Origin of the sequence: Flavobacterium beibuense (assembly GCF_004151245.1) — a bacterium.
Classification (GTDB): domain Bacteria; phylum Bacteroidota; class Bacteroidia; order Flavobacteriales; family Flavobacteriaceae; genus Flavobacterium; species Flavobacterium beibuense_A.
Genome location: NZ_JUIW01000004.1, coordinates 288358 through 331359 on the forward strand (window position 1 = coordinate 288358; position 43002 = coordinate 331359).

At 38.6% G+C, this 43002-nt stretch carries 37 protein-coding genes (1 of these 37 only partly in view); 22 read left to right on the plus strand and 15 right to left on the minus strand.

Features of this window, described 5'->3' with window-relative positions:
- Window positions 1–1068: the 3' portion of a helix-turn-helix domain-containing protein gene (locus NU09_RS07250; RefSeq protein WP_129750606.1), read on the plus strand. Its footprint begins 1209 nt before the window's first position; only the last 1068 of its 2277 coding nucleotides appear in the window; its start codon lies beyond the left edge, outside the window; its stop codon occupies window positions 1066–1068.
- Between the two features lie 51 nt (window positions 1069–1119).
- Here NU09_RS07250 and NU09_RS07255 read toward each other — a convergent pair whose 3' ends face one another.
- On the minus strand, window positions 1120–1506 hold the full coding sequence (locus NU09_RS07255; RefSeq protein ID WP_129750607.1) for a DoxX family membrane protein: 387 nt from the start codon (window positions 1504–1506) through the stop codon (window positions 1120–1122).
- Window position 1507: 1 nt separating this feature from the next.
- Window positions 1508–2656: an ATP-binding protein gene (locus NU09_RS07260; protein WP_129750608.1), complete on the minus strand. Its 1149-nt coding sequence runs from the start codon at window positions 2654–2656 to the stop codon at window positions 1508–1510.
- A gap of 347 nt (window positions 2657–3003) precedes the next feature.
- Between NU09_RS07260 and NU09_RS07265 the strand changes: the two genes are divergently transcribed.
- The 4 genes from NU09_RS07265 to NU09_RS07280 all read left to right on the plus strand — a co-directional run bounded on the left by NU09_RS07265 (window position 3004) and on the right by NU09_RS07280 (window position 7418).
- On the plus strand, window positions 3004–4191 hold the full coding sequence (locus NU09_RS07265) for a phosphoglycerate kinase (RefSeq protein WP_129750609.1): 1188 nt from the start codon (window positions 3004–3006) through the stop codon (window positions 4189–4191).
- Window positions 4192–4290: 99 nt separating this feature from the next.
- The gene (locus NU09_RS07270; RefSeq protein WP_129750610.1) at window positions 4291–5997 is read left to right on the plus strand and encodes a lytic transglycosylase domain-containing protein; all 1707 of its coding nucleotides are present in this window, start codon (window positions 4291–4293) and stop codon (window positions 5995–5997) included.
- Window positions 5998–6006: 9 nt separating this feature from the next.
- Window positions 6007–6975, plus strand: a complete 969-nt coding sequence (locus tag NU09_RS07275; RefSeq protein ID WP_129750611.1) for a DUF4837 family protein — start codon at window positions 6007–6009, stop codon at window positions 6973–6975.
- Complete coding sequence (locus tag NU09_RS07280; RefSeq protein WP_129750612.1) at window positions 6972–7418, plus strand: GNAT family N-acetyltransferase; 447 nt, start codon at window positions 6972–6974, stop codon at window positions 7416–7418. Before NU09_RS07275 ends, NU09_RS07280 begins: the two co-directional genes overlap by 4 nt.
- 1 nt (window position 7419) lies before the next feature.
- Here NU09_RS07280 and NU09_RS07285 read toward each other — a convergent pair whose 3' ends face one another.
- The 5 genes from NU09_RS07285 to rnpA form a co-directional block, all read right to left on the minus strand.
- A complete protein-coding gene (locus NU09_RS07285; RefSeq protein ID WP_129750613.1) occupies window positions 7420–8238 on the minus strand; it encodes an OmpA family protein in 819 nt (272 codons plus the stop codon).
- Between the two features lie 9 nt (window positions 8239–8247).
- A complete protein-coding gene (locus NU09_RS07290; protein ID WP_129750614.1) occupies window positions 8248–10221 on the minus strand; it encodes a KUP/HAK/KT family potassium transporter in 1974 nt (657 codons plus the stop codon).
- A gap of 116 nt (window positions 10222–10337) precedes the next feature.
- Window positions 10338–11975, minus strand: coding sequence for a S41 family peptidase (locus NU09_RS07295; RefSeq protein WP_129750615.1), 1638 nt, complete (start codon window positions 11973–11975; stop codon window positions 10338–10340).
- Between the two features lie 4 nt (window positions 11976–11979).
- Complete coding sequence (locus tag NU09_RS07300) at window positions 11980–12807, minus strand: DUF4349 domain-containing protein (protein WP_129750616.1); 828 nt, start codon at window positions 12805–12807, stop codon at window positions 11980–11982.
- A 66-nt stretch (window positions 12808–12873) separates the two neighbouring features.
- Entirely contained in the window at window positions 12874–13260 is a 387-nt protein-coding gene (gene rnpA, locus NU09_RS07305) for a ribonuclease P protein component (protein WP_129750617.1), read from the minus strand.
- A 98-nt stretch (window positions 13261–13358) separates the two neighbouring features.
- Between rnpA and NU09_RS07310 the strand changes: the two genes are divergently transcribed.
- Together NU09_RS07310 and NU09_RS07315 are read left to right on the plus strand one after the other, a co-directional pair.
- Window positions 13359–14054 (plus strand): S24 family peptidase, encoded by a 696-nt coding sequence (locus NU09_RS07310; RefSeq protein WP_129750618.1) that lies wholly within the window; start codon window positions 13359–13361, stop codon window positions 14052–14054.
- Between the two features lie 204 nt (window positions 14055–14258).
- Window positions 14259–14483, plus strand: a complete 225-nt coding sequence (locus NU09_RS07315; protein ID WP_129750619.1) for a hypothetical protein — start codon at window positions 14259–14261, stop codon at window positions 14481–14483.
- A 153-nt stretch (window positions 14484–14636) separates the two neighbouring features.
- On the opposite strand, the gene NU09_RS07320 is transcribed toward NU09_RS07315, so the two are convergent.
- The 3 genes from NU09_RS07320 to NU09_RS07330 form a co-directional block, all read right to left on the minus strand.
- Window positions 14637–16526, minus strand: coding sequence for a M1 family metallopeptidase (locus NU09_RS07320; RefSeq protein ID WP_129750620.1), 1890 nt, complete (start codon window positions 16524–16526; stop codon window positions 14637–14639).
- Window positions 16527–16584: 58 nt separating this feature from the next.
- The gene (locus NU09_RS07325; protein ID WP_129750621.1) at window positions 16585–18204 is read right to left on the minus strand and encodes a S8 family peptidase; all 1620 of its coding nucleotides are present in this window, start codon (window positions 18202–18204) and stop codon (window positions 16585–16587) included.
- 72 nt (window positions 18205–18276) lie between these two features.
- A complete protein-coding gene (locus NU09_RS07330; RefSeq protein ID WP_129750622.1) occupies window positions 18277–19137 on the minus strand; it encodes an MBL fold metallo-hydrolase in 861 nt (286 codons plus the stop codon).
- Between the two features lie 159 nt (window positions 19138–19296).
- Here NU09_RS07330 and NU09_RS07335 point away from each other — a divergent pair, with 159 nt between their 5' ends.
- The 7 genes from NU09_RS07335 (at window position 19297) to NU09_RS07365 (ending at window position 26993) form a co-directional block, all read left to right on the plus strand.
- Window positions 19297–19626 (plus strand): HesB/IscA family protein, encoded by a 330-nt coding sequence (locus tag NU09_RS07335; protein ID WP_129750623.1) that lies wholly within the window; start codon window positions 19297–19299, stop codon window positions 19624–19626.
- A gap of 37 nt (window positions 19627–19663) precedes the next feature.
- The gene (locus NU09_RS07340) at window positions 19664–20035 is read left to right on the plus strand and encodes a four helix bundle protein (protein WP_129750624.1); all 372 of its coding nucleotides are present in this window, start codon (window positions 19664–19666) and stop codon (window positions 20033–20035) included.
- Window positions 20036–20066: 31 nt separating this feature from the next.
- Window positions 20067–21515, plus strand: coding sequence for a Fe-S cluster assembly protein SufB (gene sufB / locus NU09_RS07345; RefSeq protein WP_129750625.1), 1449 nt, complete (start codon window positions 20067–20069; stop codon window positions 21513–21515).
- Between the two features lie 31 nt (window positions 21516–21546).
- Complete coding sequence (gene sufC / locus NU09_RS07350; RefSeq protein ID WP_129750626.1) at window positions 21547–22293, plus strand: Fe-S cluster assembly ATPase SufC; 747 nt, start codon at window positions 21547–21549, stop codon at window positions 22291–22293.
- A 3-nt stretch (window positions 22294–22296) separates the two neighbouring features.
- Window positions 22297–23613 (plus strand): Fe-S cluster assembly protein SufD, encoded by a 1317-nt coding sequence (gene sufD / locus NU09_RS07355; RefSeq protein ID WP_129750627.1) that lies wholly within the window; start codon window positions 22297–22299, stop codon window positions 23611–23613.
- A 142-nt stretch (window positions 23614–23755) separates the two neighbouring features.
- A complete protein-coding gene (locus tag NU09_RS07360; RefSeq protein WP_129750628.1) occupies window positions 23756–25873 on the plus strand; it encodes a TonB-dependent receptor plug domain-containing protein in 2118 nt (705 codons plus the stop codon).
- Between the two features lie 19 nt (window positions 25874–25892).
- Complete coding sequence (locus NU09_RS07365) at window positions 25893–26993, plus strand: HmuY family protein (protein ID WP_129750629.1); 1101 nt, start codon at window positions 25893–25895, stop codon at window positions 26991–26993.
- A gap of 173 nt (window positions 26994–27166) precedes the next feature.
- On the opposite strand, the gene NU09_RS07370 is transcribed toward NU09_RS07365, so the two are convergent.
- Genes NU09_RS07370 through NU09_RS07385 form a run of 4 tightly spaced genes read right to left on the minus strand, consistent with a single transcriptional unit; the run spans window position 27167 to window position 30909 of the window.
- Complete coding sequence (locus NU09_RS07370) at window positions 27167–28204, minus strand: hemin-degrading factor (RefSeq protein ID WP_129750630.1); 1038 nt, start codon at window positions 28202–28204, stop codon at window positions 27167–27169.
- A 15-nt stretch (window positions 28205–28219) separates the two neighbouring features.
- Window positions 28220–28996, minus strand: coding sequence for a heme ABC transporter ATP-binding protein (locus NU09_RS07375; protein ID WP_129750631.1), 777 nt, complete (start codon window positions 28994–28996; stop codon window positions 28220–28222).
- A 1-nt stretch (window position 28997) separates the two neighbouring features.
- Window positions 28998–30032, minus strand: a complete 1035-nt coding sequence (locus tag NU09_RS07380) for a FecCD family ABC transporter permease (protein WP_129750632.1) — start codon at window positions 30030–30032, stop codon at window positions 28998–29000.
- On the minus strand, window positions 30022–30909 hold the full coding sequence (locus tag NU09_RS07385) for a hemin ABC transporter substrate-binding protein (RefSeq protein WP_129750633.1): 888 nt from the start codon (window positions 30907–30909) through the stop codon (window positions 30022–30024). The genes NU09_RS07380 and NU09_RS07385 overlap by 11 nt, the downstream gene beginning before the upstream one ends.
- Window positions 30910–31116: 207 nt before the next feature.
- On the opposite strand from NU09_RS07385, the gene NU09_RS07390 reads away from it, so the two are divergent.
- The 7 genes from NU09_RS07390 (at window position 31117) to NU09_RS07420 (ending at window position 35497) form a co-directional block, all read left to right on the plus strand.
- Window positions 31117–32331 (plus strand): aminotransferase class V-fold PLP-dependent enzyme, encoded by a 1215-nt coding sequence (locus NU09_RS07390; protein WP_129750634.1) that lies wholly within the window; start codon window positions 31117–31119, stop codon window positions 32329–32331.
- A 38-nt stretch (window positions 32332–32369) separates the two neighbouring features.
- Window positions 32370–32807, plus strand: a complete 438-nt coding sequence (locus NU09_RS07395; protein ID WP_129750635.1) for a hypothetical protein — start codon at window positions 32370–32372, stop codon at window positions 32805–32807.
- Window positions 32808–32809: 2 nt separating this feature from the next.
- The gene (locus tag NU09_RS07400; RefSeq protein WP_129750636.1) at window positions 32810–33229 is read left to right on the plus strand and encodes a SufE family protein; all 420 of its coding nucleotides are present in this window, start codon (window positions 32810–32812) and stop codon (window positions 33227–33229) included.
- 5 nt (window positions 33230–33234) lie between these two features.
- Window positions 33235–33558 (plus strand): SUF system Fe-S cluster assembly protein, encoded by a 324-nt coding sequence (locus tag NU09_RS07405; protein ID WP_129750637.1) that lies wholly within the window; start codon window positions 33235–33237, stop codon window positions 33556–33558.
- Window positions 33559–33628: 70 nt separating this feature from the next.
- Complete coding sequence (locus NU09_RS07410) at window positions 33629–34150, plus strand: DUF2480 family protein (protein WP_129750638.1); 522 nt, start codon at window positions 33629–33631, stop codon at window positions 34148–34150.
- A 61-nt stretch (window positions 34151–34211) separates the two neighbouring features.
- Window positions 34212–35102 carry a DUF3078 domain-containing protein gene (locus NU09_RS07415; protein WP_129750639.1) on the plus strand — a complete coding sequence of 297 codons (891 nt, stop codon included), beginning with the start codon at window positions 34212–34214 and terminating at the stop codon, window positions 35100–35102.
- A gap of 89 nt (window positions 35103–35191) precedes the next feature.
- Complete coding sequence (locus NU09_RS07420) at window positions 35192–35497, plus strand: hypothetical protein (protein ID WP_129750640.1); 306 nt, start codon at window positions 35192–35194, stop codon at window positions 35495–35497.
- A gap of 123 nt (window positions 35498–35620) precedes the next feature.
- Here NU09_RS07420 and hflX read toward each other — a convergent pair whose 3' ends face one another.
- The gene (gene hflX, locus NU09_RS07425) at window positions 35621–36850 is read right to left on the minus strand and encodes a GTPase HflX (RefSeq protein WP_129750641.1); all 1230 of its coding nucleotides are present in this window, start codon (window positions 36848–36850) and stop codon (window positions 35621–35623) included.
- 161 nt (window positions 36851–37011) lie between these two features.
- Between hflX and NU09_RS07435 the strand changes: the two genes are divergently transcribed.
- Window positions 37012–43002: fibronectin type III domain-containing protein (locus NU09_RS07435; protein ID WP_207209760.1), on the plus strand; the 5991-nt coding region annotated here is incomplete at its 3' end.

The following is a 43002-nucleotide window of genomic DNA, read 5'->3' on the forward strand; positions in this document are numbered from 1 at the left end:
GGACAGGCCTATGTTGCTCTTTCGCGTTTACGTTCGTTAAACGGTCTTATTTTGCTTTCTCAGTTGCAAATGAATGGTCTCAGCAACGATCTTGATGTTATGGATTATGCTTCTTCAAAAGTAAAAGAAGAGCAAATGGAGCATTTTCTACAAAAGGATACATTACGATTTATTTTTAACTATCTGAAAAACAGCTTCGATTGGGATGAACTGGTCGACATGTGGCAGCGCCACAGGCTAACCTATCTGCAGGAAGGTAAAAAATCACTTAAATACAAGTACAGGGAATGGGCTCATGAATCGGAAGAAAGGATAAAAAAAATGCACGAGCCGGGGCATAAGTTTATTAGCCAGCTTTCCAAATTGTTTTCTGTGGAACAACCCGATATGAAGTTTGTTGCCGAAAGAGTGGAGGCGGCCTACAATTATTTTTATCCTGTTATGGATAAACTGGTTACGGGTATTCTTCAAAAAATTGAGGAGATAAAAAGACTAAGAAAGGCAAAAGGTTTTTATGAGGAGCTAAGTGAGTTGGAGGAGATGCAAACCTATACGGTACTTAGGCTTATGAAGGCCAAACGCTTAATGGAAGTAGTGCTTAATGAAGAAGAGATTGTGAAGGAGAACCTTATCACTCCGCAAATACATTCTTACAGGCTTAAAAAACTTGAAGCAATACGTAAAAATGTCAAGGATAACCCTATTACCCTGCTTGAAGAGGATACAGAAGATTATGAAACAGAACGCTATCCGGCCAAAAAGAAAAAGGAACCTAAAAAATCTACATTGGAAGAAACCTTTGAACTTTGGGAGCAAAATCTTAGCATTGCCGAAATTGCAAGGATAAGAAAATTAACAGAAACCACTGTGTTAAGCCATTTTGCGGGATTAATACAGGTTGGTAAAATGAATATTGAAAAAGTATTGCCAGGAGATAAGATTAAGGCTCTTGCCGAAGCCTTTAAGGATTTTGACGGAGAATCGCTTACATCTTTAAAAGAAAAATATGGCGACGACTTTACCTGGGGAGAGTTGCGCCTGTATAAGGCAAGCCTTAAAAACGAATAAAAAGAAAGCCCCTTGTTGGGGCTTTTATATTGATAATTAAAATTCTAAATACTATAGCCAGCTTAAAAGCAGTACTGTGGGAATGAAATATATTACTATGGTTCTTGCTCCGTCATAGTCTTTTGCCATACGCTGGCCTAAAAGAAGAAGCAACAATGTAATAGATGATAAAACGGCTGCATAATATGCAAATTGCGTTGCTGTTCCGCCTTTCATTAGCATTTCTATAATACCTATTACGGCAAAAGCCCCAGCAACTACCTCAAGTACAAGTACTAAAAGTAAAGCAGCCGGAACCTGGTTTTTAATAGCGCTTTGAGCAAAATGTCCTTTAAGCCATTCTACATTACCTTTCCAGTCGGTTACTTTATCATAGCCTGACTGAATAAAAGTGATGGCGAGAAATGCAAGAATGATAATAATAGCTGGTGTCATAATTTTATTTTTTATGAATTAATCGCGTTAGTTTAATAGAAAGGTCGGTTAAAATTATTTTTGCATTACCGTTTCGTTCAATATGGTAAATAGCATCCGACAGTTCTTTAAAGATATCGTTTATATTATTTCCGTTTACAAACGGTGCAAAATTTTCAAGTTTGAATTTTTCTACCGATGGTTCCATGAAAACCAGTTCTTTAGCATTGTAATTTAAAAGCAACGCCTGACGGAACATATCAATACAAAAATGCAGGAATTGTTTTTGGGCTTCACGTCCGATTGATGATATCTGTTCGCTCCATTCAATAAGATCCTGTATGGCTGCCGCATTTCCCTTTGCGCGGAAAGCCGCCCTTACCCATTGTACAAACCATTGTTCAAAAGGGTTGCCTCCTGTATCTTTATTTAATAGCTGTAGTGCCTTGTTATAATTTCCCTGAGCCTGATGTGCAATTTTTAATGCTTCGTTAGGATCAAGATTTTGTTGGGAAACCAAAGCATCTGCAATAGCCTGCTCACTTAAGCTGCCGAAATGAAGTATCTGGCAACGCGATAAAATGGTTTGCAGTATGTCGTCATCACTTTCGGCAATAAGTATGAATACAGTTTTTTGCGGAGGTTCTTCCAGTAACTTAAGCAGTTTGTTTGCTGTAGCTACGTTCATCTTATCTGCCATCCAGATAATCATCACTTTATAACCCCCTTCATAAGATTTTAAGGAAAGTGACTTTACAATTTCGTGAGCTTCGTCAACACCTATCTGTCCCTGTTTGTTTTGAATGTCGATTTTCCTGTACCAGTCAAAAAGACTTCCGTAAGGATTTTCTGTAATAAATTCTCTCCAGTATTTTAAAAAGTTGGCACTTACAGGATGGCTTTTTACCTCACCGTTTGTGGCTACCGGAAATACAAAGTGAAGATCGGGGTGTGAGAAATTCTGGAATTTTAAATTGCAGACAGCATTACCGTTATTGTTTTCACCCTCGGTATTACTGCATAAAATATATTGGGCATAGGCTATTGCCATAGGCAAAGTTCCCGAGCCTTCGGCTCCAATGAACAATTGTGCATGCGAAATTCTTGAAGAATCTGCACTTTTAGTCAAATGGCTTTTAATATGTTCCTGGCCTAATATATCTGAAAAAAGCATAGGGCAAATATATAAGAATTTGCGGGATGTAACGGTACAGAATTATGTTATATATAATATGCGTATTCTATAGTAACGTTAGGTACAACTTTGTTTTTCTCGTTTTCATAACTACATAAAACTACTTTTTCTAAAAGGCTATTAGTAAGAACTTTTCCAAAAGAAAGAGTTTAAAATACTGCCGAGCTATCTAAAAAACAGATAATTATGCAGTTTTCAAAAACAGATTAATTATCAAATGATTAACTTTGTTAATTAACAAGGGTATCTTAATTTTATTTTAAAATAATTGAGGGAAAAAACTATATTTGCGTTTAACCAAATTTAAACAATATTAAAATACACCCATGAAGACCCTTAATGACTTTGATTTTAAAGGCAAGAAAGCAGTAATAAGAGTAGACTTTAACGTCCCTCTTGACGACAATTTTAACGTAACCGATGACACAAGGATTGTAGCTGCCAAGCCAACAATAGATAAAATCTTAAAAGATGGGGGAAGTGCTATTTTAATGTCGCACCTTGGAAGGCCAAAAGGAAAAGAAGAAAAATATTCACTTAAACATATTGTTGCTAAAACCAGTGAAGTTCTTGGGGTTAATGTGAAATTTGTTAACGACTGTATAGGGGCCGAAGCTGAAAAGGCGGCAGCCGATTTACAACCGGGAGAAGTACTTCTTTTGGAAAACTTACGTTTTTATAAAGAAGAGGAAGCAGGTGACGAAAATTTTGCAAAAAAACTTGCCGATTTAGGCGATATTTATGTTAACGATGCCTTTGGTACAGCACACCGTGCACACGCATCTACAACTATTATTGCAAAGTTTTTCCCTGAAAACAAGTGTTTTGGCTCGCTTCTTGCTAAAGAGATAGAAAGTCTTAACAAAGTTTTAAAGGATAGCAAGAAACCTGTTACGGCTGTTTTAGGAGGTTCTAAGGTATCTTCTAAAATTACGGTTATTGAAAACATTTTGGATAAAGTAGATCACATGATTATTGGAGGAGGAATGACATTTACTTTTATTAAAGCTCAGGGAGGTAAGATAGGCGACTCAATTTGTGAGGACGACAAACTTGATCTTGCCCTTGATATTATGGCAAAAGCCAAAGAAAAAAATGTACAGTTACACATACCTGTAGATGTAATTGCTGCTGATGCTTTTAGCAATGATGCAAATACTAAGGTTACCGATGTTAACGCAATTCCTGATGGCTGGCAGGGTCTTGATGCCGGACCAAAATCGCTGGAAAATTTCAAAAAAGTTATACTGGAATCAAAAACCATTTTATGGAACGGACCTCTAGGGGTTTTCGAAATGGAGAATTTTTCAAACGGAACTATTGAGCTTGGTAATTTTATTGCTGAAGCTACAGAAAAAGGGGCTTTCTCTCTTGTAGGAGGAGGTGACTCTGTTGCTGCGGTTAAGCAGTTTGGCCTTGAGCCTAAAATGAGCTATGTATCTACCGGAGGTGGTGCAATGCTTGAAATGCTGGAAGGAAAAACACTTCCGGGGATTGCTGCTATTTTAGAATAGTGGAAGTGTTAAAATTTATACGATTAACGAGAAACTAAAGTTATACCATACATTGTTACTTTGTAATACATTGTAATTTAACTGATTAATAAGTAAATTATGAATAAAAAAAGAACATTGTCTTTGCTGTTGGCAGCATTTTCGATTGGAGCTTTTGCACAGGAAACGGCAGAAGCTGACATACAAATTAAACCGGTTATAAAGATGTCCTTCCTGGACTCTGTAAAGTCGGGCTTTGTACGTCATGAGGAAATGAGATGTATCGACAGTCTATGGATGAAGGAGCTTGCAAACAATGATTTGTTTGAAGACATGCAGGAGGATATAGAAAGGTTAAACCCCGATGACGATGTAACTTTTGACCTGTCTACAGAACTACTTCAGCAGAGGCTGAAAGAAATGGATGCTAAGTCACCATTTAACATTGAGTACAGTAAAGGCCTGGAAAACATTATTAAATCTTATTTAAAAAACAGACCAAAAGGCTTTGAGCGTCTTATGGCTATTTCCCAGTACTATTTCCCGATGTTTGAAGAACATTTGGCGAAATATGACGTGCCTATCGAAATTAAGTACCTAGCCGTTATTGAGTCGGCACTTAACCCAAGAGCAAAATCAAGGGTTGGTGCAACCGGTTTATGGCAGTTTATGTACCCTACAGGTAAGCAGTACAATCTTGAGGTAAACTCTTATGTGGATGAGCGTTGCGATCCGCTTAAGGCTACCGAGGCAGCATGCCAGTACCTGTCGAGCCTGTATAACATTTTTGGTGACTGGGATCTCGTGCTTGCATCATACAATGCCGGTCCGGGTAACGTTACTAAAGCTATTCGTAGATCAAACGGTCATAAAAACTATTGGAACATAAGGAAAAATCTTCCACGTGAAACACAGGGGTATGTTCCTGCATTTCTTGCCACCATGTATATTTATGAGTATGGTAAGGAGCATGGTATTAAACCAAGACAGGCTTCTATGACTTATTTTGAGACAGACACTGTTATGGTAAAGCGCAAAATGTCGTTTAGACAGGTTGCTGATTTACTTGATGTGCCGGTTGAGGAACTACAGTTCTTAAACCCCATCTATAAACTGGACGTTATTCCTTTTGTTGCAGATGAGCCGCATTATTTAAGGTTACCAAAAGACAAGGTAGGATTATTTACCTCTAATGAAACGGCAATCTACGCTTATGTAGATTATGAAGATTTAAAGAGGGAAAGGCCATATTTTGTTGACGACAGTGATAAGGAAGCATTAGCTACTATTGGAAAAACCACAAAAGTTAAAACCAAATATCACACGGTTAAAAGAGGTGATGTTTTAGGTAAGATTGCCGATAAGTATAATGTATCTATTACTGATTTAAGAAAGTGGAACAAAATTAAAGGCAATACCATTTATGCCGGTCAAAAACTTAAAATTAACGAAACTATTATAGTTAATGTTCCTCAGGAAACTGCTGTTGCGGCGAAGCCTAAAAAATTGGCGAAGCCTGAAGTTAAGAAAGAGGCAGAGCAGGAGGTAGCTGATGTTGTTACTGATGAAGAAACTGCTGTTGCAGATAACGATACAGAGGAAGCTGAAGAAGTAAAACCGGTTGTTGTCGCTAAAGAAACCAAAAGATCTAAAAGCGTAAACTACGAAGAAGAGCGTTTATACATCGTTCAAAAAGGAGATTCACTTTTCAGTATTGCAAGAAAGCACCCCGGGGTAACTGTTGAAAACCTTAAGGATTGGAACAAACTTAAGGGAGAAAACATTCAGCCGGGAATGAAGCTTAAGGTGAAGTCTGCTGTTAATTAAAACACTGTCATGTCGGGAGCAAAACAAATATTGTATTTTGTTTTTATCCTGTGTATTATCGGCTGTAACAGTGATAATAGCAGCGATAGCAGCGATTCCAATATAAACGAAATTTCTATAATTATAGATGATGTCCTGTGGAACGGCGATGTGGGCGACAGCCTGCGAAAAAAACTCGCTGCTCCCGTAGAGGGCCTCACTCAGGAAGAACCTCTTTTTACACTTAATCAATACAACGAAAAAGTTTTTGGCGGTAAGCTTACCAAAGGCCGAAATATTATTGTTATTGATAAGGATACCATTAACAGCTTTACAGAAAAGACCAACAGGTACTGCAGGCCACAAAATGTATTTACCATAAGGGGGAAGAATGCACAGGAAATACTTTTTCTTATTGAAATACATGCTGACGAAATAATCAGGGCCATTAAGGAAACCGAAGTTAATGAGAACCAACAGCGAAACATTAAATCGGGTTTGGTTAGTCATGGTGTGTTCGAAAAGTTTGGTGTTTGTATTAATGTTCCTTCCACATATACTTATGCCATAAACAAGAGTGATTTCTTATGGCTTAAAAAAGATACCCCCGGAGGAAATACCAGCCTGCTATTATACAGGGTACCGTGCAATGTTATTGAAAGAGACAAGACTATTTTAAACAACATTATTACAATGCGGGATTCTGTTGGGGCGAGATATATACACGGTCAGGATGATAATACATTTATGGTAACCGAAGAGGCCTATTCCCCGTACTTTTTTACCACAAGCTATAGTAATAAAATGGTTTTTGAAACCCGCGGCAACTGGGAAATGAAAAATGATTTTATGAACGGGCCATTTATCAATTATGCCGTTAGGGATGATAAAAACAACAGTTACCTGGTAATTGAAGGATTTATATACAGCCCGTCTTCCCCTAAAAGAGATTTGATTGTGGAGCTGGAGTCTATAATCAGGTCTGCAGAATTTCTATGAAGCCAATATTTAAAATAAAGCGATTTAACGAACTTTCTTTAACCGAACTATACGAACTCCTGCAATTACGCAGTGAGGTATTTGTAGTGGAGCAAAACTGCGTTTATCAGGATATAGATGGTAAAGACATGAAGGCACTTCATCTTATTGGAGAATACAAAGGGAAGATTGTAGCTTATGCACGATTGTTTCCTTCCGGCTATTATTTTGACAATTCCTCAATAGGAAGGGTTGTGATAGGCGAAAAGTATCGCGACCGTAAATGGGGTCACGATTTGATAAAAGAAGCCTTGGAAGGTATAAAAACGCATTTTAATGCTACGGCAGTTACGATCTCTGCACAGCTTTACCTTAAAAAATTTTATGAAGCCCACGGCTTTAAACAAGAAGGGGAAGGCTATCTTGAAGACGGCATTCCCCATATAAAAATGAATATACTGTAAATCAGATTTTTGTAATAACAAACTCTACCCGTCTGTCAAATTCAGATCCTTTACCAAGCGGCTGGGTGTTTCCATAGCCCTTGTAGGTAAGGCGTCTTGCAGGAATCTTTTTAGATACCAGATATTTATAAACGGCATAAGCCCTGTTTTTAGACAACTCCCTTTTTTTGGTATCCATATCAATGGCTTCTTTCTGGAAAGTTGGTGTGCAGCATATATGTCCCTGGATTTCAAACTCAAGATTTTTGTATTTCTGCAGTATCCTGGCAACCTTGTCAAGTTCTTTTCTTGAGGAAAGGGTTAATTTGCTGCTACCCCTGTCAAAAAGAATGTTTCGCATAATTACCCTGTCACCTACTACCATTTTCTCCTTAAGGGCATCATAAACGCCCGGATCTAATGGAGGAGGAGGAAGCGGCTCAAAGTTAACCACAACGTCTACACGCCTGTTTTTAGCACGTGCTTCCGATACGTTATCAATATCTTCTTCCAGTAAGATTCTTCCGCGGCCTTCTATAGTAACAATAATCTTGTTTTTAATACCCTTTTCAATCAGCTTGTTTTTAATGGTATTAGCGCGATTGTTAGAAAGCTTAAAGTTGTATTCATCCTTCCCGCGGTCGTCGCAGTACCCAAAAATCTGGATACTTTCTACACGGGTAGTGTCTATTGCCTGAATAAAGGCAACCACGTCGGTAGCCTGTTTTTCTTTCAGGTCAAATTTGTCAAACTCAAAGTAAATTGAGTGTACTACTTCCTCTTGGGAAAATAATGGTTTTGGCAGTAAAAATAATAATAAGATGTAGTAAAAAGGTTTCATTTGTAATTATTAGTTAGGATCTTCAACCCTTGTTAAATGCAGGTCCTCAGGAGGGTGTATCACAATTGGGAACTGCTCTACCTTAACAGAGCTGTTGTCTAGTCCAAATGCACGGCCTTCGGTAAGGCTCACCTTCTTAAGCACAAAGTATATATCAAGGATTATTCTTTCATACCAAGGTAAATCGTTGTCGTAAGACAGGAATTTTTCGATAATCACAAATTTAAAGTCACCAATTACATTGTTACGGTTTAGCGATTCATAACGGCTGGTAATATCTACCTCTCCGTTTTTAACCATGTCCCTTACAACGTTCTTAAACATAAGGTTAACCCTTGGTGCCACACGGAAACCAAGATAAAAATCAACCCTTATCACATCATCTTTCATGATTTCCCTTACACGGTAATCCATACGGTAAGGTTCATCTACCACATTAACATGCACAAACCAGTAAATGTCAGCACGTTTTGGTCTTTTTTGTAATATCGAATATATAATTTTCGATTCTATTTCATCACTAAACTGAGCGTTGGTCAGGTATACCAGGTGAGTGGCATACTTAGGTATCGACTGATCGTTGCTCAGGTCGGCAAGCACGCTTTTATAGTTGTCAATTTTAGTAAACTCGGTGTACTCGCTGCGTATTTTTTTCGCTGTAAACCAAACTGCCATAATAAACGAAAGCAATCCGGCAATGATGAGCGAAACATATCCTCCGTGGGTAAACTTACTAATATTAGCTATAAAAAACGAAACTTCTATTGAAAAGTATACCGCTACGGTAAAGATTATCAGGATAGGGTTGTAGCGTTTCATGACCATATAGTAGCCCAAAAGGGTAGTGGTCATTATCATACAAAGTACAATGGCAAGGCCGTAAGCCGCTTCCATATTCCCTGATTCCTTAAAGTGCAGTACTACAAATACACACCCCAGGAATAATAGCCAGTTTACCGATGGAATATATAATTGTCCCCTAAGTTCTGTAGGAAATTTAACCGACACTTTTGGCCAGAAGTTAAGGCGCATTGCCTCACTGATTAGCGTAAACGAACCGCTTATTAAAGCCTGTGAAGCAATTACTGCTGCTGAGGTTGCAATGGCAATACCCATAGGCACAAACCAATCGGGCATTAAAAGGTAGAAAGGGTTACCGGGGTTAGAGTTATGGCTTAATTCAGCCAGAGTTTTGCCTGAATGTGATATTAGGTAGGCTCCTTGCCCAAAGTAGTTTAATACCAGCATGCTTTTTACAAATCCCCAACTGATACGGATGTTGCTTCTTCCACAGTGTCCCATATCGCTGTATAGAGCCTCAGCTCCTGTTGTACAAAGGAAAACAAAGCCCAGTACATGGAAACCTTCGGGATGTATTTTCAATAAGTGGAAAGCGTAGTAAGGGTTAAGTGCTTTTAAAACTTCAATGTTTGAGATAAGCGGAATAATACCTAATATTCCCAGCATACCGAACCAAATAAGCATCATAGGCCCGAAAAACTTACCTACCAGCTTAGTACCAAAGCGCTGTATTGCAAAAAGGATAAAAAGGATTCCTATAACGATAGGCACCGTATCCAGTTCCGGATTATAAATCCTTAAACCTTCAATGGCAGAGGAAACCGAGATGGGAGGGGTAATAATACCATCGGCCAAAAGTGCACTACCACCTATGATAGCAGGAACTATAAGCCCTTTTTTCTTTAATCGTTTTACAAGGGTATAAAGAGAGAAAATACCACCTTCACCCTTATTATCAGCCTGTAAGGTAAGTATTACATACTTTACTGTGGTTTGCAGTGTAAGGGTCCAGAAGATACAGGACAGGGCACCAAGAACAATATCCTGCTCTATGGCTTCGCCTCCCATTATGGCCTTCATTACATATAATGGAGAAGTACCTATATCTCCGTAAATAATTCCTAAAGTAACAATAAGTCCGCCTAAGGTTACTTTGTTCAAATGTTTGTGACTACTGCTCACGATAACAATAAATTAAAACAGCAAAGGTATATGTTTTTATAAATAACGTTAAGTGCACCTGTGATATTTAACCTAAAAAAAATCCTCAGGTACTTAAACCTGAGGATTTAGGTGCATTATTTTGAAAGTATCTTGTTATATTCTGCAGTATTGTTAAGTAGAGCTGCTGCTTTTTTTATCTCTGCATTACTGGTTGTATAGTATTTATACAAACCTTCTTTATACTGATAGCGGGTTATAATCTCATCAAGTAAAAGCTCTTTTATCTCTTCCTTGTTTTGGTTAAGCTCTTTTTCCTCACTTTTCTTAAGTGCCGCCAGTAGTTGATTATACTCTGCCGCTATGGTTTCATCTACTTTTTCTTTTTTTGCAATTTCCAAGGTAGCCTTAAGAGATTTTTCAGTTTCTGTATCAAAATCAAAATTGGTTCTTTTCAGGAACTGCTTAAAGCCATCAAAATCACTATCACTTACTGTTGGTATAGTAGTACCCTGGTTAGGGTGTTTGTAGTAATACTCGGTAACATAGTTAAAAATAGCATCGTTTCGCTGTAAGGCATCGGCTATAGAACTTTGCTTAGATTCCTCAAGAACCACATCCGGTAATATACCCCCGCCATCATAAACGGTACGGCCATTTTTGGTTTTAAATGCGTTATAGTCTTTCTGGTCTATTCTTATGGCTTTACCGTCAGCATCTTTGTGGGTATAATCAAGGGCCTGAATACCTCGGCCTGAAGGAGTATAATAACGGGAAATAGTAACCTTGACCTGAGTGCCATAAGTAAGCTCGATAGGCCTTTGCACTAATCCTTTACCAAAACTTCTGCTGCCTACAATCACGGCACGGTCTAAATCCTGTAAAGCTCCTGAAACAATTTCGGAAGCCGAAGCACTTTTACCGTTTACCAATACAGCCAGAGGAATTTCGGTATCAACCGGAGCCCTTTGTGTTCTGTAGGTATTGTTGTATTTTTCGTTTTTAGATTTTGTGGTAACAATGGTTTCGTTTTGCGGTAGAAAAAGGTTACAGATGTTTACAGCCTCTCCTAACAAACCTCCGGGATTACCCCTTAAATCAAGGATTATTTTTTTAGCACCCTGTTTTTTAAGTTCCAGTAAAGCTTCTTTTGTTTCTGCCGAAGCTTTAGCATTAAACTGGCTAAGAACGATATATCCGGTGTCATCGCCTACCATAGAATAGAAGGGAACCGCCGATACATCTACCTCATTTAAAATGATTTGTGTACTGTAAGGTTTACCCTGACGCAGGTATTTTATATCAATTGCCGTGTTCTTTGTCCCTTTTAAAAGTTCGCCGGCATCTTCCTTAAAATCAATAAGGCTTACATCACCTATCTGGATAATCTCATCGCCTGCCTTAAGACCTGCTTTGTCGGCAGGATAATCCTTGTAAGGCTCTTTAATTATCAATTTACCGTCCTTACGGGTTATAAGGGCACCAATGCCGGTATATTCTCCGGTGTTGTTTATCTTGAATTTGGCAACATCCTGCTCGTTGAAATAAACGGTATACGGATCCAGATCGGTAAGCATGTTTTTTATGGCAGTATCCATAAGCTCACCCGGATTGGTTTCATCTACATAGTTTACGTTTACTGTTTTAAACAGCGTTGTAAAAATCTCAACCTGCTTGGCGATTTCAAAAAAATCGTCCTTAAAGCTGGCCCCAACAAACAGAAAAGCAACTGCAAAAGCCGGGATAACATATTTTCTTTTTAGTCTGGATAGCATGATATTATTGTTTTTTACGTCGGAATCTTCTCCTGATTAAAATAAAAGCAATTACGAAAATAAGGATAAATGGCCATATTTGAATCAAACCGATAAAGAAACTTGACAGCGAGTTAAATCCTGATTTCAGGGCATTACCTATTTTGCTTCCGTAAGAAACAGTAGCTTCCTCTCTTTCGGCAACGGTTTTGTAAAAACTTAGTTGTACGGTACTGTAGGAAACCTGGCTTTGCAGGTATTGCAAGCGTGCCTGTTTCGATTCAATTTCTTCACGAATTGCCGACAGTTCTTTTTCTATTTCCAGCATTTCCGATACTTTGTTCGCCTTTTTAAGCAGTTGAAGATATCTTTCTTCCAGTGCTTTTTTGGTCTTTATACGCGATTCGGTATCAATGTATTCCTCGGTAATGTCGCGGGATGAAATTTCTTTTCTGTCAAAATACGTTACTCCTTTACTTATTTCGTCTATAAAATTGTCAAACGAGTGGGAAGGTACTCTTATGCTAAGGGAACGGCTTACTGTGTTGTATTCATTTCTTTCTTCATCGCTTTGCACTTCCCCATTAAATTTACCTATTGCCTGTTTTAAATTATCGGCAGTAGTTTCAAGATTTTGGGTTTCAAAACGAAGCGTTGCGGTTTTAATTATTTTTGGGTCTGTTTGTTTTGCTTGACCACTGATAGACTTAGGAGCGATTTTATAGTATTCTGCATTTGAAGAGTTAGCAATTATCTGATCGGCAATCTCTTCTGTAGCATATGCTTCATTAACTTCTTCCTTACAGGAAAGTAATAGAACTGCAATACTCAAAAAGGCAAGAAATTTTTTCATAAGTAAAGGTGTTTTTTGTTAAAACGCAAAAAACATTACCAATATTACAAAAGACTAAGAAACAGTTTATTGCTGTTTAAGTTGGATAATAAACTTTTCAAAAAGCTGAATGGTTTTGGTATTTATTTCCTCTAAGGACAAACGGTCTTTGGTTTGGTACATCAGCATAAAAGCATAATTACCGGGTATGTTCTCTAACAGCAGGTGCTTATTATGCCTATAGGTTTCCCTTAACAATCTTTTGAAATAGTTGCGGTCTACCGCTTTTTTGAAATGTTTTTTAGACACCGAAACCCCTACCTTTATTGGACTTTCGTTTGTTACAGGTAATGGCACATACACCAGTCGTAACGGGTATTTTGAAACCGACCTGCCCTCACTAAACATAAGGTCTATCGTGTTTCTGCTCTTTAGCTTTTCCTCTTTTGGGTATGTGTATTTCTTTTGTTCCATGTACTGGGGCAAAGGTACATTTTTTTAAATCAGCTTTATGTTGCTGCAGGTATAAGAAAATTTTCTTAATATTGTAGTGGAATAAAATAGTATGAGTTATGGTTGCGGATCGTTTAAAGAAATATATTGAGACAAGAGAAATTAGCTACTATGCATTTGAAAACAGTATAGATGCAAGCAGGGGCAGCATTTCTAAAGCAGTGAAAGACAATAAGAGCATAGGCTCTAATGTGCTGGAGAAAATTTTTCAGGTATATAGCGATCTTAATCCGGTTTGGCTTTTAACCGGAGAAGGAAACATGCTTATAGATAATAATTCTGATGCTATTGCTAACGAAAGGATAATAAGAACCTTTAGTTTAAAAACCGATACAAATATCGATTCCCAACAAATTCCTTTATACGATCTTGAAGCTGTGGCAGGTATAGTACCTTTGTTTAATGAGGGCAAAACAGCTGTACCTTCAGATCATATCAGTATTCCTCATTTACCAAAATGTGACGGAGCTATTTATGTAACCGGAGACAGTATGTATCCTTTACTTAGAAGCGGAGATATTGTACTTTATAAAGAAGTTAAGGATATCGTTAATAATATCTTTTGGGGAGAGATGTACCTGCTTAGCATAGACAATGATGGAGAGGAGTATATTACAGTGAAATTTATTGAACGCTCTGAAGAACCGGGTATGATTAAACTGGTTAGCGAAAACAAATATCATAAGGACAGGGATATTGAACTTTATAAGGTAAAGGCACTTGCTTTGGTTAAGGCTACTATCCGAAACAACTAGGTTTCTACAAAAAATCCACAATTCTTTCTACACAATTACCCATTATTCCTCACATTTCTGAATGATGAGGTAATTCTGTTTCTCTTATTAAATAATTGATTTTTAGGCTGTTGAGTATTGGTTTTTAGTTTCATTTTCAAAAAGGCATTGTAATTGGCTTATGTTATATGTTAAGTGAAATATTTAAAAAACAATAACACGACTATGAAAAAATTATTTTTAAGCGCATTAATGCTTACAGGAGTAATGGCATTTGCACAGGAACAACCAAAAGCACAAACACAAACTCAGCAACAGCCTGCTAAAACAGAAGAGGTAAAACCTGCTGAAACTGCACAGCCTCAAAAAGCGGAAGAGAAAAAAGCTGAGGCCGTTAAACCTGAAGAAAAAGCAACTAGAAAGGCAGAACCAGCTAAAAAATCAAGATAAGTACTACCCGAATTTAGTGACATCGATTTTTAGCGCCTATATAAAGAAACAGTTTTTTGATTCTATTTATCTGTTTCAAAAAATCTCCGGCAGTAAATGTCGGAGGTTTTTTGTTATCATGAAAAAGCCCCACATTAAGTGGGGCTTTTTATATTATTGCTTTACGAAAAAGTTATTTTCCTTGTTTACGTCGGCCATGAGCTCCATAGGGTCTATCATGACTACTTTTATAGCCGATTTAGGCTTGTTTATTGTGAACTGATAGGTTTGGTGTGCCCAATCCCATTCCGGCAGCACAGTGCGCTTTAATTTGGTGAAAGGATTGTCTTTTATATAGTGCATAAGATTAAGCGGTACATAAAAGCTTTCCTGAGTACCGTCTTCATACACCACAATTATATCAAGTGGCATAGGCATAAGACCTATACGCTCCAGTGTTACTGTTGTATTACTGTTGTTTTCAGCAAGATCTTTAATGCTGTAATCAATAGTATTGGTAGTTTGGCACCAGTCGGTTAAATACCAGTCAAGCTCTGCACCCGATACCTTTTCGGCCGTACGTATAATATCGTTTGGCGTAGGGTGGGTAAACTTGAAATCGTGATAATAACGCTTAATGGTCTTCATAAGGTTTTCCTGGCCTATGACATCTATAAGTTGCGACAGGAAAATAGTCCCCTTGCTGTAAGCCGAAATACCATAAAGCATATTTTGAGAATACCTGTCGGCATGAGTGGTAAGCGGTTGCTCATTTCCTGTAGACACCATATAGAAATAGTTAGAGTAAGCACCTGCCCAAGGGCTTGTTTCCTTTTCTTTCTTGTCGTTAGGAAGTACGGTTTCCATAGCCAAGTCACTTATGAAAGAAGTAAATCCTTCGTCCATCCATTCGTGTTTCGATTCATTGCTTGCCAAAATATGCTGAAACCAAGAGTGTGCAAACTCGTGTGCTGTTACACCAACAAGGCTTCCGTAGCTGCGGTTACCGGTTATAAGGGTACACATGGCATACTCCATACCACCGTCACCACCCTGTACAACAGAATATTGCTTGTAAGGGTATGGGCCGATGTTTTCATTATAAAATGCTAAAAGCTCAGCCGTTTTAGGCTGCATCTTTTTCCAGCTTTCGTTGTATTTAGGATTGTCTTTGTAGAAGAAGTGAAGCTCTACACCGTTAGGGCCTATTAACTTATCATGGATATAGTTATTATCTGCACCCCAGGCAAAGTCGTGAACCATAGGTGCTTTAAAATGCCAGGTAAGCGTTTTTGTCTTTTTAGGATGTTTTACGGTAACTCCTTCATCTTCATAACCTTTTCCTATTTCGCTTTTGTTTTGAAGATACCCTGTACCACCAATAGTGTAGTCTTTATCAATAGTAATCTTTACATCAAAATCGCCCCATACGCCATGAAACTCACGGCCAATGTAGGGATCTGCATGCCATCCTTCAAAATCATATTCTGCCATTTTAGGGTACCATTGCGTCATGGAAAGCGCAACCCCTTCTTCTGAATTTCTTCCTGAACGGCGCACCTGTAAAGGAACCTGTCCGTCAAAGTCTAAAGTGAAAGTAGTTGATTTACCCGGTAATAAAGGCGTAGCTAAAGTTACCTCAAGAACAGTACCTGAAACAATGGTTTTAGCTTCCTGACCATCCTGTTTAAAGTTGTTTATCTTAAGAAAACCTATTTCATCTGGTTTAAGCGTACTTATACGGCTCTCCTTAATGGTTTCTTCACCTTTCTTAAAGCTTTTTACCATTCGACTGTCAGGGTCGGCAATAGTTTGCAGGCGTGCATCCATTTCGCTTCCCGGCTGAAAGGCATTGTTGTATAAATGATAAAAAACACGGCGCAGCGTGTCAGGGGAATTATTAGTATAAACAAGTTCCTGGTTTCCAGTATAACGGAAGGTTTTTACATCCATAGACACATTCATCTTGTAGTCTACGTGCTGTTGCCAGTAACCAGGGTTAGGGTTGTTTTGTGCAAACAATCCTGTTACCGCAAAAAGTGCAAATAATACTGATTTTTTCATGGGCTAAAATAAAAAAACGGAAGGGAAAGCCCCTTCCGTCAGTATGGTTTAATGAAAATTATTTTCCTCTTGAAATCTGATCGGCCATGATCAGGGCATTGTAAGCATTTACAATTTTACCTGATTTTGAAGCCTCGCTGAACATGATTACTTTCTTGTCAGCATCTTCACCTACCTGTACCTGCATCTTTACAGCTAAGCCTGAATCCATAAGGATGTGCTTAACCTGAGAAGCAGAAAGTTTAGGGTAGTAAGCACGGATAAGTGCCGCAACACCTGCTGCATTAGGAGATGCCATAGAAGTACCCTGAAGGAATTCATAGTGATTATCCGGAGTTGTTGCATAAATTCTCATACCCGGGCTAAATACGTCAACGTTATTTTTACCGTAGTTAGAGAAAGGAGCTACTAAACCTTTTTCAGTAAGCTTGTTGTTAAGGGCACCAATACAGATAAAGTTATCTGAAATTTCAGGACCTGTAACCATGTTATCGTTAGGATAACGCTCTACACCACCGTTTTTATCAAGGAAAGTACCCTCATTACCGGCAGCACAAACAATTAGAACGTCTTTTTCTCCTGCATATTTAATAGCATCATATACCCAGTTGCTGTGAGTAGAGAAGTATTTACCAAAGCTACCGTTAATAACTTTAGCACCATTATCTACAGCATAACGTATAGCAAGGGCAACATCTTTATCATACTCATCTCCATCCGGCACAGCTCTTACTGCCATAATTTCCACAACATTGCTGGCAACACCGTCACCGCCAATACCGTTGTTTCTTACCTGAGCGATAATACCAGATACGTGAGTACCGTGTTTAGCACCGTCTTTATCAGGACCAATTACGTTATTATTACCATAACTTTTAGTGCTGAAATCATCCGGGTTATCGCCTAAAATCTCACGAGCGTTATATTTTAGGTTCAGGTGGTATTCAAGCTCGTTGTTATAGTGTTCTACACCAGAGTTAACTTCTTTAGCAAGCTCTTCTCTTGTAAGGTCTGCTAAAATCATTACAAACTGATTTCTTACACCGGCAAGATTAGGGTCTTTTATATCAAGGCCTTTAAGGTCTTCTGCAGTATAATTTTCTTTACCTGTAAGTTCCTGGAAAGATTTGTCTGCTTTTTGAATAAAGTCCATCTGCATTTTACCTGCAAGAGCGTGGTTGTATTCTTCATCATACTTTTCTTTTGCTCTTTTGTAAATAGCAGAACCATCATCACCTTTTTTAAGGATCCTGATGAACTCCATGTTTTCATGGTTAATATCTCCTAAGAAATTCCACCCGTGAATATCGTCTACATATCCGTTATTGTCATCATCAATACCATTACCGGCAATCTCTTTAGGGTTAGTCCAGATTACTGCCTGTAAATCAGGGTGCTCAATGTCAACACCTGAGTCAATTACACCAACAATAATTTTGTCTGCCTTTTTGTCTTTAAGCAGTTCGCTGTAAGCTCTGTCCACACTCATTCCCGGAATAGTGTCCGTTAACAGGTCCAGGTGGCTCCAACGCTCTTCCTGTATTTCAGTAAGATCAGCTTTTTTAGCTGTGATAGTCGTATTTATGGCAAGTGGAGTTGCCGTGATTTTTTTTGATGAACCGCAGCTTGCCAGGAACAATGCCAAGGCAGCCGACAGGTAAATAGACTTAAACTTCATAATTCGTTTTATTTAATTTTTAAAATAGGTCTAATGAATCCTCAATTTGTTACACAAAAATCTGGATTAACACTAAATTAGTATATCACTACATTTGTAAATGTCTTTTAAACGTACGCCTTTTTCGGTATGTTCTACCGTAATTATTTCATTATGCGCATCGTGTTCCAGGAAAAGGTAATAGCCATTATCGGCTGCAGCGTTCATAAATTTTGCCTTTTCGTTTAATGTTAAAAGCGGGCGTGTATCATAACCCATAACATAAGGCAACGGGATATGCCCTGCAGTAGGAAGCAAATCGGCCATAAAAACAATGGTTTTTCCGTTGTAGTTAATGTGCGGTATCATTTGTTTTTCGGTATGTCCGTCAGCAAAAAAGATACCAAACCCCAATTCACTTTTATCGAGAAAATCACCTTCAGGCCTGTTAATGAACTTAAGCTGTCCGCTTTCCTGCATTGGCTGGATATTTTCGCTTAGAAAAGAAGCCTTTTCACGGGCATTTGGTTTGATGGCCCATTCCCAATGATTGTCGTTTGTCCAGAAATTAGCATTTTTAAATGCTACCTCATAGCCGGTACGGTCTTTATTCCACTGCACACTGCCGCCACAATGGTCAAAGTGAAGGTGGGTCATAAATACATCGGTAATATCATCCCTGTGAAACCCATACTTGGCTAATGATTTGTCCATAGAATGATCTCCCCAAAGCGAATAGTAGCCAAAAAACTTCTCATTTTGTTTGTTTCCCATTCCTGTATCTATCAAAATCAGGCGGTTATCATCTTCAATTAAAAGGCACCTTGCCGCAATATCAATCAGATTATTATTATCGGCAGGGTTGGTTTTACTCCAGATGGTTTTAGGCACAACGCCAAACATAGCGCCGCCATCCAGCTTAAAATTGCCGCTTTCTATAGGGTATAATTTCATCAGAATAAGTTTAAAGCTGCCAAATTAATAATTTAACCTCACATAGCGGTATAAGTATTGCTTATAATACAATAAAGAGAAAAAGGTTACTATCTATTGCAATCTGTAAAAATGGTGGTATCTTTGCACTAAATTTAGATTAAATATAAGTATACGATTATGATAAAAGTTTCTGACACAGCAAGAAAGAAAGTCGTAAGCCTGATGGAAGACGACGGATTTGATGCTGCTACCGACTATGTTAGGGTAGGGGTTAAAAGTGGCGGATGCTCGGGGTTGTCATACGATTTGAAATTTGACAAAGCGCTGGGAGAAAATGACAAAGTGTTTGAGGACAACAATATAAAGATAGCCGTTGATAAAAAAAGCTTCCTGTATTTAGCAGGTACAATCCTGGAATATTCAGGAGGATTAAACGGTAAAGGATTTGTATTTAATAACCCAAATGCCAGCAGAACCTGCGGTTGCGGGGAAAGTTTTTCTTTATAAGTTTTAAAGTTAAAAGTTATAAAGTTGTAATGTCTGTATGGCGAAACTAAACTCCTTTGAAGAAATTATTGCATGGCAAAAATCAAGAGAGCTCAATGCCGAAATATACAGAATTATAAATGAGAATGAACTGTTTACAAAAGATTATGGGCTGAGAGATCAGATGAGGAGGGCGAGTATCTCAATTTCATCCAATATAGCTGAAGGCTTTGAACGGGAAACCACAAAGGGATTTATAAGATTTCTTTATATAGCAAAAGCCTCTGCCGGAGAGTTTAGATCTCAATTATATTTAGCTTCAGATTTAGGCTATATTTCTAATGACGATTTTCAGACACTTAATTTAAAGGTAAATGATATATCAAAGTTGTTAAGTGGTTTTATAAAGTACCTGGCCGGAACTTTATAACATTAAGAACTTTAAACATTAAGAACTTAAAATGAGCAAGTACACAGAAGAAGAATTAAAAATCGAACTCGAGAATAAAGAATACGAGTATGGTTTTTATACCGATATTGAGTCAGATACGTTTCCTAACGGGTTAAACGAGGATATCATTCGTGCCCTTTCTAACAAGAAAGAAGAGCCGGAATGGATGACTGAGTGGCGCCTTGAAGCCTTTAGGGCTTGGGAACAAATGGTAGAGCCCGAGTGGGCTAATGTACATTATGAAAAACCTAATTTTCAAGCAATTTCATATTACTCTGCACCATTAAAAAAACCTAAATATGACAGTCTTGATGAGGTAGATCCTGAGCTTTTGGATACATTCAAAAAACTGGGAATCTCTATAGATGAGCAGAAAAAGCTGGCAGGTGTGGCTGTAGATATCGTTATGGACTCTGTTTCTGTAGCGACGACCTTCAAGAAAACACTGGCAGAAAAAGGAATTATCTTCTGTTCAATTTCTGAAGCAATTAAAGAACATCCTGAACTTGTTAAAAAGTATTTAGGGACTGTAGTGCCGCAAAAAGATAATTTTTATGCTGCACTTAACTCGGCTGTTTTCTCAGACGGTTCTTTCTGTTATATCCCTAAGGGAGTACGCTGCCCAATGGAGTTATCAACTTACTTCAGGATCAATCAGGCAGGAACAGGACAGTTTGAACGTACACTTGTAGTGGCTGATGAAGGTAGTTATGTCAGTTACCTTGAAGGCTGTACAGCGCCATCACGTGATGAGAACCAGCTGCATGCCGCAGTTGTAGAACTTATTGCGCTTGATGATGCCGAGATTAAATATTCTACTGTACAAAACTGGTTCCCCGGGAATAAAGAGGGTAAAGGTGGAGTATACAACTTTGTAACTAAGCGCGGACTTTGTGAAAAGAACGCAAAAATATCATGGACACAGGTTGAAACAGGATCTGCTGTTACATGGAAGTACCCAAGCTGTGTGCTTAAGGGAGATAATTCGGTAGGGGAGTTTTACTCTATTGCCGTTACCAATAATTACCAACAGGCAGATACGGGTACAAAAATGATTCACTTAGGGAAAAATACTAAGAGTACCATTATTTCTAAAGGTATCTCGGCAGGTAAGTCGCAAAACAGTTACCGTGGTTTGGTTCAGATTGGGGCGAGGGCAGAAAATGCCAGAAACTTCTCTCAATGTGACTCATTACTAATGGGTAACAGCTGCGGGGCACATACTTTCCCTTATATAGAGTCTAAAAATACAACAGCTAAAATAGAGCATGAGGCGACAACCAGTAAAATTGGTGAAGACCAGGTGTTTTACTGTAATCAAAGGGGTATTCCTACAGAGAAGGCTATTGCTCTTATCGTAAACGGTTTCAGTAAAGAAGTATTAAACAAGCTTCCTATGGAGTTTGCTGTAGAGGCTCAAAAATTATTAGAGATAAGCCTTGAGGGGTCAGTAGGTTAATTACGAATAAAAATACACCATTATATATTTTATGTTATCAATTAAGAATTTACACGCAAGTGTTGAAGATAAGGAGATTTTAAGAGGAATAAACCTTGAAGTAAAAGCGGGAGAGGTACATGCTATAATGGGACCTAACGGTTCCGGTAAGAGTACACTTTCATCTGTAATTGCAGGTAAAGAGGAGTATGAAGTTACCGATGGTGAAATTTTTCTTGAAGGTGAAGATATAGGTGAGCTTGCACCGGAAGAAAGAGCACACAAAGGTGTTTTCCTTTCTTTCCAGTATCCTGTAGAAATACCGGGAGTTTCGGTTACTAACTTCATGAAAACGGCAATTAACGAAAGCCGTAAGGCTAAAGGCCTTGAGGAAATGCCGGCTAATGAAATGCTTAAGCTTATCCGTGAAAAATCGGAACTTTTAGAAATAGACAGGAAGTTTTTATCACGTTCTTTAAACGAAGGTTTTTCGGGTGGTGAGAAGAAACGTAATGAAATATTCCAGATGGCTATGCTTGAGCCAAAACTGGCCATTCTTGACGAAACCGATTCAGGACTTGATATCGATGCGCTTCGTATTGTTGCAAACGGGGTTAACAAACTTCGCAGTAAAGACAACGCTGTAGTTGTTATTACGCACTACCAAAGGCTTCTTGATTATATCGTGCCAGATTATGTACATGTACTTTACAATGGTAAGATCGTAAAATCAGGAGGTAAAGAGCTTGCATACGAGCTTGAAGAAAAAGGTTACGACTGGATTAAATCGGAAAATTAAGAAATGGATTTGAAAGAGAAATTATTATCTTCTTTTATGGCTTTTGAAGAGCGTGTGGATGTAACAGCAGATTTACATAACATACGTACCGAAGCTATAAAGAATTTTGAAAATAAGGGATTCCCCAGCAAAAAGGAAGAGGCCTGGAAATATACATCGTTAAACGCGGTGCTTAAAAATGACTTTAGTGTTTTCCCTAAAAAGGAAAATGCATTGAGCTATGCTGAGGTTAAAAAGTATTTCCTACATGAAATAGACACCTATAAAATTGTTTTTATAGACGGTATATTTAGTTCTTTCCTGTCTTCCACAACACACGACGGGCTGGATGTTTGTCTAATGTCTTCGGCACTTACTAAGCCTAAGTACAAGGAAGTAATAGATACTTATTTTAATAAGATCGCAAAGAAAGACGATAGCCTTACATCACTTAATACGGCTTTTGCTCATGAAGGGGCGTTTATTAATATCCCTAAGAACAAGATTGCTGATAAACCGATAGAGATTATCAGTTTTTCTACAGGAAATGAGGCAGCACTTATGGTTCAGCCACGTAACCTGATCGTTGTAGGTAAAAATGCTCAGGTACACATTATTGAAAGACACCAGAGCTTAAACAGCAACCCTGTTCTTACAAATGCGGTTACTGAAATATTTGCTCATGAAAACGCTAATGTAGATTACTATAAGATTCAAAATGACGTTCAAACGGCAAACCTTATAGATAATACTTATATCTCTCAAAAGAGAGACAGTAATGCAAGTGTACATACGTTCTCTTTTGGAGGAAATATTACACGTAACAATCTTAACTTCTTCCACGAAGGGGAAAATATTGACAGTACCCTAAAAGGAATAACAATCATAGGAGATAAACAGCATGTAGATCATTACACGCTTGTACACCATGCTCAACCAAATTGTGAGAGCCACCAGAACTACAAAGGTATTTTTGACGGAAGCTCCACAGGTGTGTTTAATGGTAAGATCTTTGTTGAGAAAGAAGCACAAAAAACAGATGCTTTCCAACAGAACAATAACGTGCTGTTAAGCGATAAGGCTACTATAAATGCTAAACCGCAGCTTGAGATTTTTGCAGATGATGTTAAGTGTTCTCACGGTTGTACAATTGGTCAGCTGGATGATGATGCCATGTTCTATATGCAGTCAAGAGGTATTCCTCAAAAAGAAGCAAAAGCATTATTAATGTATGCTTTTTCTAACGAAGTTATTGAAAGCATTAAAATACCTGAGCTTAAGAACAGGATCAACAAGATTATAGCAATGAAACTAGGCGTTAGTATGGGGTTTGACCTGTAATTAACAACATAATATACTATTACATACAAAGCAGCGCAATTAGCGCTGCTTTTGTTTTTATTTAGAATTAATAAAAATAATTTGCATATGTCTTTTGAGCTAATTAGATTTGCAATTTAGAATTAATCTAATTTAAATTAGAATGCAACCCAGCCGTATCGCACTACTCTTTTTATTGCTACATATAAAACTATCTGCACAGGAACAGCAAAGGGATTCCGTTAATATCAATTCCGATTTGAATGAAGTTGTTGTTACCGGTCAGTTTGAGCCTCAGTCATTAAAAAAATCAGTGCAGAATGTAAGGGTAATTACACGAAGGGATATTGATCAACTCGCGGCTAATAATCTTGGTGATGTATTAAACCAGTATGTAAACATAACGGTGCGCCCCAGTGGCACCGATGGCCGCTCAACCGTTAGTATGTTTGGACTTGACGGTCTTTACTTCAAAATTCTTATAGATAATGTACCCATAGCTAATGAAGCCGGTTTGGGTAATAATATCGACTTATCTCAAATAAACCTTAATGATGTAGAGCGTATAGAAATAATAGAAGGCTCTATGGGTGTAACACACGGTGCTAATGCCGTTAGCGGGATACTTAACATTATTACCAAAAAATCATCTAAAAACAAGTGGGAAATATCGGCAACACTTCAGGAAGAAACTGTTGGAAAAGAGTATGCCGCTTTTGATGAGGGAAGGCACATACAGGCATTACAGGTATCGCATACCTTAACCGAAAACTGGTTTGTGTCTGTTAATGCCAACCGAAATGATTTTCAGGGTTACTTGGGAGATAAGAAAGGAAAGAATTATACGGTTAACAACGACCTGAGGGGCTATAACTGGCTGCCAAAAGAACAACTGATGACCAACGCACTGTTAAGTTACAGGAGAAACGAGTTCAGGTTCTTTTACCGATTTGAGATGATGGATGAGAACATTGACTACTATAACAGCGAAGTAGAAACACTTTTTAATGCTGAATTAGGTTCTTACAGGGCATCGCAGGACAAACGTTATTTTACCGACAGGTTTTACCATCATTTAAACGCCACAGGAAAGCTTTTTTCCAGATTGGCATATAATGTGTCGGCTTCTCATCAAAAGCAGCAGAGAGACGTCGAGAGCTTCTTGTATCGCATATGGCAGGATCAGGAAGTAAACAACACAATAGAAACCGACCAGTCTATGGAGGTTTTATATTCTACAGGGACTTTCAGTAATTTCTTTGAAAGTGAAACGGTTAAGCTGCAACTGGGCTATGAATTAGTGAACAACAACGGTTTTTCTGTAGTTCAGGAGGCAGACAATGTGTATGTGGGAATAAGGGAAAGACTGGAGAATTATGATGTTTTTGCTTCATCGGAAGTAAATGTAAACAGAAACTTTTCCCTGCGCCCGGGATTCCGTTACTCGTTCCAGTCCCGTTTTGATAACCAGTATGCCGCTTCCTTGGGTTTCAGACAGCTGTTTAAAAACGATTATCAGTTAAGGGGAGCAATAGGCAAATCGTTCCGTACGCCAACTTTTGAAGAGCTTTATACCAAGATGATATTTTCAGGACATTACTTTACAGGTAATGAAAACCTGATACCCGAAACAAGCACCTCTTATGAGGTTAGCCTTAAAAAGAACAGCTATTTTGATTCCGGATTGATGCTTTCTAACAATGTTATTGTAAGCTTTATGGATATAAAAGACAGGATAAGCACTGCTTTTACGGGCTACACTCCGGATAATGTGCCTAAATATGAGTCAATTAATGTAAGTCAGTACAATATGTGGAATGTTTCAACCACAAACCAGTTACAGTATAATAACCTTACATTCTCATTGGGAACAACACTGGCAGGAATATCGCAGAAACTGGATAATGGCGATTTTCAGAGTGATGACAAGTACCTGTATACACTAAACCTTAACAGCAGTATCTCCTACAGGGTACCGAAATGGAAAACTACCTTTTCGGCTTACTACAAGTATAATGGTAAAACACAGGATTATACCGCGTCAGAAAATGAATATGTGCTTACCAGCGTAGCCGCAACAAACTGGCTGGATGCCTCAATAATAAAATCATTTTACAACAATAGGTTTGATGTAACCCTTGGGGCAAGAAACCTGCTTGATGTTACCAATGTGACCCGTACGGGAGTTAACCAAACCGGCAGCCATGCTGCCTCAAACAATGTAATGCTTGCTTATGGCAGGTCTTACTATATAAAACTTATGTACAATCTTAATTTTTAATTCATAATATCATTATCATATGAAAAAAAGCATATTAATCCTTGCCGCAGCAGTTGGTTTTTTAGCTTCCTGCTCAAGTGACGACAGTACTACTACAGAACCTGTTACTGGCGGCCCTGCTGAAGGAAGCATAGTACAACCAAATATTGGAGGTCCTAATGAGCCCAATCAGGTTTATGTAGACCTTAGCACAGGAGAATCTACGGCAGTTGTAAGAACATCATGGGATCTTGGGTTTTATTCGGGAGCCGATTTTAGGGTAATCCTTAACGGATCGGTTAAAATGGCTGCCAAAAAACTGGAAACAACCAATATTGATGAGGTTCAGGAAGCAGATCCTACAGTAACAGTAAGCTATGCTACAGATGCTACTTTAGGTTATGTGGATAACCCAACAGGAATTCTTTCCGGTAACGGTGGGGGAGAGGGTACTGCTATAGCAGAAATTTCCGCAACCGATAGCGAAAACTATGTTTATCTTGTAAATATGGGCTACGGACTTTCGAACACAACCCCTTCAACAGGAAGTGCGAGTGTAGATGGTGACCTTCGTGGCTGGATGAAAATTCGTGTACTGAGAAGCGGTAACGATTATAAACTTCAGTATGCAGAACTGGATGCTACAACTCATGAAGAGGTAACTATAACTAAAAACGGCGACTATAATTTTACTTTTTTCAGTATAGTAAATAATGCTCAAACTTCTGTAGAACCTAAAAAGGGAGACTGGGATTTAAACTTTACAACGTTTACCAACTATTACCCATATAACGATATAACTGTTTTATACCCTTTTGCCGATTATACATTACTTAACGTTAAAGGTGGTACAAGAGCTTATGAGATTATTACAGAGGATGCCGAAGGAGGAGAGGCAGGTTATAATGCATTTACACTTGCTCAGGTAGACCCTGCTCAATTTGAGGCTTCAGTTGCTGATCACAGGTTTGTAACCTGGAGGACAGAAGCAGGGCCAAATACTACCATGACTGTAAAGACAGACCGCTTTTTTGTAATTAAGGATGCCGATGGTAATTTTTACAAAGTATTGTTCAGGGCTCTTAAAAACGATTTAGGAGAAAGAGGCTACCCTGTATTTGAATACAAGCTTTTACAATAAGTAAATCATTTCATGTTCAATAAAAAGCAGTAGTTAAGTTAGTTTTTGTTTTTACTGTGTCCCGGCTGGTTTTTCATAGTTAACCTGCCGGGTTTTTTTATTTGTTATTACTTACGGCCTGTAAAAAACAAACCCCGCATATAGCGGGGTTTACAATTTAGATAATACAAGATTTATAACGAAGCGACAAGTTTTCGCCATTCTTCCAATTCAGGTATTCCCGGTTTTCTTTTTCCAAAGAACTGAACAATGATTTCTCCCATTTCGTTAAATACCTCGATAGCGGTAACCACACCATCTTCGGTAGGTTTTCTTACCACCCATACCTGTGCGATTTTATCCATATCCAGGTGAAGGTTAAAATCAGGATCCATAACATTAAACCAGTTGTTGTGCCACATTGTTTTTCTTACCAGCCCTGTATGGATTTGGATATTACCCCTGTTTCCTACAAAGCACATAATAGGCAGCTTCTGTTCAGCAGCACCTTCAAGTATTTTTACTATAGCATCTTTCTCAATCTTATGGGCAACGGTTTCGTTTGGAGCTAAACGTAATGCCTGTGTTCTTGTAACGCCAAACTTTTTAAGCATACCAAAGAACGCGTGAGTATCTTTTAGTGTCTCCCAAGCTTCCTGAAAACCTTTAACGTCTATTTCGCTGTCCGGTTTCTCGTCGATATTTAAGGCAACAGCTACAGCAGTTTCTTCAGTACTCTGATTGTCTGAAGTATATTTTTTTACCAGTGCATCAAAAGCAGCTTCATTACTGTCTTTAGTTAGGTATATTTTGTGAATGGCAAGTCCGTCTTTTCCGAAAAACTGAAGGCTTTTTCTGTCACCGTGCTCTGATTTTTCCTCTACGGCAAAAGCCTTATCCCAATGTGATAAGAATATTCTAAGGTCGATATCCTCTCCCACAAAAAGGCCTGCAAACGGGCTGCTGAAATCAGGATTAAGGTAAACACCTTTTCTTTCATGTACGCACTCATCATTACGGGTAAGTGCCATTACTTTGCCAAGGCTTTCAATTTCCGATAGTATTGCGGCAAATTCAGGTTTTAGCCTTGTTACGGTTTCTCCGGTTTGTGTTGCTAAAAGTCCGGCTTCGCTAACACCAAGCTTTTCTGCAGCGTTTCTTATTCTAAGATGCGGGTTTTCTGCCTTTAGGGCATCCCATTGTGATTTAAGATTATTAGTTATAATATCCATAATGCTGTTTTTTTATTATGTTCCAAAAATTATAAGAGGGTTTTTATTGACCGGGTTAGGGCAAACCGTACAGGGGAAATTGTACACTTTGCTTATTATTTCTTTTGTAAATACCTTATTAGGTGTGTCATGTGCTACTACCTTACCTTTTTTAAGCAGCATTATCGTGTCGGCAAACTGTGCGGCAAGGTTAAGGTCGTGCAATACCATAACTGCTGTATTTCCCTTTTCGGTAAAATTCTTTATGGTATGTAATATTCGATGCTGATGCAATACGTCCAGATTGTTTAATGGTTCGTCTAAAAAAACCAGTTTGTTAAGTACTTCGTTATCCAGTTGTGTTAATACCCTTGCCAGGTGAACACGCTGTTTCTCCCCGCCCGAAAGCGAATTGTAATCCCTTGTTTCAAGATAGGCAACATCGGTTTCTTCCATAGCTTTTTGTACCGCTTCAAAGTCCTTTTTGTGTGGATTGGACTGAAAATAGGGGTAACGTCCCATCATAACCACATCCTTAACAGAAAGGGGTATATCGTGACTGTTGTTTTGTGAGAACTTGGCTTTATTGTGTGCAAGATCCCTGTAATCCCATTCTTCAAAAGTTTTCTTTTTGAAGAATATGGGCTCCTCATTTTTACCGGCCTCATTTGCTAATAAACTTAGCAAAGTAGATTTTCCGGCTCCGTTAGGGCCAACAATAACAAGCAGTTCGCCATACTTTACCGAAACATCTATGTTTTCCAGTATGGAATGTTTTTTATGGGCAAATGATATTTTATAGGCTTCCAGCATATTACATCGATTTTCGGCTGCGTATTAATATTATGATGAAAATAGGTGCGCCCATAAAGGCTGTAAGTATGCCTATAGGTATTTCACTGGGCTGCGCTATGGTTCGGCTAACGGTATCTGCCGAAAGTAGAAGTACACTTCCCATTACGGCAGAAAGAGGCAGGATGATATTATAGTTGGATTTAAAGATAAGCCTCAAAATGTATGGGACAATTAGACCTACAAAGCCTATGGTTCCTGCAAAGGCAACCGAGGTACCTACCATTAGCGCGGTTAATATTACAATCTGTTTTTTTATTTTTTCAACCGGAATACCCAGGTGCTGTGCATCTCTTTCGCCAAGCATCATGGCATTAAGGGCTTTGCCTTTATTTATAAGCAGTATATAGGCTACAGCCATAATACTGGCCAGGATGGCGTTTTTAGTCCACGTGGCTCCGGCAAGACTGCCCAGATTCCAAAATGTAAGATCCCTTAACTGTTCTTCCTTTGACATATAGATCAGTAATCCCATTATGGCAAAGCCTAAGGCTGTAAATGCAACGCCGCAAAGCAGCATAACCACTACATTTGTTTTACCGTTTGTAGTAGAAATGCGATATACCAAAAGCATAGTAAGCAATGCCCCTATAAACGCCATTATACTTAACAGTGAATAATGAAAGACTTCCGGAATATAAGGCTTAATAGAGCTGCCCAAAACAATAGTAATGGCAGCAAAAAGAGATGCTCCAGATGTTATTCCTATTAAGTCGGGGGTGGCAAGTGGGTTTTTAAACATACCCTGCATACATGTTCCCGATACTGCAAGGGCACTGCCTATAAGCACCCCCATAGTGATGCGGGGCAGCCTTAAGTCCATTATAACAAAACGGTCACTTTGAGAAATAGAACTGTCCTGTGCTATAATACCACTGATTATTTCGGCAAGAGAATGCCTTTCAAATATATAAACTCCCATATATAGGGAAACTACTGCCAGTGAAACCAGCAGCAGCATTCCCAAAGTAATATATAACGAGAGTTTATTTTGCATTTTCCCTAAGCAGTGCGTTTAATTGTACGGCAGCTTCACCAAGGCGCGGACCAAAACCTGCCAGTAACCCGCCATCCATTGCTATTATCTTTTTGTTTTTTCCTGCATTGGTTTTATCTACTCCTGGTATTTTAAATACTCCCTGAGGACCGCCAACGCTTCCTAAACCTGAATCAAACATCAGTATCACATCCGGATTTCCCTGTAAAAGGGCTTCCGGTGTAAGTGGTTTGTAATCTTCAAAGTCTGAAACGGCATTTTTACCGCCAGCCAGTGTAATCACTTTATCTACCGGAGTATTTGTACCGCTAACCATTAGCATATTAGCGCCACGGGCATATATAAAAAGTACTTTTGGGGTATTTTCAATTGGTTTTACCTGTGCAAGGTCGTTGTCTATATCGTTCTGTAGTTTTTCGTAGTTATTGTTGTTTAAAGTATTTGCTACTTCATCAATAAGTTTTTTTGTACCGTCTACACTGATATCCTGAGAAAATACCTTAACTGTAATTCCTGATGCTTTAAGATTTTCGACAAGGGTTGGGTCTAAATCTTTATCGGTAGTCAAAATAAGTGTAGGCTTAAGTTCCATAACCGTTTCTACAGAAATACTCCTTACATGCCCTAAGTCTTTCGCAGTGCTTTTTACGGTTTCGGGGTAAGTGCTGGTAACATCTACGCCCACAATTTCTTTTTCATGACCTAATGCGGCTACAACCTCTGTTATGGCTCCGTTTAAGGATATGATACGGTTTGTTTCTATTGTTAGCTCTTTTTGTTCAGCAGTTGTTTTTTCTGCTTTTGAAGTGTCATTTTTGCATGAAGTTGCTGTAAAAAGACTAATTGCAAAAAAGGCTATAAGGCTTATTTTTTTCATTGGTTAATTAAATTATTTTTAATAAATCTAAATTAACGCAAATGTATTATTTTTATTTAGAATGAAAAAAAATAAGGTAAAAATTTAGTGTTAAGAGTGCCTGGGGTTAAATCTCAAACATTTATGCTGTTTTTAAATAAACAAGCCGTAAATTTGTACCCAATTTGTTGTAAAGCCATTAGTTGGCAAAAAATAGAGGAGAAGAAAATGTTAGATATAAAAGCTGTAAGGGCTGATTTCCCGATACTTAACCAAACCGTAAATGGTAAGCCGCTTGTATATTTTGATAATGCCGCAACTTCACAAAAACCGCAGGTTGTTATTGATGCCATTTCAAGATATTATGAGCAGATAAACTCAAACATCCATAGGGGTGTACACGCACTTAGCCAGCTGGCTACAGATGCTTATGAAATTTCAAGGCAAAAAATTCAAAAGCACATTAATGCCAAGCATAGCTATGAGGTACTGTTTACAACAGGAACTACTCATGGTATTAATCTGATTGCAAACGGGTTTGCAGCTTTTGTAAAGGCAGGCGATGAGGTAATGGTATCGGCTATGGAACACCACAGTAACATAGTGCCGTGGCAAATGCTTTGTGAAAGAGTTGGGGCAAAACTTGTAGTTATCCCAATGAATGAAAAGGGAGAACTGATTATTGAGGAATTTGAAAAACTGCTTACCGAAAAGATCAAAATCGTAGCGGTAAATCATATAAGCAACTCGCTTGGCACGATTAATCCGGTTAAGCATATTATTGATAAGGCACACGCTGTAGGAGCAGCGGTACTTATTGACGGTGCACAGGCGGCACCGCATTTAAAGATAGATGTTCAGGCGCTGGATTGCGATTTTTATGCTTTTTCAGGGCACAAAGCCTGTGGGCCTACCGGAAGCGGAATACTGTATGGTAAAGAAGAATGGCTTAATAGGCTACCTCCTTATCAGGGCGGTGGTGAAATGATTAAGGAAGTTAGCTTTGAAAAAACTACTTATGCCGACCTGCCACACAAGTTTGAAGCGGGTACGCCAAATATTGAAGGCGGTATTGTACTGGGGACGGCTATAGATTATCTAAATACAATTGGTCTTGATAATATAGCTGCTTACGAGCATGAACTATTGGTTTACGGTACACAAAAACTACTTGAAATAGACGGCCTTAAAATCATTGGTACTGCCGAAAACAAAACATCGGTAATATCATTCAATGTGGGTACTATTCACCCGTATGATATAGGCGCTATTGTAGATAAAATGGGTATTGCCGTAAGAACAGGCCATCACTGTACGCAGCCAGTAATGGACTTCTTTAAAATACCTGGAACCGTAAGGGCATCGTTCGCATTCTACAATACAAAAGAAGAAATAGATGCACTTGCCGAGGCTGTTAAGAAAGCGCAAAGAATGTTGGGCTAAATATAAAAAGGGCTACTTTTACAGGTAAAATAAAGTATATGAAAAAGTTTGCAGCCATTGTATTACTGGCTCTTTTTGCGGTAAGTTGTGCTTCGGCACTTAAAAAGGAAAGCGATAAGATTTCTTTTGAATATGAAGCCATTACCAGAGGGAGCTATAAAAAAATTATTGTAAAACAGGATACCGTAATCACCATTAAGGACAGAGGTCTTGAAAACGTGATTACAAAAAGCCTTAAAAACGGTGAATGGAACGGCATACTTAAATCGCTTGAAGGTATAGACCTTGATGCGCTTAGTGAAATTAAGGCGCCAAGTGTAAAACATCAGGTTGATGCTGCCCCAATAGCCAATTTAAAAGTAATAAGAGGAGATAAAACCTACCAGAGCAGCAGCTTTGATCATGGTAATCCTCCACAGGAAATAAAAGATGTTGTAGAGAAGATCATTTCAGCATCCGATTTGCAAAAAAAATAGAAATGGATATTAGAGAGATTCAGGAAGAGATTATAGACGAATTTTCAATGTTTGATGATTGGGAGGAGCGTTACCAGTATGTAATTGATTTGGGTAACTCACTTCCGCTGATTAATGAGGAGTTTAAAACCGAGGAGAACATCATTAAAGGCTGTCAGAGCAAAGTTTGGCTTCACGGCGAGCAAAAGGACGGTAATGTTGTTTTTACGGCAGACAGCGACGCTATTTTAACCAAAGGGATAATAGCAATATTAATACGCGTTTTCTCTAACCAGAAACCTGCTGATATACTGGAGGCTGATACCGCTTTTATTGACGAGATAGGGCTTAAGGAGCACTTATCACCAACAAGGGCTAACGGACTTGTCTCTATGATTAAACAGATTAAAATGTATGCCCTGGCATTTCAGGCAAAAAATTAAATACTATGGAACAGCAAATAGATACTGCACAGCTGGGGGAAGAGATTGTAAAGATCTTAAAAACAATTTATGACCCCGAAATTCCGGTTGATATTTATGAACTGGGATTGATATATGATGTAATGGTGAATACAGATCATGAAGTGAAAATACTTATGACACTTACATCACCTAACTGCCCTGTGGCAGAAAGTTTACCGCAGGAAGTGGAAGAAAAGATCACTAAAATAGAAGGTGTTAAGGCCGCTGAGGTTGAAATTACTTTCGATCCGCCATGGACACGTGATCTTATGAGCGAAGAGGCTAAGCTTGAGCTTGGCATGCTTTAATAAATTGATTTCTACCATAGATGCCGGCTTCTTAATTTAAGGCCGGCATTATAAATTTAGCCTGAAAATTATGAAAGAACAGGAAGAAGAAATAGTAAACAGGGTTGCTAACAGCGTTCTTGAGGTTTTTGACCTTGAAGATTATTATCCTGAAGGGGAGAGGGTTTCTATAGATATAACCCAATGGTTATGGCAGGGCCTTGTACTTAAGGAAAAAGAGTTTAGAGATGCCCTTAAAAACTACGACTGGCAACAATACCAAAACAAATATGTAGCCTTATACTGCAGCGAAGATGCTATTGTACCTGCATGGGCTTATATGCTTATAACATCTTACCTTCAGCCGTATGCTAAAAAGGTAATGCAGGGCGAATTACATAACCTGAATGTGCTGCTTTATAATGATATCCTTAACGGATTAGACTATAGTTCTTATGAAGGAAAACCGGTAATCATTAAGGGTTGTTCCCGCAAACCGGTACCGGAAGAAGCTTATATGCTGGCTATGCAAAAACTGATGCCTGTAGCAAAGAGTATAATGTTTGGAGAGGCCTGTTCTTCAGTACCTTTATATAAAAAGCCGAAGCTTTAACTTTTTATTAACTGTGAGGTTTTACTGCAATTTGGCTATATTTGTGTAAAACACTCCCATTATGATAAAAAAATTACTCTTAGCGGCGGCTATGCTGGGTTTTATGGCTGCCAAAGCACAAGATCAGGTTTCTGATGCAGCAGCTGATAATGACACAATTGGTCCGTGGACTAAAAAAGGAAATGCCTCTTTATTATTTAACCAGTCAACCTTTGATAACTGGCTTGCCGGTGGTGAAAATAATATTTCGGGAAGTGTAGGCCTAAATTATGATATAAACTATAAGAAAGGCCCTTGGTCTTGGGATAATAAGTTTATAGCATCCTATGGCTTGGTAAAAACAAGAAACAGTTCTTTTGCTAAAAAGACTGATGATAAGCTTGAAATAAATTCGATTTTAGGTAAAAAAGCAACAGAAAGATGGTACTATTCTGCTTTCTTGAACTTTAAGACACAGTTTACAAAAGGATACAACTACAGTACTGACGAAAACGGAGCAGAGATAAGGGAAGAGTATACAAATATTTTGTCACCTGGTTATTTACTTGTAGGACCGGGAATGATGTATAAAAGAGACGATAATTTTAAGATTAACCTGTCTCCGGCAACCTCAAAAATTACTTTTGTAGATAAGAACTTTACATTGCCTGATGAAGCTTATTTTGGAGTAAAAGAAGGAGAATCTATGCGTTATGAGCTGGGTTTTAATGCTTCTGCATACTATAAGCTTGATGTAATTGCAAACGTTACATTTGAAAATATACTTAACCTGTATTCCAATTACCTTGAAGATCCTCAAAATGTGGATATTGATTATCAATTAAACATAGTAATGAAGATTAATAGATATCTTACTACTAATGTTTCTTTCCAAACTATTTATGATGATAATGCTTTTAAAGGATTTCAGATACGACAGGTATTTGGTGTAGCAGTTAATTACGGATTTTAATCCCTGAAAAATATAAAAAAGTAAGGCTGTCATTTTATGACGGCCTTTTTTTGTAACTATTCTTATATTTGAGTCTTACCTTTTTTGAAATGGAAAAACTGATATACAAAACAAAGGAAATATTTACGCCTAAGTCCTTTACTTTTGGACATTCTGAATTGCGTTTAGAAGCACTTGAAAGTGACCTTGTAGTAAAATTCCTTGGTGTTTTTTATATGGAACTTCCAAGGTCACTGGCCGGCTTTGAGATATGGCTGTTAAATGAAGAGGAGCGAAAAAAACTATTGGAAAGGAGGAAAAGTTTAAACCCCAGCAACACTAACTTTTTTAAGATAATAAGTCATGATGAGGTATACTATCTTGTATCGTTAGGCGTGGATGTTAAGAATGGATAAAGAGAAGGATATGAAATTTAAGAAAGTTTAATTCTGGATTAAAGATATATCGATTTTAAAACTCCAATGCTGATATAGATTATAAAAAACAAAAATCCGGCCTTTTACAAGGCCGGATTTTCTTTATTCTTTTTCCTCAGAATGATTTTCCTTATAATCTGGGTATAGGAAATTATTATAAGGAAAACGTGTTATGTGTATCTCTCTAACAGCTTCATACACTTTTTCCCTAAATTCTTCAAAATTTTCTTTATTGGTGGCCGAAATAAAAAGCGCATTCTTTTCACCTACATTACTCATCCAGGTAGCCTTCCATTCCTCAAGGGTATTGTGTCTTGTTGTCTTTTCGGTAACAAGATCATCTGCATCAATCTCAAGTGGTTTATAGGTGTCAATCTTATTAAATACCATAACGGTAGGTTTGTCTATACAGCCTATGTCCTGTAATATCTGGTTAACCGACGCAATATGGTCTTCAAAGTCTGGGTGTGAAATATCCACCACATGTAAAAGCAAATCGGCTTCGCGCACCTCGTCCAGCGTACTTTTAAAGGACTCAACCAGTTGAGTAGGTAACTTTCTTATAAATCCTACTGTATCAGAAAGAAGGAAAGGAAGGTTTTTGATAACTACTTTCCTTACAGTCGTATCAAGCGTTGCAAACAGCTTATTTTCAACAAAAACCTCACTTTTGCTTATCACGTTCATAAGGGTTGATTTCCCTACGTTAGTGTATCCTACAAGGGCAACCCTAACCAGTGCACCACGATTGCTGCGCTGAACGGCCATTTGTTTATCAATGGTCCTGATTTTTTCTTTTAGCAAGGCAATCCTGTCCCTAACAATACGGCGGTCAGTTTCAATCTCCGTTTCACCGGGACCACGCATACCAATACCACCACGCTGTCTTTCAAGGTGGGTCCACATACCCGATAACCTTGGCAGTAAGTACTGGCACTGAGCCAACTCTACCTGTGTTCGGGCATAAGAGGTTTCTGCCCTTTGGGCAAAAATATCAAGGATAAGGTTGGTCCTGTCTAATACTTTACACTCAAGTATTCGGGTTATATTTTTTTGCTGTGCAGGCGACAGCTCATCATCAAAAATTACGGTTGAAACCTCATTTTCTTTTATGTAATGATGTATCTCATCAATCTTACCCGTACCTAAAAAGGTTTTTGGGTTAGGTTTGTCCATTTTTTGGGAAAAACGCTTTATTACTTCACCACCTGCAGTAAAAGTAAGAAACTCTAACTCATCCAGATACTCTGTTAGCTTTTCTTCGTCCTGATTCTGTGTTATTATCCCGACAATCACGGTTTTTTCAAACCTTATCACTTCTTTTTCAAGCATAAATGTTATTTATATCTGCAAAAATACAAAATATATACAAGTCCATTTTGTAAAAAAAATGCGAATAATTAATCGAAATCGTTAAAAGCAAACATAAAGTTATTAAAATGTTATATTTTTTTAATTTTGATACTTTAATTCTACCAAAACTAGCTTTTTTTATGAGAAAATTTACTTTCATGATTTTCATGTCATTATTTTCTATTGCCTCTTTTGGACAGTTGGCAACAGAAGGTTTTGAGACATGGCCCCCTACTGATTGGGGAATTTATGACAACGACTCCGGACCACTTAAGTTCTGGGTACAGACAGCTGCCGGAGATACAACTTTCCCGGCCTATGCCGGAGACCATGCGGCTCTTGTTGATAAAGAAAACGTGTCGGACACAGCACCGGTTCCTCAGGACTGGTTGGTAACTCCACAGTTTACTTTACCAAGTAACCCGCAATTACGCTTCTTTTCGCGTTTAGGTTTAAATGGAGATCAGGGTAGCCTTTACCGTATTATGATTTCTACAGATGCAGATCCTTCTGATCTTTCTGCTTATGTGCAGGTGGAAGAGTGGACTGAAACACAAATTAACCCTACACAACAGGTTTATACGGAGAAGATATTATCGCTTCCTGAAAACCTTGTTGGGCAGCAGGTATATGTTGCTTTTGTTTTAGTAGGTGATGATGGTGACAGATGGCTGATAGACGATGTAAGTGTTGTTCAGGAATGTTTAGCCCCGGAAAACATAACGGTAGATAATACGGGCTTAAACACAGCCGACATTACTTGGGATGCCAATGGCGCTACATCTTGGGAAATAGAAATTGTTCCTGTAACAGATGCTCCTACGGGAGCTGGTGATGTTTATAACGGTACCTTACCTTATCAGGCTTCGGGTCTTGATCCGGCTACTGCTTATAAAGTTTATGTTCGTTCAATATGCGGAACAGATAATGAGAGTCCTTGGACTACACCAATTACATTTATTACTGCGGCTTTAGGAGAAACGTGTGCAGCTCCTATAGAAATAGTAACATTACCGTATTCCACTACAGATAATACGGCTAACTACGGTGATGATTATGAAGGTGTGCCGGGTACAAGTTGTGGTAACACCAACAATTATCTTAATGGTGATGATGTGGTTTATTCATATACTGCCCCTGCAGATGGTATAATAAGCGTAGACATTACAGGTAATGGTACTTATGCAGGTATGTTTATTTATGATGACTGTGCTGATATAGGTACAGAATGTTTGGCTGGTGTTGTTTCCGGTGGTTCTACAGATCCGCTATCAATACCTGTTTTTGCTGTTACGGCAGGAACGACTTATTACATTGTAATATCTACATGGGCTACGCCACAGTCTACACCATATACTTTAATAGTACAAACGGTAAACTGTGCGCCGCCTACAAACTTAACTGTTGCAAACGTAGACAGTGCATCAGCAGATCTTTCATGGGATGCTAACGGTGCAACATCATTTGAAATCGTTATACAGCCTGTAGGTACAGGTATACCTGCGGGAGCAGGAACAACTGTAACGACTAATACAGCGTTTGATGCAACTGAAATGACAGACGGAACTCCGTTTGCTCCTTCAACAAATTACGAATACTACGTAAGAAACGATTGTGGCGACGGTACTTTTAGTGCATGGGCAGGCCCGGTTAGTTTCTACACAACACAAATTCCTGCTGCATTAGACTATACTCAGGATTTTGAAGGAACTACAGGCTGGACACTGTTAAATGGTGATGCTGCAAACAAATGGATTATTGGTAATGCCGTAAACAATGGTGGTGCTAATTCATTATACATTACAAATGATAACGGTGTAAGTAATGCTTATACGAACACCAATACATCTGTAGTACAGGCTTACAGGGATATCCAAATGCCTGCAACTGTAGATGCACTAACACTTTCTTTTGACTGGAGAGCAGATGCTGAACCATGTTGTGACTACCTTAGAGTATGGTTAGTACCTGCTACTTTTAACCCAACGCCGGGTACACAAATTACAGCCGGTAACAGTGGCGGTATCCAATTAGGAGGTAACTTTAATCAAAGTGCTGAATTTACTACAGAAGAGTTTTATATCCAGGCTGCTGCATTTTCAGGTCAGGTTGCAAGACTTGTATTTGAGTGGAGAAACGATAACAGTGTAGGACCTAACCCTCCTGCAGCGGTAGATAACATTAACTTATCGTTAGTTACCTGCCCAATTCCGTCTAACTTAACTGCTAGTGATATTGCGCTAAACGGTGCTACGTTTGCATGGGATGGCCCAACATCGGTTTCACCAACATTTGATTACTACATAACAACTTCTTCTACAGCTCCGGATGAGACTACTCCGGTAACTGATAACGTTTCTGATGAAACAGTAACATTAGATGATCTTGATAATGCTACAACTTACTACTTCTGGGTAAGAAGCAACTGTGGTAACGATGATGCAAGTAACTGGGTTGGTCCGGTTATTATCAATACGCTTCAGGTTCCTGCAGATTTAGATTATACTGAGAATTTTGACGGTACTACAGAATGGACGTTAAACAGTATAGGTCAGCCTAACAAATGGGTAATAGGTACTGCTGTGAATAACGGAGGTACAAGCAGCCTTTATATAACTAACGATGAAGGTGTTACTAACGCTTACAGTAACGAAACTACTGTATCTCATGCTTACAGGGATGTACAGATGCCAACTACGGTTGAAGAATTAAACCTTTCTTTCGACTGGAGATCGGTAGGTGAAACAAACGATTACCTTAGGGTATGGATGGTTCCTGCAACATTTTTACCTACACCGGGTACACAAATTACCGCTGCTAACAGTGGAGGTGTACAGGTAGGAGGTAACCATACAGGAAGTGCTGAGTTTGTTACAGAAAACTATATTATCAATGCCGAGACATTTGGTGGTCAGGTAATGAGACTTGTATTTGAGTGGAGAAACAATGCCTTTACAGGAACTAACCCTCCTGCAGCGGTAGATAACATCAACCTTTCATTTATTACATGTCCTGCACCAGATAACCTTTCGGCATCAAACGTAACTTTAAATACGGCTGATGTTGCATGGGACGCACCTGTAACGATAACACCGGATTATGATTATTATATAAGTACATCAAATACGGCTCCGGAAGAGAATACAGATCCTACAGATACAGTAGATACTCCTAACGTATCATTTGATGATCTTGAAGATTCTACTACATACTATGTTTGGGTAAGAAGTAATTGTGGTAATGGTGATCACAGCTACTGGGTAGGTCCTCAGCTTATTATGACGCCACAAATTCCTGCCGATATGAATTTCGCAGATGATTTTGACACCCTGCCTTCTAACTGGTCGCTTATTAACGGCGAGCAAATAAACAAATGGTATATAGGTTCTGCTGTATTTAACAGCCCTGATAATGCATTGTATATATCTAACGATAATGGTGTTTCTCACACTTATACGACAGGTAGCTCAAATTCTGTTGTACATGCTTACAGAGACATACAAATGCCTGCAACAATAACTAATGAACTTGTTCTGTCGTTCGACTGGTTAGGTTTAGGAGAAAGTAGCTACGATTACTTAAGAGTATGGTTAGTTCCTGTAGCCTTTAACCCAACACCGGGTACACAAATTACAACTGCTAACGGACAACAGATAGGAGGTAACTTTAATCAGGAAAGTGACTGGACATCAGAGATGTTTATTTTTGATGGAACTGCATACGCAGGTCAGGTTGTGCGTTTAGTATTCGAATGGAGAAATGATGGTAGCGGTGGTACTCAGCCACCTGCAGCTGTAGACAATGTTGACTTACGTTTCTTAACTTGTCCTCAACCTACAGATTTATTATCAACGGGTGTTCAGGGTTCTTCTTACGTAGAGCTTTCGTGGACTCCTGCAGGTACTGAAACACAATGGGAAATTGTAGTTCAGGAAATGGGTTCAGGCGCGCCTGGTGACGCACCGGAAGAATCGGTAATCGTTACAGATGATCCTAACTATACATTAGAAATAGAGTCGGGTGTTTACTATGAATTCTATGTAAGAGCTATATGTAGCGATACAGATTCAAGCTTCTGGAGTGGACCTCAGGTGTTCTCTATATTCAACCCACCTGGGTGTGCTAATGTTGAGGTATTTGATCCTGAACAGGACATTCTTCTTCCGGGATCAGAATATGTAATTTGTCCTGGAGAGGATACTTGTATCCCATTAAGCGCAAACTATATGCTTACAGGTGAAACTGATTCATACGAAATAGAAAGCATTGACTATGCTCCGCCATTCCCGTTCACGGGAGGTACTCCGGTATCAGTTGGTACGGACGACGTTTGGTCTCCACTTGTAGAACTTCCTTTTGATTTCTGTTTCTTCGGAGAAATCTATTCAGAGGTTATTGTGGGTTCAAATGGTGTAATTTCATTTGATACTTCAGATGCAGGAGGATACTGTCCTTGGTCATTTGATGAAACAATTCCGGATCCTGGATTCCCTATCCTAAACGCTATTTATGGTGTTTATCAGGATATCGACCCTAACCAGAATAATGATGTTGCTAACCCGGATATTAACTATCAGGTATTAGGTAACTATCCTTGTCGTGCACTTGTTGTAAACTTCTCTGAGGTTGCTCAGTTTAGCGGTGATTGTAATGATAACCCTGATGTTGGAGCCCAAACTACTCAGATTGTTCTTTATGAAATATCAAATGTAATTGAAGTTTACGTAGGTCACAGGGTACCATGTACAGAGTGGCAGGATGGTGCCGGTGTAATCGGTCTTCAGAATGCCGGTGGTACTGTAGCTTTTGTTCCGGATGGAAGAAATACAGGTCCTTGGACAGCTATTGAAGAAGCTTGGAGATTTACTCCAAATGGTAATACAAACGTTGTGTTTGAATGGCTTCAGGATGGTGTATCATTTAGTGATGATACAGATATTACTGTATGTGTAAGCGAGCCAACTGTTATGACAGCGCGTGCTACTTATACAAACTGTAACGGTGAACTTTTAGTTAAGGAAAGTGATGTAACAATCCGTTTAGCTGAAGAGATTACTGTAGATAACCTGATAGACCTTACAGCTTGTTCTACAGGTGAAATGGTATCGTTTGATCTTAATGAAAGTACTGTTGATTTCCTTGCAGGATTAAATAGCCCTGAAAACTTCACGGTTACATTCTATGCAACTCAGGAAGCAGCAGATTTAGGAGGCGATGATAACCTTGCAAGTCCTTATGAGACCAATGCATCAGAAACTATCTATGTAAGGGTACAGGAAAACGGTAGTGACTGTTATTCAACAGGTATGTTTGATATTATTATTACAAACAACCCTCCACAGTATACCGTTGCGGGAGATCTTGATATATGTGAAGGTCAGACTACAACACTTACTGTAGAGCCAATTAACTTTGAAGTTTCTGAAGCGACTTATGCATGGACTCTTGATGGAGCTGCGCTTCCCGATACAGGATCAAGCATTGTGGCTTCTGAAACTGGTATCTATGAAGTAAGCGTAGTAACAGGTTGTGAAGCTACAGAAGCTGTTCAGGTTACTGTTTACGAAATACCGGTAGCAGATGTAATGGAAAATGTTACTGAGTGTGATGTGTTCGAATTACCTGTTCTTAGCGCTAATAATACCTACTATACAGGTCCGGATGCAACAGGCGATATGCTTGCAGCAGGGACTGAAATAACAACAGATCAGACAATCTATATTTTTGCTCAGGTTCCGGGAACTGACTGTTCAGACGAAAGCAGCTTTACTGTAGATATTATACCAAGTCCTGTTTTAGGAATTACAGGTGGTTGTGAAAACAATCAGTATGTACTTGAAGTAGCAATGGATGAAAACTACAATGAGCAAAATACTGTTATTGAGTGGACAAGTCCTCAGGGAGCAATAATTGGTACTGGTAGTACTGTAATTGCAGAGGAAGAAGGTGAATATATGGTAACGGTAACTCCTGTAGGAGATGTAAGCTGCCCGACAGTACTTACACTGCAGGTTGATAATGTGGCGTGTTTAATCCCACGCGGTATTTCTCCGAATGGTGACGGTATGAACGATGAGTTTGATCTTACCGGATTTAACGTTTCTAAACTGAGCATCTTTAACCGTTATGGT

Bases quoted from the DNA above. Each gene is read 5' to 3' on its own strand.
- sufB (WP_129750625.1), top strand. From the start codon at position 20,067: ATGAGCAAGTACACAGAAGAAGAATTAAAAATCGAACTCGAGAATAAA.
- NU09_RS07375 (WP_129750631.1), bottom strand. From the start codon at position 28,996: ATGCTGGAAGCCTATAAAATATCATTTGCCCATAAAAAACATTCCATA.
- NU09_RS07335 (WP_129750623.1), top strand. From the start codon at position 19,297: ATGATAAAAGTTTCTGACACAGCAAGAAAGAAAGTCGTAAGCCTGATG.
- NU09_RS07320 (WP_129750620.1), bottom strand. From the start codon at position 16,526: ATGAAAAAATCAGTATTATTTGCACTTTTTGCGGTAACAGGATTGTTT.
- NU09_RS07395 (WP_129750635.1), top strand. From the start codon at position 32,370: ATGAAAAAGTTTGCAGCCATTGTATTACTGGCTCTTTTTGCGGTAAGT.
- NU09_RS07410 (WP_129750638.1), top strand. From the start codon at position 33,629: ATGAAAGAACAGGAAGAAGAAATAGTAAACAGGGTTGCTAACAGCGTT.
- NU09_RS07385 (WP_129750633.1), bottom strand. From the start codon at position 30,909: ATGAAAAAAATAAGCCTTATAGCCTTTTTTGCAATTAGTCTTTTTACA.
- NU09_RS07300 (WP_129750616.1), bottom strand. From the start codon at position 12,807: ATGAAAAAATTTCTTGCCTTTTTGAGTATTGCAGTTCTATTACTTTCC.
- rnpA (WP_129750617.1), bottom strand. From the start codon at position 13,260: ATGGAACAAAAGAAATACACATACCCAAAAGAGGAAAAGCTAAAGAGC.
- NU09_RS07370 (WP_129750630.1), bottom strand. From the start codon at position 28,204: ATGGATATTATAACTAATAATCTTAAATCACAATGGGATGCCCTAAAG.
- NU09_RS07280 (WP_129750612.1), top strand. From the start codon at position 6,972: ATGAAGCCAATATTTAAAATAAAGCGATTTAACGAACTTTCTTTAACC.
- NU09_RS07310 (WP_129750618.1), top strand. From the start codon at position 13,359: ATGGTTGCGGATCGTTTAAAGAAATATATTGAGACAAGAGAAATTAGC.
- NU09_RS07400 (WP_129750636.1), top strand. From the start codon at position 32,810: ATGGATATTAGAGAGATTCAGGAAGAGATTATAGACGAATTTTCAATG.
- NU09_RS07315 (WP_129750619.1), top strand. From the start codon at position 14,259: ATGAAAAAATTATTTTTAAGCGCATTAATGCTTACAGGAGTAATGGCA.
- NU09_RS07340 (WP_129750624.1), top strand. From the start codon at position 19,664: ATGGCGAAACTAAACTCCTTTGAAGAAATTATTGCATGGCAAAAATCA.
- NU09_RS07405 (WP_129750637.1), top strand. From the start codon at position 33,235: ATGGAACAGCAAATAGATACTGCACAGCTGGGGGAAGAGATTGTAAAG.
- NU09_RS07285 (WP_129750613.1), bottom strand. From the start codon at position 8,238: ATGAAACCTTTTTACTACATCTTATTATTATTTTTACTGCCAAAACCA.
- NU09_RS07265 (WP_129750609.1), top strand. From the start codon at position 3,004: ATGAAGACCCTTAATGACTTTGATTTTAAAGGCAAGAAAGCAGTAATA.
- NU09_RS07380 (WP_129750632.1), bottom strand. From the start codon at position 30,032: ATGCAAAATAAACTCTCGTTATATATTACTTTGGGAATGCTGCTGCTG.
- sufD (WP_129750627.1), top strand. From the start codon at position 22,297: ATGGATTTGAAAGAGAAATTATTATCTTCTTTTATGGCTTTTGAAGAG.
- NU09_RS07270 (WP_129750610.1), top strand. From the start codon at position 4,291: ATGAATAAAAAAAGAACATTGTCTTTGCTGTTGGCAGCATTTTCGATT.
- NU09_RS07420 (WP_129750640.1), top strand. From the start codon at position 35,192: ATGGAAAAACTGATATACAAAACAAAGGAAATATTTACGCCTAAGTCC.
- sufC (WP_129750626.1), top strand. From the start codon at position 21,547: ATGTTATCAATTAAGAATTTACACGCAAGTGTTGAAGATAAGGAGATT.
- NU09_RS07275 (WP_129750611.1), top strand. From the start codon at position 6,007: ATGTCGGGAGCAAAACAAATATTGTATTTTGTTTTTATCCTGTGTATT.
- NU09_RS07325 (WP_129750621.1), bottom strand. From the start codon at position 18,204: ATGAAGTTTAAGTCTATTTACCTGTCGGCTGCCTTGGCATTGTTCCTG.
- NU09_RS07295 (WP_129750615.1), bottom strand. From the start codon at position 11,975: ATGCTATCCAGACTAAAAAGAAAATATGTTATCCCGGCTTTTGCAGTT.
- NU09_RS07260 (WP_129750608.1), bottom strand. From the start codon at position 2,656: ATGCTTTTTTCAGATATATTAGGCCAGGAACATATTAAAAGCCATTTG.
- hflX (WP_129750641.1), bottom strand. From the start codon at position 36,850: ATGCTTGAAAAAGAAGTGATAAGGTTTGAAAAAACCGTGATTGTCGGG.
- NU09_RS07360 (WP_129750628.1), top strand. From the start codon at position 23,756: ATGCAACCCAGCCGTATCGCACTACTCTTTTTATTGCTACATATAAAA.
- NU09_RS07415 (WP_129750639.1), top strand. From the start codon at position 34,212: ATGATAAAAAAATTACTCTTAGCGGCGGCTATGCTGGGTTTTATGGCT.
- NU09_RS07330 (WP_129750622.1), bottom strand. From the start codon at position 19,137: ATGAAATTATACCCTATAGAAAGCGGCAATTTTAAGCTGGATGGCGGC.
- NU09_RS07365 (WP_129750629.1), top strand. From the start codon at position 25,893: ATGAAAAAAAGCATATTAATCCTTGCCGCAGCAGTTGGTTTTTTAGCT.
- NU09_RS07390 (WP_129750634.1), top strand. From the start codon at position 31,117: ATGTTAGATATAAAAGCTGTAAGGGCTGATTTCCCGATACTTAACCAA.